A 57,671-nucleotide genomic window follows, 5' to 3' on the forward strand; every position below is an offset into this window, starting at 1 on the left:
CCTCATCAACTGTTTTATTACCAATTGCTTGTAACACTGGAGCGCTATTTACTTCATTCACCGTAACCGTAATGCTTTCTTCATCTGTTAACATTCCATCACTTACAAGCACGGTAAATGTATAGCTACCTGGCCCCTGTGCCTCCGTTGGTGTCCAAGTAAATACGCCTGTCATGGCATTTATAGTTGCTCCTGTTGGTGCACCAACCAAGCTATAGGTTAACGTATTGGCTGGTAAATCAGCGTCTGTTGCTGTTGCCGTGAATGTCAACTGACTGCCCTCATCAACTGTTTTATTACCAATTGCTTGTAACACTGGAGCGCTATTTACTTCATTCACCGTAACCGTAATGCTTTCTTCATCTGTTAACATTCCGTCACTTACACGCACGGTAAATGTATAGCTATCCGGACCCTGTGCTTCCGTTGGCGTCCAAGTAAATACGCCTGTCATGGCATTTATAGTTGCTCCTGTTGGTGCACCAACTAAACTGTATGTTAATAGCGCTGAATCTGAATCTGTTGCTGTTGCCGTAAATGTCAACAGGTTACCCTCATTCACTGTTTTATTACCAATTGCTTGTAACACCGGGGCGCTATTTACTTCATTCACCGTAACCGTAATGCTTTCTGCAGCTGTTAACATTCCGTCACTTACACGCACTGAAAATATATAGATGCCTGGCCCCTGTGCTTCCGTTAGTGTCCAGGTGAATACACCTGTCGTAGCATTTATGCTCGCTCCTGTTGGTGCACCAACCAAGCTATAGGTTAACGTATTGGCTGGTAAATCAGCGTCTGTTGCTATTGCCGTGAATGTCAACTGACTGCCCTCATCAACTGTTTTATTACCGATTGCTTGTAACATTGGAGCACTATTTACTTCATTCACTGTAACCGTAATACTTTCTTCATCTGTTAACATTCCGTCACTTACACGCACGGTAAATGTATAGCTATCCGGACCCTGTGCTTCCGTTGGCGTCCAAGTAAATACGCCTGTCATGGCATTTATAGTTGCTCCTGTTGGTGCATTGATTAAGCTATAAGTTAGTATATCCCCATCTGCATCTGTTGCTGATGCAGTGAATGTCAGCTGACTGCCCTCATTAACTGTTTTATTACCAATTCCCGTCATTGTTGGCGCAGTATTTGCATTGTCAATCACTGAATTCACTTGGGCAACTGGGAAACTAAAGATGGAGTCGCCTGAAGCTATACTTACCCCTGTAATACTAGACAAAACGAAACCCAACCCCGATTTAAACGAACCTGCAGCAGAAATATAACCAGCATACAAATCCCCACTGTAGCCACCTACATAAGATGAGGTCCCATCAAATGTCGCTGTTAGTTTCGGCGATAACGTTGTAGAAGCAGCATCTATCTTCTGAGTTCCAAAATTTAAAATGCATATTACCATCATCAAAGAAACAGCAAGCAACGCCATTTTTTTAATCACTATCAACATCCTCTCCTTTCAATTCTATCTTTTTATTCTGACGAGCAATATTCTTTCTCAAACTAGAAGCCTATCTTCTGATATCAGAGGAATCTCACCTTACCTCCTTTAACTTGATCTTCAGTTCACCTTTAATATGTATGTATTCTATAGTAATAAGTACATACCCTTTTAAAGTACTATAGATAAAAACATGGTGATACTGACGAATGTTAATGATTAGAGCATTAACATTCAAAAAATAACCTCTTAGTGATATTTATATGCTCGAGATTATTGATAGAGTGAAGGGTTACATAGGCACTTTTATAAATCGATTCAAGAAAAATGAAATTTTCCGAGAATAATTTAGGGTTACAGGGAGTTTCAAAGCATAAAAAAATGCAGAGAGGTTTTAAACTCATCCTGCATTTCATATTATCGAAATATATTTTTCCGATGCCATCTAAAATACTGCTTATTCTCTTCATATCTTAAAACCTTCATCTTTTGATGAATGTTATACATTCCATAATTCGCTGCTGGAATTCGTTCTGAAATGTGAATTAAGCCTGTTCCATCAAATGTAATATAACCTTGATCGTATAATGCATCATGATTACAGCAAAGCAATACACCATTATACGGGTCTAACCGTTCTTCATTGGAACTCTCACGCCAAGGCTTAGAGTGGCTTGCGCGTAAAAGCGCCGGTAGCTCAATACCACAAAGTGCGCATTGATGATTCCATAAAGGTAATAAAGCTGCTTTAAATTTCTCTTGGCCAATACGAATTTTACGTTTCGCTTCCGCTTCTGTTTCGGTAATCACTGGAATAAGCGTATTTCGTTCTGTTCGTAATACCGTTCCAATCGCAAATTCTAGCTGTTCATCATCCACTTGATAAATATTCATATCACTAATAATATCTAATAGCTTGATCGCAAGTTCTTCATTACATGGATATAAATAGCCTTGGTTACCATCCCCATCTTGCTGGAAAGCTGAGTATTTAACAGGCAATAACACTTTCAACTCATTAAAGTAATCTTTAATCGTTAATGGTTGTTCTAATTCATGGTATTGCAGCTTCACGAGAAAACCTTGCTCTTCCCACTGGTCATATGTTGTTAGAGAAGCAGGCTTTTTGCCTTCCTCACAATCAGAAAGCGCAATGCTAATCGCAACGATTTTTCCTTTTACGTAATGAAAAATACGATCTCCTGAGCTAACTTCCTCCATACGTCGCCATGAGTGCGGAGTGTTTCCGCCTTTATCTTTTTGTGGTGACCAAATGATTTCTGCTTCTTTTTCTTCTTGATAGGTGTGCCCTTGCATGACGATGTAGTGGTTCATTATGTTCTCCTCTTCTATTCATTACTTCTATTATAGCTAAAGTCTTCAAAGTATTTATGTATATATAATTGTTTTAATACATAAACTCGTTTTTTAAGTACGTATTCGTTCATTACAAATAATAAAAGCCATAGTAGCTCCTTTCAATTGAGCAACCTATGGCTTCAATATTTATAAATAGTCATCTTTTACTTAATTCGTTTTCTATCCATTCAGAAATTAACATCAAAACATCTTCACCTGCATATTTCACATAGGTATTCCAACCTATTAATGTAATTTCTCTTCCGATTTCTACCCCAGCAATACTTCTCGTTGTAGATACGAACCCTTCAACTTTATTTTTAATTTTCCCATCTATTTTTGTTGTTTGACGTAACAATACCTTTTTAGGTTGTACATCAAAGAAATTAAAAATCTCCATTGTAGTTTTCTTTCCATTTAAAAATAAAGTATGAAAATTCCCATACTTAATTATTTCCCCTAGCAATTCTATGTCACCAGTACTTACTAAATCCTTATGTTGATAATTATTTAATTTCCCCCATATATCTTTTGTAGCCCATTGGCTTAAATCAAGGTGACAAGCTGTTCCTTCATAATAATCATATCCAGTGGAATTCTTAATAAATGTTGAAATTCGATTAAACCAATCTTTATAAACCACATTTCTCTCAAAGTATCTTTCGCAATAATCTAATATCTGTTCTCCATGTTCTGCTTTAATATCAGCATAACTATGTAATCCTAAACTATCTAGAGTATGAAACCTATTTTTCCCATTCACCAAATCAAATTCTTTATAACTCGGATTTAAGCTAATAGTAGCAATCTCTGCAGTTCTAAACCTCCCAAATGCAATTACAGGCGTACTTCTAGGGACAATTGTGCAATTTTCTGGTGCACTCTGTTGTAGTCTACTTAATATTTTTTCATCAAGTGATTGCATAGTTTTCACCTCATTCTTTTCTATAAAATACCCTTTATTATTTCATTATCAATCAGAAAATAATTGTACTTCGATGAAATATTAATATTGGTAAAAAATACAATATTTTCTATAATTATAGTATAAGCATTATAAAACATAAAGAGTACAATCAACATTTCATTGAAAGTAGTTTGACGATCTTCAGAAGTAGAAACTAAACCAGTAATAATATGCTCATTTCCTGGTAACACTACAGTGTTTCTCTCCGTAAGGATCTATATATTTGTATAAAATTTTCACAAAAAAACTGCACCTCCAATGGTTAAGTTTGTTTCTAACAATTGGGGTGCAGTTTAAATCTAAGTTGTTTTTTACTAATTAAAATCTCCCGAATTATTCCTGATTCAAACTATCCAACATTTCAACAATATATTGTGAAGTTTCCATCATCTGCTGTTTGTTGGTAATGGAAGACTCACCGTCACCTTTTTGATGTCCATAATCGCCAAAACCTCCATGATTGCCACCGTTTATTTCTATAAATCGTGCGTCATTTGGCATAATATTTTTAGCATCTTTTACTTTGTTTAAGTCTGCAACTTTATCATTGCTTCCCCATAGTGATAAGACTTTTATTGGTTGACTACTTAGATTTGTCTTTGATTGGGGATAAGATGCTAATAGTACCAAGCCTTTTATTTTATCATTTTTTAGTGCATAATCTGCTGCCATGACACCCCCTAAAGAATGTCCTCCAATCACCCAAGTATCAATTTCTTTATGATTACTTATTATATTGTCTGCTTTATTCGGTGAAAAAATGGCTAAGTTAAAGCTCATTTTAGCAATACTAACTGTATAACCTTTTGCTGCTATCTCTTTAGCTAAAGGTGCATATGCTGAAGCTTCTACCTTTGCTCCTGGATAGAAAATAAATCCGATATTTTTAGCGTTCGATACTGGTTCAAATAAAATATCTCCATTTTCTTCGACTTTAACGACTTCGTCAGATTTTAAACTATCCAAAGCTAACGAGCTGGCCTTATAGTATGAACTTACATAAATAAAAAATCCTGCAACAAGTAGTATTAACAAAGCAAAAATTCCAGTGAAAATTTTAAACTTTAAAGATTTCTTTTGTTTCATCGTATATCCTCCTATCCTATTTATTATATTCAGCTTTGCAAAAATGTTTTAATTGTGTCCTCAGTATCCACTTCACCCATTAATACTAGCCTTTAAAATCTTAAACATTTCCTCTTTATGCTCGCTTGCTTTTTGTTTGGTCCATTTTTTATCATCTAGATTGACTAATTCGCTCATAATTTTTAATTTTAAACTTTGGTCGATAACTTTTCGGAAAGTGCTGATTTTGCCCTCTGGCGATACATTCGAAAATTTCGAGTTTCCTGATACCGTTATTAAGGCTAGGTTGCCAAACCCATGGAGGTCATCTGATTCCCAAGGTTCACTTTCCACTGGATGTTGTGGATAGAAGTGTTCGATTGAACTTCTAAATTGAAAGTGCCAATCGTCGCGCATTGGTTGGATAAGCTCTTTATTTAAGTAAGAATAACCATCTTTGTATAATAGATAATCAAGGTAAGTAAATACGATTCTTTCAAAGCCAAATCCACTACTATCCTCAAATTCTGATTTCTTAATTTTTGTTATGCAGTAGTCTTCGAGAATTTTAATCATGTTACATGATTCATCTGCTAATAACTTTGTTAAAACTACTGAAATCCAATGCATCGTCTTAGGGGATGTATACGTTATACGTAAGCAGGATTGCAGCGTTCTTATTTGTTTATTGCTCTGACTATCGTCATCCCCAAAAGTGCCTACATATTTGGGTTTAGCTCCCCTCTGATCATTATATTTCTCCAAACGTAGTAATGACCATCTTCCCTCTTCTTTATAGTTTTTAGCATATTCACGTTTCAATATATTTTTATCAAACAGCACTCGACATTTTAACATATGGTATAAGAAGTTCTTTGCTTTTTCTGCATCAGCCCACGCCCAAGATAAATTATTTAAAAAGTGTTTATCATCAAGCGTTGCATCTTCTTCTGCTAACTTAGCGATAACGGCATTTACTTGCAGTAAAAAATTAGGAAATGAAATAGTTGATTCAAAACGTTCTGTCTCCAGCTCATCCTTACTTCCTGCAGTATGACGAAGTTTACCTTCTTTTAATATATCAATCAGTGGAACTGCTGTATTGTCATCTTCAGCAGTCTGAATGTACATTTTAATAGAATCAAAATCGTTATTGTTATCCTTAAGGCTCGTCCAATCGTTTGTAAAAAGTGCATTTCTAACAGTAGGGTCAAAATTCATTTGGATATACGAATCCATATCAGCGCACTTATCCCAAATCAATGCTGCCGTTTTTTTATCGTGTTTTGTATCTAAAACTTCTAAAAACTTTGCTTTTGCTATTTCATGGAGCTCAAGTTGCTCTCCTCGAGTATTCATAATTTCAAAGTAATGATTTAAATCGATATCTTGTGGAACTTGTACACGAACAAGAAAAACCTTTTCTAGTTTTTTAATCAACTCACTTTTATCTATTTTTTTCGTTTTAAAATAGTTATCAATAACTTGATATCCGTTCAAAATTTCACTAGCAGATAACTCCTCCATTAATCCATCATGATCGCCTTTATTTAACATAGTAAGTGTACGGTTTGACTTATCTCGCGCCTCAAATTTTAACGCCTCCTGCGAAAATTTTATGCCAAGATAATTTTCTAATAGAAATAATGTTGTCAGTCGTTGTTGTCCATCTATTACCTCATAAACATTTATATCCGTTTGATTCACAATAAGATTGCCAAGAAAATAGTTTTTGCTAGGATCGTTAATTGAACCTAAAATATCTTCTATGAGTTGTTCAATTTGCATTTCTCCCCAAGCATAGTTACGTTGATAAATCGGCACTCTGTAACTGCAATTAGCAAAAATGCTTGATACCGGGATGACTTTTAAATTTTTATCCACTGCTTACCACCTATTCCATTCACAAAGTAACGTGTACACCGCTTTATACTTTTCTATATTTTTATTATCAAAGGCTGGTTGCTCTAAAACAATCAACTTTAATTCCTCTGGATGATTCATTTCACTAATTTTTGCAAACAGCTCCAAACCATTGTTTAAACGTTCATGTTTTCCTCTTGCATATTTATTAATTGTTTGCAGACGCACAGACTCCATCGTCAGTCTTAATGAATAGCACCATGAATATAGTTGCTGCATTACACCTTTCGTTAGGTTTTCCAAGCCAAACCGATCTGCAAAAAATAACAACGCACATTCATATAGCTGTTTAGTGTATACATTGCCCGAACCCCTTGTTGGAACTTGTTCATTGGAATGAACCTTCTTAATTAATTTTTGGATTTGCTCAAGTTGCTTTCCATAGTGCAGCGTATAATTAAAAAATCGATTTCCAGCTATCAGCGGTTGTGTTAATTGAAATTGATTTAAAGCTCTAGTTGCTAGTAATTCGCTACTGCCATTTGCATTAAACTGATCTACAAAAAGATTACTTGCTTTATGATAGATTGCATAATTAAACACATTCGAGCTTTTTATTCCTTTAAAGACATCAATTTTATTTGAAGAATAATCGACGCCATATTTTCCTTTATACCATTGTGTCAAAGGGTAAAGATAATTTTTAAATAAGTCATTCAAATGATTTTGGTTTAGATTTTCCCACTTGTTAATAATATTGACCTTTTGATGTTCATCCGCATCTTCCATCTCACGTAAATGATACGACTTCAATAAATCATGTGGATCTAACTCTTTTCCCCGCGAGTTTTGTGAATCAAAAAATTGAAAAGCCTCTTGCTCATTGTTTGTAACAATTTGCACTGCACTACATTGTGATAGTAGATACCTTTTGTAATCGCTGCGCTCATCTGCAGAAAATTCACTAATCCGCTTCGATAAAATTTTATAATTTGTGACGATTACATCATTCGATAGTTGACTATATTTTTCTTGTAATAGCCCTTGCGCTTCATCACCTAAGCAGTAAAGAAGAATCGAAAAGGTTGTCAATCGCTGCTGGCCGTCGACAATATTATATTTTTCATGTTCCTTATGTAAAATAACTGATCCAATTCTGTATTCTTCTATACCTTCTTGATAAGCATTATATGTATCAAAAAAAAGCGTATTTGTGGACTGCACACTCCAACTATACGGACGTTGATATGATGGTAAAGCTAATTTCATACCAAGTAAGTCTTGCATCCACGTTATTTTCAACTCTTCTTGCAGTAGAGCCATCCCTAAATCCCCCCGATAAAGTTACACATTATTTCAATGATATCACCCACATGACGTTTGGACTAGGAGGTGCAACTTATTTCGTAAATAAAAAAGACCACCTCTAATGAGATGGCTACATTCTCCCTGTAATAAAGAGCAATATGAATAAACCCAACCAAAATAATCCAAATAAAAATAGTAATATTCTTTTAAACCGTATCGGTAAAAGATTGAATACTAAATTAATTACTAGCAAGATTAAATCTGCCTAACCCGTAATAAATCGTTTAATGCCGAATATATTAATAGAAATCTTAGTTAGTTTACTCTGTTTTATTACATAAACCATACTAACAAAAGCATTTAATTAACACAGGATAAAAATAGATTTAGCTAAAAACAACTACTATGCTTCTTTATCCCTAAATATTGTACCTTTTTAATATCCAAGAATAAGACCAAGTTCGAGGATGCCTTGGATACCCCTCTTGTGTCAAATCCTCCATATGATACATTTCCTTGTCTTTAATTAAACAAAAAATTTCTTGAATCCTATTGTCGTAGCCAAATATGTCACCTTTTCCCCAAGCAATAATTATAAATTGAGCCTCTTTGTTAGCCATTTCAATTATCGTATTATTATTATATTTTCCGTCAGTATCTATCCCTTTAACAAAATCCAAACTTTGTACTGAAATATATTCATCCACTTTTTCTGGATATGTCTCACATACGACATAAAGATTAGTAATAATAATTTTCCCTATGTCCTGTAAAACACCAGCAGAGTTATTTAAAGAAACGTATTTGATAATTCGATTAATAGTGTTGTCGGAAATTTCCTCATTTGCTTTACTAGGATTGATCATCATTAAATGGACAGCTTTTTCGCTATCACCATTCTTCAATTCTATATCTAACCTATATCTCCTATTAGTAGCAATATCATGCTGTACTAATTTAACATTTTCCACATACTCATTCTTATAGTGGAAAATCCTTTTTTTTACTCTTTCCATATTTCCCCTCCCTGGTATGAAGTGTCTGGGTCTTTGATTGTTTTTAAAATTAATAAATACTATCAATGACTGCCTGCATATATATGAAATATCTATGGAGTAAATATTTCAATGTATTCGTTAATGAAAAACTTTCAAATATTAAATCTACTAACCCTTAATGTTTTATAATTAAATAAAGGTAATTTTTATGATAATTCCCCATCTTATATATCAGGATTAATTTTCATTATACTCCCTTTTTTTCTTCCTTTACAAAAATTTTCTATGTATTCAGAACAAACAGTATAATCAAATAATTTATAATGAATTGAAAACGAATATACAAAGTAGAATGTGATTATTGTAAAGATCCTTTAAAAGAGATATTTAGAAGTGCAGGATGTACTTACTCCTAGCATCCACTGTAATTTTATTAATTTAAAGTGTGCTTCTCTGCTTATACCCATAATAAGACAAAAAAGAATCCCATCTATTAAAAGACAAGATTCTTTAAACTCAAACTTTTTTTGCTAGTAGTGTATTCCAATAAAAATTACATTGAAGAAAAAACACCCTATGTAAGCGAGCAGACTAGTCCAATTTTGAAATGGATAGTTTGAATACTTACATAGAGTGGTCTAAGTACCTCTGTATAGTTGGTTGAGGTTATGAAAGATATTTAATGACGTTTTTTGTTTAGACAGCTTTTCATGCTTATGCTTGTAACGCCTTAATTGTTTGAGCTACTTGCTCTTCTGTTAAATTGTGACGCACGATGTAGCGATTACGCGCATGCTTTGTACATTCGATTGTACAGCCCCCTAAATGCTTTGCTTCATTTTCTTCAGAAGCGATGATTTGCTTGTTACATTCAGGGTTTGCACAGTTAATATAACGTTCACAAGGTTCACCGTCATAGTGATCACGACCGATAATCACATGCTCTACTTGATTGATTGGCACCGTTAAACGCTCATCAAATACGTACATTTGACCGTCCCATAATTGGCCTTTTGCAACAGGGTCTTTTCCGTATGTTGCAACACCGCCATGTAATTGACCGACATCGCCAAAGCCTTCACGTTTCATCCAGCCTGAAAACTTCTCACAACGAATCCCACCAGTGCAATATGTTAAAACATTTTTCCCTTCGAATAGCTCGCGGTTTTCACGTACCCATTCCGGTGTATCACGGAAGTTTTCTACATCTGGTCGAATCGCGCCACGAAAATGGCCGACATCGTATTCATACGTGTTACGCACATCTAATACTACTGTATTTTCATCTTGCATTTCAGCAAGGAATTGTTCTGGTGACAGGTAGCGACCTGTTAATTCATGCGGGTTAACGTCTGCTTCCAAGCCTAAGTTTACTAACTCAGGACGTGGGCGTACGTGCATTTTTTTGAATGCATGGCCATCTGCCGCATCAATTTTGAAGACAATGCCTTCAAATAACGAGTCAGCTTGCATGTTTGCCATGTATTGCTCTGTTTGCTCAATCGTACCTGATACCGTACCGTTAATGCCCTCATTGGCTACTAAAATACGACCTTTTAAACCGATTTCTTTACACATTGCTAAATGCGTTTCCGAAAACGCCGCTGGATCTTCAATTTTCGTGTAATGGTAATATAATAAAACTTGATAATTCATTTGTTTCCACCTATCATTTCATATATTTGCAGGATATACCTGATAGTCTATTTTACGACCTAATAACCATAAAGGATTTTCATTTAATATGCTATCGGTAATTAGGCTGAAATGGGTATAATTATTAATTTTCAAGAATTTGGGAAGATGTTAGCGGAGCTTTTTTATAAAGAAGTGTTTTGCCACAATATGGCTAGATTTTGAATAAACTACTTATTATTATAATTACACATTTTATTGATTACCTAAGATGTGGATATTCAACTATAAAATTTCCTAAAATAAAATAAAGCATAAACTTTCCATTTGGGAAATTTATGCTTTACGGCACTATTTAACAGTATTTGTACTGCTATATATTATGTATGGAGACGGCGGGGATTTGAACCAATCGCTTATAAACCTAGTCATATCAACGTTTTCAAGCACTTCTAATTATTATTAGCCAGATTATAGCCAGATGTGTCAACACCGCATTAAAAACCACCATACAGGGGAAACTAGCTTTTTTATCGCTTAATAATCGTTCTTAGCAATCTGTTTTCAAAGTTTGTTGCATCACACAAATGTCCTAATAGAACTTTTACATTTTCTAAATCACACTTAGCTCTTTCGAATAGAATGTTTGTTAGGCAACATCCATGTATAGATTTAATAAAAGAATTTCATCAGTTCATATTCAACAAACACAATTACAACAGCCGAATTCACCATTTTAGCAGTTTATAATAATTAATACATAAAATAATATTAACAAAGAAATACTTAAAATTATGTTATATTACCCCTTATTATCAAGTTTTCTTTCTTGAATAAACTTTTCAGCTAATACTCTTGAAATATACAATTCTACACCTTTTTTAATATTACGAGCATTTGAAAATTGTTTAACATGGGATATTAATTCATCATAAACAGTAGTTTTTCTTATACATGTTTGATCTTCTGATGATAAACTTGATAGAGTTTCTTCATATTGCTCTGTAATTAAATGTTCTTTTATAGAATCATCCAAAGCAATAAATTCTATAAATTCTGTAAATCGAGAATATAATGCTGCCCCTAGAGCAGTATAAATATCTTGTTTGTTACTAAAATTAGACGTACAAATAATTATTGTATTAGATAAATCTGTCTCATAACGATTATCTTCCAAGATCCCTTCATCAAACATTTGTAAAAATGCAGAATATACTTCTCGGGGACACTGATTAAATTCATCAAATAGTATAACATTACCTTTATATCTTGAAAGGTCTTTCGCCAAGGAATTAGTGTCCTCCTCTCCCCCAAAAATATAATTGTAAAAAGCATTAGTCTTGTACATAGATAATTGTTGTCTTAAAATTGGACCCTCGTTAATAACTTTATTCAATAGTTTGGCAGTTTCAGTTTTCCCCACTCCAGGAGGACCGTAAAACATTAAGACTATGGGTAAATGTTTAGGTTTATTTAGAACTGTATATAATGATGCAATTACTTTACTTAATACTAATTCTTGACCTTTTATTTTATCATCAAATTCAACAATAAAATTGGACATTTTTTCTTTAGTTATTTTTTCTCTATCATATCTCTCATATACAATCTCAAAATCCCCCTCATTATCTAAAGATACTAATTTAGATTTTAAACTTTTGGTTGGATTTTGTATTACGATACTTTCAAAAATTCCATTTACTAAAAAGTTTTTCATGAGTCGAAACAAATTTTCAATGAAATGATCTTTTATTGAATAAAACTCTTCTGCTCTTATAACTAATAATGGTGGGCCTTCAGGATAATTTGCCTGTATGATTTTTTCAAAGTTATCTGTATCGTTATATACTTTTACAAGTTGACTTAGAGAGTACTCACCATCTATCTGTTCTTTTATCTTACTTAAAAATTCTTCAAAAGTACTATTAGGACCTTCATAAATTATAAAAGTATTCACCCTTACTCCACTCCTGCAAAAATTATGTCTACAATTTCTAAGACGCCATCAGAATTATCTACATCAAATGCTGAAAAACCTAATTCTGTTGGATTACTACCTTCTGCTGTTAATTCATTTTTAAAATCCATCATTTCTAAACTAGTTTTACCTACATTTACACCATACAATATTAGATTCATTTTTTGTAAATCTTGAATTCTATAATTATTCCTAAACCCTTCTAAATTAAACCTTACTATACATTTTTTATTTTTAATATCTGTTGCTAATAATTCATAATAGCCCTTTGCATTTGCCAACACATCATCCATCGAATGAAAATCAATATTTTCATACTCATTCATATTTGGAATAACATCCCCGTTAATTTCTTTAAAAATTTTTGCAAAAGGTGCAATCACTTTAATGTAAGTTGCTGATTCTGGCAATATTTCGATTTGTTGCGTTCTTAATGTGCATAGTAAATCTTGTTCTCCGTCTTTTCTTGCCTTTTTGTCCTTTTTATCTACAAGTTCCAAAAAACTAGTCAATATTGTATTAGTGATGTTAATTGAAACAATACTCTCTTTATTCCTTGAAACTCCCCCTTTAATCCCTCCCGTAGAACCTGTAGTCAGTAAATTTAGAAGACCTGTTCCAAACCCCCCATTCAAATCAAAACCTTTCGCCTTAGTAACTATATCTTGAATAATCTCTTGTGAACGTCCTTCTTTTTTTATATCAATTAAATCTAATGCTGAAGATTCATCAAAATAAATAACTTTTCTCATATAACCCTCCATCTAGAACTAATGTTCCTGTTTTATATTATCATATTATCTATCTTTTAACATTAATTTACTAACAGCAATATTGTAAAAATAAAGAAATAAATATGGGGGGGAAGTTTCCATATTCATAAAACCGCTTGCTTCATCAGACTTTCTAAATAATCCAGCTTGTACTTAGGTGGAATCGTAATCGGATTTATTCCATGCTCATTGAACAGCTTCAGATATTTTCGATATGTGCTATCTGAACAATGTTTAGCAGGTGTATCTAAGTTTCCTTTAGAAACATATTTTGCAAATTTTTTCATTTCTGATTTTTCTCTAATTGATAAATCCATTGCAGCAATCATTGCTTCTAACCTAGGATAAGAATAAAAATCACCAGTAGGGCAAATGTTCAAAATGTACTTGTTCATATAGTTGGCGTATTTTTCTTTTTTAAAATAGTCCTTTATAAACCGCAGCTCTCCTCTTTTATATTTTTTGTACTTCAAATGATCTTTTTTAACGCACACCTCAAACCTCATCATCCCTCTTTCCCACATTTCAACATGTTCATTTTTATCTCTTCGCTCTTGTTCCTTATCATAGAAGATAATATGAATGCTTTTACATTGATGATATTGTGACGTAAAATAAATCTTTTTTTCCAAGTGAGCGGTTTTCTTTTTTAACTTCCTGAATAACTCAAAATAAACCTTTCTAATATTTTCATTGGAAATCTCAATATCAAATCGATAATCGATTCTACTAAGATTATGCTGCTCGAATAACTGCTCATCCCCATAAACGATGCTCAATGCTTCTTTAATATAACGTTCCACTTGATTATAATCCTTCTCTTCTATATTCCCTTTATTTAAAATCAAAGGAATATCTATTACCATCTTACAAGATGCATTTAGGTTATTTGAATATTCCACACTACTAATCCCTTTAATCATATGCCTGTGCAAAATTTGGTTTATCAGTTCCATGCCATAGTGATCCTTTCTAAAATTTATATGTTCGTAATCTAGTTGTATTGAAAACTCTGCTGTATGAATCATATTTTCTCTCCTCTTTTGAAGCGGATATTTTCTATTTAACGTAGTTATATCAACGCATTGCCGATTCTTACTTACGCCATATTTTCCGCTTATTTACGTCTCTTAAGTGCTCATATTTCAAGTGACTTTTCATTCTACAAAGTTCCGAGAGAAACTATTCAAAAAAATTTTTTCACACTATGTTTGTCAATTAAAAAAAGCTATAAACGATAATGTAGATATGCATAAAAACATGAATGTTTATGCTTTACACGGGCGTTCGATATGATGAAATACTTTGCCAAAGAAGCTTTATAATAGTATTTATCAACCTGAATTAACGACAAGACGTATGAATAATATTACAAAAAGCCGAGTATACTTCATTGCCATTTATGATATAAACTGAATGCCAAATTCATTTACACAAAATCTATTTTCAATGTTACTTTGCAAACAATTTAAAAGAGGAAAAACGGAGGGAGTGAAGAAAATATGCGAAAAAAATCCTACACCAATTACGATGTAGGATAGGAATTTAATATAAGTTAAAAGTAGGTTTTTATGACCGTTACTCTTGGCAATGTTGTCTTCTAAGTTGATTAGTGTTCCTTTTAATCCACGTTAATCGCATTGGGAATCATATAATCGAATATATACAGTCAATAAGATAGTCAACGTGATTTGCAGTACACTTTAAATTAAACCTTTTCTTTTAAGTTCTTCAATCATCTTTAACTCTTCAGCCGTTGGAACTGTAGAGATTTCATCCTGAGCAGATGTATTAGGTTGATTTAATCCCCAATCATTTAGAATGATTAATAGCTCATCAGAAATCCTAATATCTCTTTCTCGAATTTCATTTAACCCCCAATCATTATGATTTTTAGAAAGATTAAGCACTAGTTGGACTTTTGATTTTTCATAGCTTTGTTGCTTCTTTTTAAAATATCCATTTCCTGCAATAATGTTTAGTTTTTTCTCAAATGGAACCTTATTTCCAATATGTTCTACTAATTCTTGTACTTCACTTTCAGAGTTATTAGGAAAATAATTTGTTTGCCATTTTTGAGGCAAGATATGCTCTATTTCCCACTTTTCAGGAAGTATATCGTTCTGACTTTGATAAGCAAGAATCTTTAATATCATTCGAACCGTATTACGATGAGCGTGCTTGATTTTATCCTTTAATTCTTGTTCACTTACTTTAGAAAAATCAAATGCTGGAACTGGAGATTTGATTATTTCAGAGTTTAAATTCAAAATTCCTCTCTTGACAGCGTTAATAGTCGGGGTAACTATATATCTCGCTGCCAATACTGCAAGTAGTTTCTTTAGAAATTTCAAAAATAGTTCTTCGAAATCTTTCGAATCATTGTATTTAAGATAATATATAACAACTGGGTACTTCCAAAATTCATTAGGATATGAAGTTAATATATCTAGTACTTGTTTAATCTCAATATTTTTCGACCATTCTTCATCTTCAATTTCTACACGATTATTCACTACAAGCCATAGGTTAAGAACAGTACTCAAATTTCCCATCACATCGCTCTTGTATAGCTGTTCAAAATTATTTCTTGAATAGTATTTTCTTATCCCTGGTGTTGTGGTATTTCTATCGTTTTCTAACGCTCTCAAATAGAACATATAATAATAAAACAGTTTTTGAATACTTTCATTCGCATTAGTTGCTTCATCGTCAAGTTTTTGCCATTGCTCAATGAAAGTTACTTTCCCGCCAGCATCCAACTGATTGTAGATTTTTGCTTTAAAAATATCTGCATCTGATAACGCTAATCCTCTATCGTTCAAAGTAGAGAAAATTGTTAATGCAGTATCTTGTGAATCTGCCGTAATAGGTAATAAAATCGCTTTATTTAGTACATTTCGAATGAAGTAGAAAAACAACTGTGGCTCATTTGTAGCATACCTCTCTATTAGCTCTGTAAATAATCTGTAGTTTAACGAATAGTTATCTTTAGCCAAAACTCCAATATCGCCTGTAATAAGTATTTTTGAAAAAACTTTGTTTCCTTCGTCTCTCATTACTCTGGATTCAATAAGTGTTTTTTCGAAATCAACCTCAGCAGTTAATTCATCTTGTTCCCATAATGCAGACTCAATTTGTCCCTTGAAGTTTTTAACTTCTTTTGTTTCTGTCATTGAATTTAGTTTTGAATAAAGTGCACGTAGTAATAAAAACAAAGAGGTAATTCGCTGTTGACCATCTATAATTTCTTGTTCTCCATTCTCATTTTCATAAGAAACAATTGTTCCTAGAAAATAAGTACTTTCGTTATTATTTTCTGTATACTCTACTAAGTCCTCAAAGAGTGTTTGAATTTGTTCATCTGACCAGGCATATGGACGTTGATACTCTGGGATAATGAACTTATTAACTTTTCCTGTTTCTAATAATTGTTTAACACTTTGTTTGTTCACTTCTATTGTCGTTACCACAAGCATTCCCCTCTCTGTTTCAATACAATAAGACTAAATAAAAATTTATGGCATTCTCTATTACTTACCCATAAAAATCACAGAATATAGACCTATACTTAAAACTAATCAACTCACCCCTAATGCCTTATAAACCGCATCTATCGGATCTAAATAGAAGATTGGTTGAACTTTTACAATTAAATCTGCTGGTACTGTAAAGTAGTCTCCTGCTGATGGTGCTGGTAGTAGAATTTTCTTTGCACCTGCAACCACACAAACTTGAAGAATATTTGCTAAACCCTCGCCTTACGAAATCGTCCCGCCTACTGTCATTTTTCCAACAATCACAAGACCTTCCTGTACAGGTCTATTTAATGAGCCCGATAATAGCCTAAGCAATCAAATGTGCGTACTAGATACTCAAATACCAAACACCATATTCCTTATATTAGAAATATTTCTTCATGTTGTCCTAGCCATTTATTAAATAATACATATGTTAAATCTGTTTGCCCGTATATTGTTCCTTCTTTAGTTGGTGCTAACCGAATAAATTGTCCACAAGAAGAAATTATAATATTTTCTTCTCCACCTGTTTTTTCACCTGCATACAAGCAAATTACTTCTTTAATAGGATGCCTGACATACGGCGATTTACTATCCAGTTTATCTCCCTTGAAGTTAAATCTGCCAATTTGTCCATAGTTATTTAGCTGTTCCATTACCTTAGTTACTTGACGATTTGAATAAATATTTTGAAGTGGTGAATACTTTGCATCTAAAACTACAGAAGACAGATAATTTAGCTGTTCGGTTTCTTTTACAAATAAATCTATACGAATATCTGGTTTTCGATTAGGCTGTAAAGTAAACATCATTTGCTTTCTAGATAAAGCTTCATGTTCAAAATCTAACTCTTCATTAAACACTATATGCACAATATATTGCTCAAAAAGTAGTTCAATAGTTGTCCCATCCGCTAAACCTTCATGAACAAACTTTGTCTTCAATTGTTCCGTTAAACTTGTTTCATTTGCTTTAAAACCCTGTGCTAAAAAAACATCAATCACACTAAAAAAAGTAAAATATTCATATAAATCCTCGGTTCGTTTTAGTACAGGTAATTTAACCTCTACTTGACCTTTCTCATTTAAACAACGTTCAAAGTTCTGATATATTTGATAAATCCCATTATATGCTGGATGTGTGCCTAACTTATTACGATGAGATTTCTTTAATGAAATTTCACTCCAAAATTGGTTATATAAAATACCTTCTAATCTTTTTATACAATCCGCAATATTTAAAAACATTTTATAGTATTTAAGATGTTGTTTATTTAACTCGTCAATATTATCTTTATTATGTTTTACTTTATTACGATATTTTTGGATTGTACCTTCTGAAACATTATAACTTCCCTTTAATTCTTCTAATCGAGATTCGTTATCAACTAAAAGATTTTCTAATAGCTCTTGCTTTTGAATAGTATTTTTTACAAATTTATTCAAAAAAATAGACATTTCCTTTAATTGATTTAAAATAATCACTGTAAAATATTTCGCACTTCTATTTTCTTCTGAATCATCTATATTAATAACTCTTCTATTTAAAAACTTCAATTCTTTATTTATAAATCCCTTAGGAGTTGTTTCCCACTGTAAACTTTTCCTATCCATTTTCCTTGGAACTGACTGAATACTATATCTCTTAGCAATTTCTTGAGCACTATATCTTTCAATTAAAAGTAGGTAATTCAATAAAGAACGCTCTATTTTTTTGTAATTCTCCCATAAGTACCAAAAAGCCGTTTCCTTAATATCATCTAATCCACCTAATGTTTTTTTATATTTTAAATAGTCAACTATTAATCCTTTCAGTTTATCTTCTATTAGTTCATTCATTATTTCTATTTCATCGATATCTAAACTTTTAGGTGTTACTTTAAATGCAGCATAGTAACTTTTTCCTTCAAAAATTACTTCAAAATGATATGTACCAATACTCCAAATAAATGGTGCACCGCCTTTGTGAATTAAATAGAATGATTTATTATTATTCAAAGAAAATTCAACGAACTCTTTTTCTTCAGAATTACTAATAATACTCCATTTTACATCTACTTTTGCGTTATCTGTGTGTATGCCCATACCTAACTTTACAAACTCGGTAATTGAATAAATATTTTCTTCTATATCATGTGGACTAGTCGATAGAAATTTTATTGGTACAACATTCCAATCCCCTCGCTTTAAATAAAGAGCAAATGGGAGCAATTCACCATTACTTAATTTAGTAAGAGAATCCATAGTTTTTCAACTCTTTCATTTTTGATTCAATTAGCTCAATTGAATGTGAAAAGTTATTATATTCCTGAATACTTTCTGAACTAAGAAAACTCAATAATGTCCCTTTATCTTCTTCCTCGGTATTTAATAAAGGTCCTACAAATGATTCGATTCCTCGTATTTTAGAAATAATACGCTGTTTAACTTGTAAATCAAAAGCTTCAGGACGCTTTAAATATGGGTTATTCGACCCGTTTTTTGGAATGTTGTTTAAATAGAATGCTATACTTTTAGCTGTTCGGAAAGAAACTCCTTTTTGTCGATCTTGTTCATTACTTAAACGGTGCAATTCATCTAATATATCAATTTCTTTCTTTGATAAATGATAAATAGAAGATTGCTCACGCTTGATCTATTTCCGATAAATGCCCTTTGTACAGTGCACAGGTTCTACTTCGCTAAAATCACGTTCTCCATAGCAATGCTCATACATATCAGCTAATGTGTTCTTTTTAGGTATAAAAACATTCGCTCTATCTAATAATCTATCTGAGAAAAGCTTTGTTGTTTCATCAAAATTTACTGTACCTACAAAAATAATATTTTGCCCAATTTTTATTTTGCTTGGATATTGATTAACACAATGGATACGCTCATTGAATAACTGCAAATATCTTTTATCATCGCTTACTTCTAATAACGAGATAAATGGGCTAAACCAATGCTCTACCTGTGCTAAATTCATCTCATCAAAAATAACGATATACATTTTACTATCATCTTTTCTAGCTTCTTCTTTCTCTGCATCTAATAATAACCGAACTAAACCAGTTTCACTTTCATGATATATACCTGTATTTGGATTTAAGTAACCTAAAACATCATTTGGTTCTGTATAAGCTGGAGAAATTGGCAACATTAACACTTCACGACCGTAGCTCATTCCAAGTGTATCTGCATATGCTAAGGCTAATTGGGATTTTCCAATACCTGACATACCTCCGACAATTGTTAAAAGATTAGTCTTCATACAAATATGAAAGTTATACAAATCGTCATCACTATAATAAAGTCCCTTATTACTTACATTTTTTTTAAACTGTTCTAAAAAGAACGCTTCAATGTTATCTTCTTTCTTCTCTTGTTCTTGATCAATAGGTGGAACTTCTAGATTAATGAATTCTATATTATTAGAAAAATTCTCATTTTTTGAATTAGAGATATTTGTGTGTAGTAATTTAGCTGGTTCATCCCTCAAATTGAGAATTTCTTTTGCAGGTAAGACAATCAATGAATTTCTTAATGAATTTAATAAAACCTTATCTTGAAACTTAGTTGATTCTAAATCAAAAAATTCAACTTCATCTGGTACTTTTTGGATATACGTAAGTGCATTTTCAGTTTCACTCAAATGTACATTAGTATAAATTCTACCCTGTAAATGAATAAATTCTGGTTCGAGCATTAAATTAGGGTAGGATGGTAAGACAAAAGGTAATTGTTTATTAACAAGTTTTGACTCAAAATCATGACGGCTTTCTCCTGCTTTTAATGATGGTGTTGGTATAATCACATACTCCGATTCAAATTTAGATACACCATCAAACTTAGATGCTTCAAATACTTCAACAATATCTACATATAAATAGTTCCTAAGATTTCTTACTTTGAATAGTAATAATTTATCTGAAAGATAATCACGTACATTATCTCGCTTTTCAACTGAGGAAATATTAGCGTTTAAAATATGATTTAAAATTCTAGTATTATCATTTGATCTAGTACTTCCTGTAAAAACTTTATTGTTATACCAAAACAATTCTTCTAATTCATTTGGAATTTCCGACAAACATTTTATTTGAAATTGTATAAATGTATTAGACTCATCTTGAAAAGAAACTGGCATAAAAGGTGTACCAACTAAATCATTTTTTTGTGCTAATCTCCCTACGAAATGCATATTTTTTAATTGTAATTCCAAAAACGAATTTAAATCAGATTTTAGTTTCAAAACTTTCTCCCTCTCTGTTTTTCATATAGTGTTAGTTATAAAATTTAAAATTAACGTCGAAGCAAAAATAAGTTTAATGTCAGCCCTCTAGTATTACGAACCTACTCCCAGGTACACCCACATCAAAAATTCGCAAATTCCTTCTAATCTATCCACATAATTTCACTACCTTTAATAAGACAATAATTTCTTTCTCAACACTTCATCACTCGCATAAATATAAAGCCCTTTAATGCCACGCTTCATTAAAATATTGATAGAATTTAAGACGATTTTTTCTTTTGCTTCATTTACATTGGCAATACCTTCTGTGCCTGTATAAGCACCTTTGTCCATATACTTACTCGTATCAATAACGATTTCATCTTTAGCAGCATCGTATTGAACAGAAGGACCAAGCACGACACCAACGTAATTTAAATCAAAGCCTTGGATTGTATAAATGGAGCCAGCTTCATGAATTGTTTCAGGTTTCTCAGCCCAAGTGTATTTCGTACTTGTTGTGTTCCAAGGCATTTTGTACTCGCCATTTGATTCGTTCACATAATATGTGCCACCATCTTTTTTATGTAGATAATCAAATGTCGAAACGACACGACTTAATCCAAATTGATGATTTTGAGCCTTTATTTTTTCGTGCATAGTTTTCATCGTTTCAAACACTTTAAATTCATAATTCTCATCATGAGGTAGTGGCAGCACTTGCTTACGTTTGAATGCATTAATCCAATTAATTACCTCATCATTTGCCTGCATACGGAACTGATTTGATAACTGATATTCCTCCTGGTATGTGCTCAACTTTTTTAGTTGCTCTAATGTAGCAGCCCCCCATAGGCTTTTCAACTTAAGTACTTGATCTTGGTCATAAATAATAACGACTACTTTTGCCAGCTTTAAAAGTTCCTCAAGATGATTATTTCCATGAAAATTATTATAAGTATCTGGCTTTGTTAACAATAAATGAGCTTCATCTACAAAAATAATGTCAGCTTTTTTCTGCTCTTTTTGAAGTGTGTTTACTAATGGTGTTGGCTTCGCAAAGTTTTTCCCCTTTAAATGCTTTACCTGCTTCGCAATTCCTTTATACGTCTTAAACATTTCCTCATGATTCACAACCAAATAGTTTTCTGTCTTATACAGTGGTGAAGATGCTTCTTCAGCTCGTTCCTGTATCGTGTTAAAAATCGAACTTAAAACAACGCTTTTCCCTACACCAGCTTCACCTTCTATCACTAACAGGCTGCCATATTCAGTGGTAGTTGCTTGTACTTGTTTCTCACAAAATTCAAGTACTTTTTCTTTTAATTCGAGTTGTTCTAAGGATAATTCTTTGAAAGGAGATAATTTAAAAATGTCTTTGTTTTCAATTGTATGAAGCTCATGATTAACAAGCTTTTGTTCATATAATTTCTGCCATAGTTCTTTAAATAATTGTTGATCGTAGTACGGTTTGTTGTAATAGTTGTGCGTAAAATCACTAGCCATTTTACTTTTGTTTTGCAGTGTATATTTTTCATCACCGAGGAAGTAATTTATAAGCTTCGTTTCTAAATGAAATGTTGCGGATCGATTAAATTCATCATGCTTGATGAGATTTATTTGATCAATATTTTTACGAGCTTTTAAGTGTACTTTCATTCGATTTTTAAAATATACCGTTTCACCGATATAAGCCTCTTTGTTGCCGTTCAGCACATAAATGACTGGGTAATTTGAAAATTGTTCTGTGTTGCTTATTTGATTAATACTATCTTGCTTAAACGGCAAAGATAGGATTTCGATTGCTGGCATTTTTTCACCTACTTATGATTTTTCCCAGTAAAACAGGTATTCAAATTTTACAAGAAAATGATTCCTATGCAGTGTGTATTAAGTCACTATGAATCCAATTACTACTTTAATAATAACAAAGCAGCAATAGGAATATCTACCAGATAAAAAACTTCTGAAATAGTCATAGATGCCCTTTCTACTTTCATCTGCTCGTTTAGCTTTATTACAAGAATTTGCGGCTACTAGCTCTTTTACATTCATCAATTGTGATTACGGAGAATTGGATCATACCTATAAATCACCAAATCCCCTAAAACTGTAACAACCTATCCCCGTTCAGATGAACAACCTTCAATAGCAATATTTTCAGCACGTGTAAGCGATTGGTTAGGGGGATATTGCCGAAGCAACTATGCCCTTCAACCCTTCATACTAAAGGATTTACAATAAAAAAATGAAATGTTTTTTTCAACTTTTTTTCAGGATTTAAGCTCTAATTAGGCTAAAATCCTTGGAGGAATCAAATATTAGTTTTTTCAGTCGAATCCTTCCATTGCTAATTAATCCCCTTTGTCCTGGAGGAATTATACAATAGTTTTTCTAGTCAATTTCTTTCAATGATAATTCCCTCTATTTATATAAATGTTGTATAAATTATATTGATTTTTGCATAAGTTATATAATTGTTATATAACTTTTTCGCATTATATCTGCATTATTTTGATATGTATGAGCTTTTTTATTGGAAGAATCTAATTGTAGTTTTTTCGGTCATTCTCTTCCTATTGAATTTTCTTTAAACTTATATAACAGTTGTATAAATGTTATATAAATGTTGTATAACTTATATCATTTTTCATATAAATGCGGCACTAATATTCGAGAAACACCCTATGGCTTTTTCGATATAAGTTGTATAAATGTTATATAACTTTTTCGCACTATAAAATCAAAATACTGTCAATTAAAAAGAAAAAGGCATTTAGACCTCAAATGTAGCTGCTAATCTAAATGCTCTTGTGCCCCTATTTGATTGAAATTATTGTCTTCTGATTTTGATCACTTTACGGCAGGAGTGCTATAAATGTGTACGGATTGTGTCTAAAGTGTGACAACTATGTACAACAAATTCCTATATGTGTGCACGCACTCGTTTTTCTCTTCGAACTAGAGGCAGGTATAGGTGTATATACGTCCGTGCGTAAACCTACTTATTGGCGTTATCACTTAAAGCGGGCTTTACGGATTACTTTCGCTCCAAGCACGCTTATTACATTTCTTTTAATAGCACGTGCCATGGAAAACCAAAACACTGTCAATTAAAAAGAAAAAGACATTTAAACCTCAAATGTATCTGTTGATCTGAATGTACCTATCCCCCCTGTTTGTTTGAAATTATCGTCCCTTAATTTAGTTCACTTTACGGCAGAAACGCCACGATTGTGTCTAAAATGTGACAACTGTGTACAACAAATTCCTATATGTGTGCACGCACTCACTTTTCCCTTCAAACTAGAGGCAGGTATAGGTGTACATACATGCCTGCGTAACCTACTTGTTGTCGTATCTTAAAGCGAGCTTTACGGATTACTTTCGCTTCAAGCACGCTTATTACATTTCGATTAATAGCACGTATCATGGAAAACCAAAACACTATCAATTAAAAAGAAAAAGGCAGTATGACGCTAATACTATCCCTATTATTTGCGATATTTACATGGAAGCTGAAAAACAAGGATTAATTAAGTCTGGTCAGCAACATGTATTAGAAAAGGCAAAAATTTTATTAAGGTCTTTAGCAAAGGTTGGAATTACAGCTTTAATTGATGAGGCAACCAATTACCAGGACATCAGAGGTAAAGATGAACTTCAGATTTTATTAGAAAAATTCATCTCAGAAGAATTACGTCCATACTCAAGAGAATTTAAAAGCGACTATTTTGAACAACTGTTTCGCCTTTATAAGCTCCCATACGATCCAACAACAACAAAAAGACCTCGTTATTTTGCTGGATTCACTAACAAATATGTATATGACATGTTACCTCCAAATGTATGGGAGAAATTAGATGAAAAAAATCCGCTTATATATAACAGTGAAAAGAATAGATCGGACAGAAAATATCGTTTGCATCAATATCTTTCTGAAGAGAACGGTCTTAAATTTTTGAGAGAACATTTAGAGGGTTTAGTTACCGTTATGAAACTCTCTCAGGGCATGGATGATTTTAAAGAGAAATTCGAACTTGTTTACGCCGATAAACTGAAAACGCTAGGAAGAATGCAATCACAATATCAATTAACATTAGATATGATAGATTAGATGGATATCTTAATTTAATTGGTTATGATGATTATTATAAAATAGAAGATAACCTAATTATTCAACTAACGAGTGGTTTAGTTGAATATTCGATTTCTGAAATGTTCAATCTTTATTACAAAAAGCCCAATACTGAAATGAAAAATAGCCCCTATTTTGATCAATATTTGTTCAAAATAGGGGCTATTATTTTCTATAAGAAACATCATTAAAAGCTGCGTTTTAATCAATCTTTATTCCAAGTCAACATGAAGAAGTTTATAGGTTGCATTCCATTCTTCTGCCGATAAATCAAATGCTGTCTCTCTATGTATTTTAGGCATTATGATACCTGCCCTTCCAACTGAACACCCTTTATGCGTGCCTGATCTAATTGTAAAAACATGCAATACCCATTACTTAAGATGATATTTTTGTCTGTTCGAACTCTAAATTACATAACCAACAATTCTTCATAATACCCCTCTCTTCTAGTATAAAATTTCCAATTATACTACATAGCTACCTAATTTTAATGTTCAGAAGTAAACAATTTTAATTATCTTAATCCTAGCTTCTGTCCGACTTAGAAAGCTTATAAATAGCTGATTTGGTGTATCCGACACTTTTTTTTGAATTATCTTTTCTGCAAATTTGTAGCATGGGGTATTAATGCTTCTGCTGGCTTCATTGCTTAATAACACTATTACCTATTACGGAGGAACAAACAAATGGAACGAACTATTGAAAAATCAATCGAAGAAAAAATTGAAAGCTTAATTACACAAAGCCTTGAAAAAATCCTTGAAAAAAATATTGAATTAATCGTTGATACAAAGCTTGATTCTTACCTTAGAAAAAAGCTTGGATTTTCTCCTGATAAAAACCTTGAAAAAATCTTTTAAAAAAAACTTGCTGAAACAATTGGACAGCATAATGAGCTTACAGCTAAAGAGTGGCTGAACGTTCAGGAAACTTGCGATTATATCGGAATTTCCTATAAAAGTTTACAAAAGCTTATTGATCAAGGGCTTAAATTTAATTCAATTGGTCGCAGCAAGCGATTCTCCAAAACGGAAATCAATCACTTTTTAAAAATGTACAAGCATAAAAAATAATGGAAAACACAAAAGGAGATCATTCTAATGACAACAATGGACAAAGCGATTAAAGAATATATGAAAAAAGGCGTTCTTCATTATATGGTGAAAATGTATGGAGGTATCGATCCATATACGAAAAAGCAAATCGACATTACAAAGCGTGGATTTAAAACAAAAACTGAGGCAAAAGCTTTTTATACTCAAAAGCAAGCGGGAGTACTACAAAAAAGTGCTACTGACATGTCAAATCTTACATTTGAGCAATTCTATCATAATCACTATGAAAAATACCTTGAAAAAAGTAGTATCGAAAAAAGTACTTTAGGGAAAATTAAAGGAATGTTTAAAAACCACATCCTACCCTTCTATGGAAATTTAAAGCTTAAAAACATTTCCTACCCAGACACTTTACAGTCATTTGAAGTATGGGAAAAGAAGTTAAAAAGACCTTCAAAGGTAGCGAGTGAATTAAACAAATGCTTAGGACATGCAGTCAATTATGGAATTATTTCAAAAAATCCCGTTGATCTCGAGGAATTGCGTTCTAATGAAAAAATGGCACTTCGTAAGAATGGTAATAAACAAATTGAAAAACTGTTCTATACACCAGATGAATTGGGTGTATTTATTCAAAAGCTGAAATCAACAGATGATATTTCAAAAATTGCAATTTTCCTCGTGCTTGTAAATTTAGGCTTACGAAAAGGGGAGCTTCTTGCACTGCAATGGCAAGATATTGATCTTCAAAACAAAAAAGTTCGTATCCATCAAGCTATCGGTACGGATGAATCGAATAAACCTTATATTAAAAGTACGAAGAACTCGGATGAAAGAACGCTTGATATTGATGAAGAAACTTTCCAAGCATTATTAAAATGGCAGGGGCTTCAAGCAGAGCAATTAAAGTGGCAAAATCTTGAGCATCAAGGCGAGGAGCAGTTTATCTTCCCAAACAATAAAAATACTTTTTATAATAACTGCAAGTTAAATGCTTGGTTAAAAAAATTCCAAACTCAACATGGTTTAAAGCTTGTTTCAGTTCACGGCTTACGTCACAGTTGTGCTTCCTGCATCTATTATCTAACGAAAGATATAAAATTCATTCAACGTTTCTTGGGTCACACAAAAATAGCAACAACGATAGATACGTATATTCATTGCATTCCTGAATTATACAATCTATTAGATGATTGATATACTCATACAGCATAAATGATCGTTAGTTGAATCTCTACCCATGGCAAAGTACATCCGTATTTTGGCACTCTTTCTTTCTCTTTTTTTAAAGGAATTCGCAATAAGTAAAGAAATACTTAAATCTAACCCTTTTATTTATACATTAATCATAAAAAAAGCTTAGCAGAAACCTTATTAGATAAGGATCTACCGAGATTTTCATATTTTTATTAATTATCCCCACTCAATAATAGGCGGTATTACCTGTTTCCTTAAATGACAGCCCTTCTTGAAAAATTTCATTGTTTTGGTGGTGTGTTTGGTGGGAAATACAATCACCGAGCATTCAGCAAGCGAAATCTCCAAATTGTTTTCTATCTTTCCTATAAGTTATCTCGTCTTTGTTTATTTAAAAATGGCTGTTTTCTCAAAGATTGTTGACTGCCATCCATCCAAACCTCATCTGATAGCTTAGAATCAAGTCAAAAGGAGTGCAGGCTTTTACACCACTACTACATTAAGTTATAAATAAAATTACTGTTATTGCAGGCACTAGACTAGAAAAGAAGCATCTAGGAAAGAAAGTTCTAATAATATATCCCCTGTATTTCATTTCCTTGCATTAAAACATAAGACTGTCTAAGACCTATTAAAATAACGCATAACGGTTCTAAGTGGTCTTTCATTAACCATCACTTTCTTCAAACCCTGTACTTATTAAGATTTTACATTATAAAAATCTTCTTTATTTTCTTCATAGCTTTCATAAATTTCAATTAAACTATTACTTTTTAAAGAATCGTCTTGAATAATTTTTTTTATTTTTTCATAATTTTTTATGGCATTCTCCTTTACAAAACCATAAGAATAACTTCCCAAAACTTCAAATGTAATTGGTACAGGTAAAATCAATGAAGATGATTCTATACTTGAGTCATCTTCATTATAAAATATTGAAAAATTAAATTTGTAAATTACAGGCATTAAGGGGTCTTCACCCAATTCACTTGCAATCTTGATCTTAAATCTATCAACTCCATTAGGTTCTATACTTTGCGATATTGAATATTGTTTATTTTCTACTCCCGATAATAGAACATCGTAAGTATAGGAAGATTCTATTCTTTTATAGTTTATTTCTACGGGATTAACCATCTCATAATAATCATGTATAATAAAATTAATTTTTTTCAAAAAAGCAACTTCATCACCAATATTTCTAACTTTAATATCTAATATTGGGTATTCATCGTCTTCATTTATTTCAATATCAATTATCTTTATTTCAGCTTTTTTTTTTGTGTGAAATTGTTATTAATAACACCTGAATTATTATTTACTATAGTACTATTATTAAATTCACTTCCACTATTATTTTGAATTGAAACGGTACTTACTTTAGCTAATTTAAGTATATTCTGTAAATCTGTATCCTCATCGATTGCGGCTTCAAGGAATTTCACACTTTTCTTATACTCATTTGGGAATTCATTTATTTTTAAAGCAATAGTTTCATAATATTTTTCATCAATGATCCAATCCTGTAACTTATGCTTTAAATGCTCACTTTTTATATGCCCCCAACTCTTAATAATATCCCAAGCAACTCCAGATAATATAGCAGATGTTAAAAAATTCATACTCAAATCCTCCACTTAATTAGAATTATCAATCCTAGAATATTCTAACATATTTTCACTTACAAAAAATAGCATACGAGGATTCCTTAATGGATTTAGAGAATTAAATTCTACAATAAATTTATTTGTAAAGTTGATGGGGGGGAATAAATTTAATTAAAGCCTATTTCACACGTATTAAATGTTAATAAACGCTGTGAAATAGGCTAATCCAAACATAGTTATACTAGCTTGTTATTCCCACTCAATAGTTGCAGGTGGCTTAGATGTAACATCATACAGCACGCGGTTAACGTGTTTTACTTCATTTACTAGGCGTACAGAGATTTTCTCTAATACATCCCTAGGGATACGTGCAGTCAATATATTGGTGACTCAAATTCTACACCATTTGTTCACTCAATTGTAGCAGGCATGAAAATTTTACTCCTCTCTTTCAGGAGAAACTAGTATACTAAGACCATGTTTTTCTCCGTAATCCCACATTTTCACCCAAGGAAATGTGTTTTCAGGTAGAATAAAAGTCCGCATTTCTAATGGTTGAATTGTTGACATATCACATTTTGTGCCATGTAACTCGGTTGCTGGATGTATACTTACTTCTCTGCCAGTATCGTTATAATATACAAATTTCAAATTTCCCCCTCCATTATAGGACACCAAATTCTCAACTGAATTTCATTAATGAAATACCTAACTCCCCTTGGATTATTAAACCTCCGTTAATAGAGTCTATTTATTTAATTGTTGGTTCATTACCCATCGCATTAATCTTCCACTCTTATCTTCATCAGCGTACCATTTACCATGGAAAGTAAAAATTTTACATTCATCAGTCAACAAATATATTTCGTCCCCTAATCTATTTATTAAAGCTTTTTGAATTAAACTATTAACCACTTCTTCTAATTTAACTTCGTTTTCATCATCATAACCATCAAAAAATTCACTCTTTAAGTATAAAGGATTTTCATCACACAATTTATGCATTATGATAACTTCATCATCCGTGACTTCTCTAGGACTCCATTCATAAGTTTGAGGTGAACTAGATAAATCTTTTTGGCTTATATCCCTATAATTAAACTCCCATCCCATCTGTCCATTATCATTTGTCGATATAATCGTACTTAATAAAGGATTAAGTATTTCTTGTTCTAAATCCTCTCCAAAAATATCAGATGATAACTTATACTTATAACTTAATCTAGTCCAAATATACTCTAATAAAATCTTGATTGGATTTATTGTAATAAGGTAATTCTTTAGAAACTATTGCTCTAAATGCATCACGAAAAGCACTCATAGAATGCATTTCCTTTTCGCTCATTTTATAGAGATTATACATTTTTTTATATGAATCTAATAATTCATCTTTATATAAAGTTTTTTTAATCTCTAGTACAGCTATTACCTGTGTATATTCATATACGTATTTATCAGTACGAGGTATTTTTTTCCCCTCTCCCTCAACAATCATACAGTCTATCTCATTACTTACTTTCTCTTCACCGTTTACTATAAATCCAGAAGTTACTTTAATATTCAGGTCCTCGAATAATGCCATTTCCAATATGTCCTTAGTGAGACCTTCGAACATGTCTCCAATTGTAGGACCATGTGTAATAAATCCAAATTCTTCGAATTGCTCTTTTTCTTTCTCTATAATTTTTTTTAATAAATCAGCTACAGTATTAATCACTATAATCACCCTTTTTTCTATATTTAATCATTCTGCCAAATCTACTTTTTCTCCTTACACAACTAAAATTCATTGTGAATATAAGGAGATATTTATACTTAACTCCCTCTCTATAAATAAACTTAAACTAGGAATAAAACCAAATCAAGGATATTATGTATGTAAACGGATAATAATTTTGTATTTATAATAAGGAGGCATAATATGAGAATAAAAGAGTTCACTATCGAAAATTTCAAAAATATAGGTATCTCTCAACCATGTAGAATTGTTTTTCCGACGGAAGAAGAAAATGGGACATCAGATTTCATTACAATTATAGGAGAAAATAATGTTGGTAAATCTACAATTTTCGAAGCTTTAAGACTTTTCTTACCTGACACTGGAATTGCAAACATCCCTACACTAGAGATGTTCCCAATGAAGACTCTTCCCAGTAGCGAAGAAAAAAACATGAGATTGACGCTTATTCTAAATGACTTTAACGAACAGGACAGAGAGCATAGATTTCTAAAACCCTATATTTATAACGATGAGATTAAAATTAAAAGAGTATGGTCTAACACTGAACAGAAAGATTCCGAAGTTCCTTTCCAAGTTTATATACCTACTCTTGAATTACTTGAAATCCCTTCAAATAATACTTTTAATACGGCTGCGTTTCAAAACGTCTCACCCGACCTAGAGTCACTTTACCGTCAATATTGTGCAGAAAATAATATTACAAATGGAACAATTACTGCAAAGAAAAAAGCAGATTTTATAGAATTTGTTTATTTACATAATTCATCTTTATTATGTATAGGCGAACCTATTTGGCAAGACAATCCAAATGGATTTGCATCTAATATTCGTTCTGTACTACCTAAAGTAATTTATGTCCCTGCAGTAAAACTAATAGAAGATGAAGCTGATTCTAGTAAAAATAAATCTGCTGCTAGTCAACTTACATCAATTCTTTTTGAAGAACATTTAAACGGCACATCTGAAATACAAAATTTTCAATTTGCACTTCAAGAACTACAAAAAATTTTTAATGGTGATTCACGTAATGCACAAGTTCAAATTCTAGAAGATAGAATCAGTAAAAAACTTCAACGATTATTAAATATTGAAGCTAATGTAGATTTTGCAACTCCAGAAGTTATGCAAAAACTGCACCTAAATTCTACACTGCTATTAAAATATAATAATTTAGTTACTACACCAAACCAACATGGTAATGGTGTTCAACGTATGCTAATTCTTTCCCTCCTAGAGTTGATGGCGGAGCAGTTAACTAATAATAATTTAGGAGAACAAGAATTATCAGTTTGGAAAAAGCCGTTCCTTTTTATGATTGAAGAACCAGAAATTTACTTGCATCCACATTTACAAAGAAAAATGAGAGATTCATTAGTTCAAATCTCAAAACATCCATTAGCACAAGTTATATGTACATCACACTCTGAAAACTTCATAAATTTAGCAGATAGACATCAAGGTATTGTAATCCTAAAGCAAGAAAACAATGTTACATCTACCATTCAAGTTACTGATAATATTTATTCTGGTATGACCGCAGTTGAAAAAAGAAACCGAATGAGAATGCTATTAAATTTCAATCCTTCCACATTAGAAGCATTTTTTGCACGTAGGGTTATCTTAGTTGAAGGGGATTGTGAAATAGCTAGTGTGACGGCAATAAAAGATAAACTAATCGAATTAAATCCAGAAAAGAAATTTTTGATTGAAAATGTTCTTCAAGAGGTTTCCATTATTTCTTGTAACGGTAAATTAACTCAAAAAGCCTATTTTGAGGTACTAAGTCATTTCAATATTAAACCATATTTAATACATGACTTAGATGGTGAATCTCTATACGAGGGGAGAAATTTAAACATTTTTGATTCTATACAATCGGAGGAATACAGGTTAACGCATTCTCCAAATTTCGAACTAGATATTTTTGGACAAAGTTGGACTTATGATAAACCTTGGAAAGCAACTAATCTAATTTATAACAGTTATGAGACATATCATGAAAAACTAATCAGATTTTTCAAGTTTGTTGTAGGAGAAGACATTATTAATGCATTAGAATTAAAACTAACATCCACATCTGAAACTGTCCTAAATTCCTAATCAATTATTGTAACTTACATGCTTACTTGTATTATTCAAAAGTAAGCATGTTTCTTCCTAAAAGACCGCAAGTATCCTAAACATAGCATTAACGTACTTGTACTCTATTCAACCCTTTATTTTTGTTCATTTATTATTTTATAAACAGTAGCCCTACCAATCCCATACTCCTTTGAAATATCTGTAGCACTTTCTCCTGCTTCAAATAAAGCTCTTACATGCTTTTTTACCTTATCATCAATTGCAGGTCTGCCTCCAACTCTACCACGTTTACGAGCAGCTTCTAAGCCTGCCTTTGTTCTCTGTTGGATAATATCTCGCTCAAGCTCCGCAAATACAGCTAGCATCCCAAACATAGCTTTTCCAGTAGGTGTGGAAGTATCAAATGAATCATGTACAGATACGAAATCTACTTCTTTTTCTTTTAATCGGTCTGTTAGCTCATACAATTCTTTTGTACTTAGTGCTAAACGGTCTAGCTTATATACAACGAACAAGTCACCTTATGTTGCTGCTTTCATTGCATTGATTAATTCCATTCGCTCATTCTTACGGCTCGATACTTTTTCTACATATAAAATAAGCTCTAACCCTTTTTGGTCTGCATAATTTTGAATTGCTCGTTCCTGCATATCTAAATTCTGTTCTTCAGTACTAACACGACAATAACCAATAATTCTACTCATAACATAACTAGATCCTCATTTCTATAAACTTATACGTTATATACACTTTTGATTACAGACGAGTTTATAGACAAATTCCATAAAAAAAAGAGAGCATAAACGTTAATTCATGCTCTGTCTTCAATTCGTCTATTAAATGATGGTTTTATAGGAAATGTTTTTAGAAACTAATAACACTAAAATGTAGATTTAACAACTCTTATACCCTATTCCGATACAAAACATCCACCCTTTCCACCTAACTCCTTGTTAATGGTAGGAACTTTTTTATCAAAATTAAAAGTTCGGTATCCGAGTAAGATTTTATTTTTAACTGCATCCGGTTATTAATTAATGTAATTAATTGTTGGATAGCAGGTATTATAAATTCGAAATTATTACTATATTTTTCACAAATAATTAGTTCTTGATTTTCGTGATATTGTAATTCAGGTAATCCTTTTTCGCGTATTCTTATAAAGAATGACATACCTATAGTTTTACGGTGTTCATGTAACAAGTCATTTTTAGTTTGGTCTCTTTTTACTTGTTTTCTTTTTTTGTGATAATTACCATCAAATTCAATGCCTATAAGTAAGGAACTTTCTAATAAATCTATTTCAATACGATGTCCATTTTCCCACGTTATATTAAGATATTTCTTATCAAAATTACCAACAATTTCATTTAATATTAACTTTAATAATCTTTCACTTCTTGAAAACTTATGAGAAGAATTATGGATTGGACATCCTTGGTTTTGTGAAGTTCTGTATCGTACTTCTTTTAAATAATAATCCACACAACGGCTGCACCAAAACGGATATTTAGCTGAACTGTTAGGTAATATCAATTCAGATCTGAACTTAGGATGTAACTCTTTGGCGTAAACTGGATACTTAATTTTGAGATTATTTTCTAATGTTGCTTGTTTTCCGTTACACTGTGGGCATGCAATATGACTAGCCGTAAAATCAGCACACCTTTGTTTTTGTTCTTCGTATATTCCCCAATGATGTTCCTCACAATTTACATAAATATAATCATTAGAATTTGCAGCTTTAGTAGAAGGGATATAACCCATTGCTCTATTTCTTCCCTTGTGCCAGTATTTATCGATATGTTTAGGGTTAGCTTTTGCTTGAACACAAGCTTCTATATTAGTACCTTTGCAAAATTGACATATAACACCGCCCCTTACTATAGTTTGATAAACCTTCTCAGGTGACTTTACTGTAAATGGACAATTAGGATTATTAAAATCACATTTCCAGAATGCATTGTATTTATCTTTTACTGTAACATTATTAAAACTTTTCCCAACTACTTTTTTGTTTTTTTCAGTTACCCATAATGATAACATTTTCTTTTTTGCTCCCAAATCATTAATAATTTTAAGCCACTCCTTATTTTTCTATAAGGACATTCTGTTTAAAAGATATAAATTTTATACAAAAAGTTTTATTATTCTCATTTTTTTATGAAAAAATACATTTTCGGTCAATTATTTTTTACATTTTTCTTAATTAACAGTGTTGATACCAGTAAATATATGTAAATCCTAGATCAATCTATGATTCTACAATCTATCAATGAACTTTTAGGCACAGAAGAAATATAAAAGGAGAAGTTTGTATGAATGTAATTAGTAAGGAAGAATTAATTGCCCTTGTCTATACAAAATGTACGGCACAAGGTATTATTCGCGAGGCTAAGGCGTTAATGGTTCAGCGTAGTTATAACTTTTATAACAATAAGCGTTTAGGTCGTGTTCCAAAAGAAGCCGTGGAGGAAATTACAGGGTTAAAATTTTAGACATGAAGGATTGATGTTATATGGTAAAAATCACTGGTGTCTATAAAGATAAACAGTCTGGGAAATGGTACTACTCCGTTTCCCTAGGCTTGGATGCCGTGACCGGTAAACGCATTCGCAAAGTACGTAGAGGGTTTAATTCACAAAAGGAAGCTTATGAAGCCAAGACAGCTGAATTAAAAGAATCTTAATACATGAATAAAATAGGAAATATCGGTATGGATTTCGATACCTTCATGGAACAATTATTTATTCCTGAATATAAATCAAAAGTTCAAATAACTATATTGGAAGTTAGAATACCTGTTTTAAAAAAGATTATGAATCACTTTGGCAAAAAGATAATCGTAAACATCACTAATTTAGATATTCAAATATGGAAGAATAGTCTAACAGCACGCGGTTTACGTGTTTTCCTTAGTTAACAATACGTACAGAAATCTTCTCCTGCACGTCATAAGGAATGCTTACCCAGTCTGATGTCATGCCGTAGATTGATATTACGCCGCGGATGGCGACTGTGTTCTAAAGAATAGGTTTCATATTAAAATCATTTTCGTTCAAATTTTATTCAGTCAATAGTAGCATTATTTTTCCAAATTACGCAACTATCCATTTAAATGCATAAATGCATACATGTATATTTCTACAAAATAATTAGTCTAATTTTTCAAAAAACTTATCATGGATTATTTACATTAATTGGCTTTTAAAAATTCCGCTTTTTCATTTTAAACACAAAAAAGGTACTGAATAACTCAGTACCTATACTTTAAATTTTGAAAAGATATATACTCGGTCACTTGTTAGCCAGGATACCGAAAAGCCTCCTTACAGAAGTTTATTTTGCCAGGTTCTTCCAAACCTCCTTACAAGGATTTATTTTGCCAGGTTTCCATAAACCTCCTGAATGTATATATCTTCACTTCGAAATATATGTCTTTTTCCGAAAAAATTTGAACTACCAATTTTAGATACAAATCTTATAACTGATTTAATTTTAACATGTTAGATTTCACATTTCAACTCAAACAATTAGCACTTTTCATTAAAAAACCCTTTAAATTTTTGCGTAATTTCTTTTTCAATATCTTTTCTAGGGGAGTTATTTTTAAAATTCAAATCAGAATTCCCGCTTTCCGAACAAAAAAATTCCTTCATTAGTTCTAGATCAACTCTCTCTTCTAAGAGTTTTTCTTTTCTAAAATGTTGCAAATTTACTCTTATACCCAAATCCTCTTTGTCCCCAAAGAAATCCATTTTCAAAAGTTGATAAGCATAGCCGACTCCTTTTTTTGTATAAACACAATTGTAATATATTGCCAACAGAACTTCTTCAGAATAGTAAGATCTTAAAATACCCAAGTAACGACTCTTTTCTTTATGATTTTTCTTCGAGCTATATATTTCGTTAATAGTTTTGATTATTCTATAAGAATTTCTAAAAAAATGTCCCACACTTCCATAATAATCCTCAAAAATATTTTCAATAACCTGTGAGGTCTCTTCATAATTCGCATCTTTAATAAGATATGGGTTTGTTTTATTTTTAAATGCATTCAATATCCTAAATAAGGTAAAATTCTTTTCAGACATTTTTTGATAGTATGTATTTAGAATTACTTTATTTTTATCATATTTAGTGAATCTTTCTAAAAAACTATTCTCCTTAAATAAGAAAAAGCCTATAACTAGTTTCTTAATAGCATCTTTATCTGGGTCTTGCATTTCTTCATTTAAATCCTCTAAAATGCTTTCAAAGTATTTCTTAATACTTTTAAAATCAGTATCTGCTATTATTTCTTCTAATGCCTGTTTGGACTGTGCATTATTTTTCAATTCCACAATGAATTCTGAAACTAAATAATCAATTTTATAGTCCTTATATTTCAATTTTAATCTAAGATCTTCCATTAAAGAACTAATATCCCTTTGGTGATTTAATAATATTTCAGAATGACTATCCAATAAATTACTCAAGAAGTTTGCATTCTGTATTTCATTATTCGAAACAATATTTTTATATGAAAAATATGAAACAGTTCCAACTGAAGCTAACGCAGCTATTGCAGACACTACAATATAAAAAGATTGGTCAACTGGTTTATCCTTGCTTATCACTAATACAGAAACAATTTGAATAACAATCGCTAATAATATAAATATTAAGTAAAGCGGTTTAAACTTATCTTCTTTGGCAAATATTAACGCTAACACCGATATTAATATGAACCCTAAGCTTATGTATAATAGCCAATCCATTTAATAACCTCCATTAATTCATTTCTACTTGTAAAAAAATCCGTTTTATACTTTAAAGACCACTATTAAATAATCCTACCTCAATTCAGTATAATAGTAGCATTTACCATAATCAATTTGATATTGAAAATAATGGGCAATTAAAATCCCTTTTCCCAATATGTAATAACCAACTCTCCCTTACGTGATGTTAAAAGAAGCTACATTTCAATATAATATAGATCAAAAGAAAGATAATTTTGAAGCTGCGGGCACGTTTAAATATACAAAAAACCGTAGTAGAAGTGGTCTGTTGACACCTTTTCAAACCCTTCATTAACATTTTTTGTCGCAATCGACTTTGATGATTTAATCATTTAATTTCTTCTTTCGTCCTTTTATGTTTCTTGAACTATGTTTATTTTTTAGGCTTACCCATACTTATAAACAAGTTCACTCTCTTTTCTCCTTACCTCCAATGAACTTGCAATAAAAGGTTAATTTAGGACATCAGGACATCCACAATAAAATTAATAAAATAGTATTTCCAATCCCAAATAAACCAAGTTCGTATATAAGTACTTGCAATAAAATTTATCTATGAGACAACTAATATTCTACGTATCAAAAATCAACATAAAATGCTACCAAAATAAAGGAAGTTTATTTATTGGGAAAAAATTTTTTATAAGCTATACTAACAATACAGTTATTAGAAAAATCAACTGTACCCCTAGTTTCCCTGTATGGTTCTAGGAGGCATTTTAATGAAAGACCCTATTAAATCATATACAAAAAAAGATGGCAAGATCTATTACATGTTTAAGCTTTATTTAGGAATAGATAGTCAAACAGGCAAACAAATTCACGTTACTAGACGCGGCTTTCTAACAAAAAAAGAGGCTAGTCTCACTTTAGCTCAACTAAGAGTCGAAGTTAGTAAAGGGGAATATAAGAAGCCTATAACTGAAACATACGAGGATCTATATAATGTCTGGATTCAACACTACGAAAGAACGGTCGAAGAAAGCACCTTTGTCAAAACACTAGGAATTTTCAGGAATCATATTCTACCTGCACTAGGTCACTACCGAATTGAGAAATTGAGTATAGCAATCTGCCAAGGCTTTGTTGATGACTGTTCCTTGAAACTAAAAAGATTTCGAATGGTTAAAACTTACGCTTCTAAAGTAATTGATTTCGCTATTAAGCGTGATTACATCAGTTCAAATCCTTTTAAGCTAGTGGATCTCCCAAAAATCAAAGCGTCTACTGTATTAGATACTGAGGTTAACTACTATTCAAAGGAGCAGCTAATTTACTTCCTACAATGTTTAAAGCAATTTGGTAATGCTCAAATTACCGCATTTTTCTACCTGCTTGCTTTTTCAGGTATCCGTAAAGGTGAGACACTTGCACTAACTTGGGCAGATTTAAATTTCGAAACGAAGGAACTACTCATTACAAAAGCTCTTTCAAGAGGTAAAAATAACAAGCTCTATATCAAATCAACAAAAACTGATACTTCACGCCAGCTTTTAATCGATGATGAAACATGCCGCATTTTATCCGAATGGAAAACGATTCAGCAAGACAAATTTCCAAATGTGAATGACAAAAGCCAATTAATGTTTACAAACGAACAAAATGGTTTATTGCAGCAAACAATCCCTAGAAGATGGCTTATGAAAATTATCGATAAATACAACTTACCTTACACACATGTCCACTCTTTTCGACATGTCCACTGCTCTTTGCTTTTCGAAGCGGACGCAAGTGTCAAAGAAGTACAAGAACGATTAGGTCACACAGATGTGCAAACAACACTCAATATCTATACGCACCTATCAAAGAGTGCAAAAAACGAAACAATTAATAAATTTGTGGCGTACTTAAACTCATAAATCCGACCCAAAAGTAGCCAGATTTTCAGCCAGTTTCCGATAGAAATCCCAGAAAACTCAGTACAACTAAAAAAGAAAAAACCCTTGATATACAAGGGTTTTGACCACTCTAGATAACTCTAGAAAATTACTGTATGGAGACGGCGGGAGTCGAACCCGCGTCCAAAGACTCCAATACTTCAGCTTCTACGCGTGTAGTTTGTCCATTCGCAATTCGCGTAGCATTATGCCGACAAACAGGCGTCCTGTACGCTAACCTGGAAATCTCTTGCCGGTGACTCAGGTGGCACCATCGACCGTATCCCACTAAAGTTGGGCCCCACGTTCTCTACATGGGCGATAGAGAGGCAGAGCGCTTACGAGCTTACGCTGCGAAAGCTAAGTTTTGTTGTTTGCCAGTTATTATATAACTTCCGTTGATGACGGAGCCGAGACCTCCGACGCGCGACCAAAGCTTGAACCATCCCTGTCGAATCCGTAACGTCCCCTTGAATATGATGCGAAGCTTGTTGCCTCGATCAAACAAAGAGCTAGAATTGCTTCTAGTACGGTTGAAGAGTAGTACTACGCTTCAATACATGCTGGCATTAACAATACTTATTATAAAACAAACCTAGCTGTACTTCAAGTATAGTGCCTTATTTACAGATTTATAGTTCTATATCAACTCCTAAAATGCATAGCAAAAAACACCTTTTTGAAAATAATAAAGGTGTTTTTTTCATCTAAGCGATTATCGTATATCCACACGAATCGGTTCATCAAAGTAAACATATTTTAATTCTGTTTGACCATAAAGGATAAACGAATCTAATTGAATCCCCTCATCGAATGTGATTGTTGTATACTTTTTTTCTTTATCCTCTCGGAATCGGGCTGTATCCCATGCTGTTTTATTATTCACTGTAATATGCCAGTCTTTAATTGTCGTGGTCTTTGCGTCTGATGAGATTTCAAGACGTTGGCCGGGTAAGAGCTTTACTTCATATACTGTATCTTTATAAGTAAATGTGTAAGGTAATTGGTCTACTGTTAGCGGGTGTCGGACATTCGTTGGCAACTCATACTTGGCACCAGTAACAGCTATATAGCCTCCTTCTTGTACGCTTGGATAGGCACTTATTGTATCGGTATGCGCGTAGCGATCATTTTGAATATTTATATTATCTTCAGGAACCGAGCGTTTTAATTTTTGTCCGTCAGCGTCAATAACGTCATAAAGTATTTGAGCATTATAACCTGTATAAGCTTCCTTTTCCTTTAGCGGTAAATCAGCTGTATATTTTTCTACTTGTTGCTCTACGAATGTTGCCATCTCCTCCGTAAATTTGGTTTCAAATTTGAAGAGAGAGTTTTGTGGTCCATGTTGTGCACGGATAAAGTTTACGTCAACACCATCTTTCTCAAATGTGGACCTTAGTGTGACAGTCTCTGTTTGGGCTAACAATTCCCTACGATCAATCGGTACTTCCAGCGTCCACTGACCATCCTCGTCATAAATGTGTTGGTAGATAAATAGAAGCTTAAATTCATCATGTGTCACATTAAATAATGGGAATTCATAGGTGATTTCATTCGCTGATTGATCTGCAGCGTAACTTGCTGCTTCGCTTTTCCCGTTTGGTAGCACAAGTGCAACATCACCCTTGGTTGATTCATTAAAGAACATTTCCTTACCATTATAGCCAGATGTAGCTAACGTTACTGTAATGAAAGCGTCTGTTAGTTTAACGTCTTTTACTTTTATCGTAATAGGCGTAGAACTAGTTACAGGCTCCTGTTTCACAGTTGAAATTACTAGAAATAATAATGCGGCTGTGACGAATGCAGCTGCTGTAAAAATTGCTCGCCAGTCTCGCTTTTTTGTAAGTGAAGTCTTTTTCTTTGGTAATTGAGCCATCACTTGATTTGTAAATGTATCGTCAACATGCACTGCAGGAAACAGGGAGCTTATGAGCTGTTCTGTTTCAAGTTGTTCATCTAATAATGCAGAGCAGGTTGCACATGATTGAATATGCTTGTCCATTTGCATCATTGTGTTATCTTCTATTTGTCCGTCGATAAAGTCTTGCATTTCTTCAGTTGATAAGCAGTTCATTATTAATCTCCCCCTTCAACATAGCGTTTCTTAGCCGTTTCTTTGTTCTATGCAGTCGGTTTCGTACTTCCGATATTGGAATATTAAGTGTCTCAGCGATTTCTTCGTAAGAGCAATTACTAGCATACTTCAGGACGAAAACTTGGTACGTTTTGTGTTCCAATGTTGCAAGCCATTGCTGAAGCAACTCATTCTGCTCTTTTTCAATCATTAACGATTCAGGTGTTTCTAATGAGGGCGTTTCCTCAATTGGTGTCGGATCTTCCTTATGCTTTCTTTTAAAATCAATCAATTGATTAATCGCGATACGAAAAAGCCATGCCTTAAAAGATCCACCTTTAAAATGAAGTAAGTTTTCATAGCATTTGATAAATGATTCTTGTGCAATATCCTTCGCCAATTCCTCGTCATTCGTTTGATAGGTTAAATAGCTGACAAGTGGCTGTTTATATGTATCAACAATAATGCGAAATGCTTGTTGATCCCCGGCAATGATTTTTTGTATCAGCTGCATTTCCATGAGACCACACCTCCTTACATTAAAAACGTAAAATCTTTTAAAAAATCTCACCTACGCGGAAATATATTTTGAAATGAACGTCGAAACATTCTTTTTATTGTACAAGAAAATAATAAAAGATGGAAAATCACGAAGTTTTTCCATCTCATTTTTTAATGGGTTTGAATTGTTCTTGCTCCGCGGGATTCTCTCCTCATTTCGTGGATTCTCTCCCCGCTTCGCGGAAATATCTCATTGTTCCACGGAATTACCTCTTCGTTCCGCGGAATCCTCACATTATTTCGCGGAATTAGCCTCCTGTTCCGCGGAATCCTCACCTTGTTCCGCGGAATTAACCTCCTGTTCCGCGGAATCCTCACATTCGTGGAATTAACCTCCTGCTCCGCGGGATTCTCACCTTATTTCGCGGAATTAACCTCTTGCTCTGCGGAATCCTCACCTTTATTTCGCAGAATTACCTACAGCGTGGTAGGCGATACTTTTTAGTTGGAGCGGAGGGCGGGCGACTCCTGCGGGAACGCACGCATAGTAAGACGCAACAAGCCGCGCGTAGCGAGGGTTGCGGCTTACGGTGTGCCCGCGGAAAGCGCACGCACGCAGCGGAAATCTCCTCCGCTTCACAGATAAGCCCGTGCCCATAGTCTTCACCTTGCTCCCGCAATAAAAAAGCTCACCACAACAAGTGGTGAGCCTCTCTCTTAATCTATCAATATTGATTTTTTGCTTTGAAGGTACGTTCCATTTCGCGTTTTGCTTCTTTTTTGCGCATGTCGTCGCGTTTGTCGTAGTCTTTTTTCCCTTTGCCGACGCCGATTAGAAGTTTGGCGTAGCCGTCCTTAATGTACATTTTTAAAGGGATGATTGTGTAGCCGTCACGTTTGACCGCGCCGACTAGTTCGCCGATTTGCTTTTTATGTAAGAGCAATTTACGGGCGCGTAGTGGGTCGTGGTTGAAACGGTTACCTTGGTCGAATGGGCTGACATGCATGTTGCTGATCCATGCTTCGCCGCTTGTAATTCGAACGTAAGAGTCTCGTAATTGGACTTTACCTGCACGAATGGCTTTAATTTCTGTGCCTGTTAGTACCATGCCCGCTTCAATCGTCTCTTCGATGAAGTAGTCATGCCCTGCTTTTTTGTTTTGTGCTAATACTTTCCCAGTACCTTTTGCCATCTTGTTCACCCTCAATTCAAAGGTTGAGCAGGACTTAGCCTGCTCACGCTGGATTTTTTATTTACGTTTTGTTTTTTTCTTTTTGCCTTTTTTGGCGATGCCTTCGTAAAACTTTTGTTTTTGCTTTACGCCTTTTTTCGGGCCTGGGCTTGAGCTATCTTTGCGTTGGCCACGTGGATCACGGTCACTTCCACCGCGTTCTCTGCGTTTCGATGAGTCACCATTGCTTTGTTTTTCATCGTCACGGCGACCTCTTCCACCACCTGAACCTGAACGGTTGCTACGGCTACTGCGCCCATCTTTATTATCATTATAATTTTTACGCGCATGAATGACTGTAGGTGTTGCTTTTCTTGTTCTTCCATAAGAAGTTACCATTCCTACGATTTCAAAGTCAATCGATGACTCCTCGATAATAACGTTTGCCACGCGTACTTTTACTTCATCACCGATGCGGAATTGACGGTTCGTACGTTCGCCAATCATAATCATTTGGCGATCATCGAAGCGATAATAATCGTCGGTCATATTGCTAATGTGCACAAGTCCTTCAATCGTATTTGGCAGCTCGATAAAGATACCGAAGTTCGTGACAGAAGAAACAATGCCTTCAAACTCTTCGCCGATTTTATCTGACATATATTGTGCTTTTTTCAGTGAGTCTGTATCACGTTCTGCATCGACTGCACGACGTTCGCGTTCTGATGTGTGGTCGGCAATTTCATCCATTGCCATCGACCACTGTGCAACCGTTTCTTGCGACGTGTCTTTATTAATTAAGTACGTGCGAATTAAACGGTGTACAACTAAGTCAGGATAACGACGAATTGGTGATGTGAAATGTGTATAGAAATCAGTCGATAAACCAAAGTGACCGATGCTTTCTGGATAGTATTTCGCTTGTTGCATTGAGCGTAGTAGCATCGTTGAAATAACAGGTTCTTCTGGCATTCCTTCAATTGCTGATAAGACATCTTGCAATGCTTTTGGATGCACCGTATTGCCTGTACCTTTAATTAAAATACCGAAGTTCGTTACGAATTCAAAGAAGCGTTGTAGCTTTTCTGGCTTTGGATCTTCGTGAATACGATATAGGAACGGTACATTCATCCAATGGAAATGTTCTGCAACGGTTTCGTTGGCAGCAAGCATGAAATCTTCAATTAATTTCTCTGCTACAGTTCGTTCACGTAGTTCAATATCTACTGGCCATCCATCTTCATCGACAATCACTTTCGACTCTTTAAAATCAAAGTCAATGGCACCGCGTTGTTCACGTTTATGGCGTAAAATTTTTGAAAGCTCTAACATATGTTTAAACATCGGTACAAGTGGCTCATAGCGAGCAATTAGCTCTTCATCTTGTTCCTCTAAAATTTTGTAAACATCTTTGTAAGTCATACGCTCTGTCGTTTTAATGACGCTTTGGAAAATTTCATGCGCAATGACATTACCATTGCCATCGATAATCATTTCGCACGATAGCGTTAGTCGATCTACCTGTGGATTTAAAGAACAAATACCGTTCGATAGTCGATGCGGAATCATTGGAATAACACGGTCTGTTAAATATACACTTGTCGCTCGGTCATATGCTTCAATGTCTATTACAGAGCCTTGTGTTACATAGTAGCTGACATCTGCAATATGTACGCCAAGCTTGTAAGTACCATCGACATTTTTTGTAACAGTTACCGCATCATCTAAATCTTTTGCATCTGCACCATCGATTGTGACAATCGTTTCATGACGTAAATCACGACGTCCCTCTAAATCGGCAGGAGAAATTTCATCTGGCACTCGTTGTGCAGCAGCAACGACTTCTTCTGGGAACTCTGGTGGAATGTCGTGCTTATATAAGATTGATAAAATATCGACACCTGGGTCATTTTTATGTCCTAAAATTTTTGTGATATAGCCTGTTGCTGATTTTAAATCTTCTGGCCATGTCGCGATTTCAACGACAACTTTGTGCCCATCAACAGCGCCTAATGTATCGCCTTTAGCGATGAAAATGTCCATTGGTAGTTTTTTATCGTCCAATACGACAAAGCCGAAGCCTCTGTTTGCTTGGAATGTTCCAACAAATGACGTTTGCCCGCGTTCTACAACTTTTGTGATTGTACCTTCGCGGCGATCGCCAAATGATTCCTTTAACACACGAATAAGTACTGTGTCGCCATTAATTGCACCATTTACTTCGTGCGGTGGAATAAAGACATCGTCCATACCCTCAACATCAGGTGCGACAAAGCCAAATCCTTTTGCGTGGCCGATAAATTTACCACGTAGTAAATTCATGCGCTCTGGTAAGCCGTAACGATTCGAGCGTGAGCGTACAACTAAGCCCTGCCCCTCCATTCGCACGAGCGTTTTAACGAGCTCCTTAAATTCTTCTGCATCCTCAAACCCAAATTCATCTTCTATTTCTCCAACGGTTAAAGGTTTATATTCTTCTTCACCGAAAAAATCGAGTAATCGACTTTGTAGTGAATCTTTTTTGTCCGTCATACTTATACCCTCCCTCATGTAAAAATCCTAAATCATTTTTAGTGTGCCCAATTTAGGCCTTCTAAAAAACGATAAATATCTTCATGTAATTGATCTTTTTCTTGATCTAATGTTATAACGTGCTTTGAGTTTTCATACCACTTGATGTATTTTTCTAATGACTCAGTTTGATTATATATAATGTTGGCAGATTCTGTCTCTATTACCTCATCATTTGTCGCCTGTACGACAAAAATAGGGGCATAAATCATATCTATTTCTTTTCGAGTCTGCACAATAAACTCACGCAGTTGTTGTAATGATGGCATACCTTTTTCAGCGATTAACGACACTTCCGCATCTATTTCTGTGTCAGTTTTGCCTTCAAATTTTTTGTATTCTTTTGCATATTTCAATACACCTTCAAACATAACGTCTGTAGTTCGCATCGTCATTGGTGCACACATCGTTACAATGCCCTTTACAGGATTGTTTAGTGCTACATTTAAAGCCATCACACCGCCAAGTGATAGTCCTGCTACGGCAATTTCCTCATAGCCAGCATCTTGTAATTGTTGGTACGCAGCTTTGACATCTTGCCACCAATCAGCAGGTCCTGTTGTAATGAGTTCTTCAGGTTGCACACCGTGCCCTTTATAATGAGGCGCTAATGTAGTATACCCTTTTTTCTCTAAATATCTACCAAGCATACGCACATCTGCAGAGCTACCAGTAAATCCGTGTAATAATAACACTGCACGTGGTCCTGCTTGAAAGAAAAATGGCTGAGATAATGATTTGTTCATGGCAAGTTCTCCTTCACTGTAAAACATATTCACTCTATTATAGCCATATCCATTATACATTGGCGTAATTTAGCATCTTTCATACGTATAAAATCTACATTATTCGTCTAAGTTCATCTATGTACTGAAAATAAAAGAAAACGCCCAACCATTCTAGGTTAGGCGGAATATCTTCAACTATTATATTTTTGCAATAGCGATTGCTAAAAGAAAGAATAAAATTGATAAAACAATTGTTGCACGGTGAAGAATTAAATCCATACCACGTGCTTTTTGCTTTCCAAATAGTTGTTCAGCTCCACCCGAGATGGCACCTGACAAGCCTGCACTTTTACTAGATTGTAATAAAACTACGACAACCAATGCTAATGATACGATAACTAAAGCTATTAATACTGCTGTATGCATCCACTGCACCTCCCGAACTTTGAAACATCACAACACACTATATTATAACAAATAAAGGTTCCCATGACAAACACAGATTACAAAATGGTATTACTTTTCCAAATACTATGTACAATACATAAAAGAAATTGATTTAAAAATTATATTAAAAAGTAGAAGAGTCAGTCTACTTTACTGATATTATACAAAAAAATATAAAAACATTTCAAATCCTAAATGCAGTGCCTGTCACCCAAACAATTTTGAATTTTCCCACATTTATACTCCTGCTCCAGCGAGCTTTGCGACTTACAATATGCCCACGGAAAGTGAAGTAATATGAAAAGTGCCAGGCACTCACACAATTTTGTTGATTGCAGTGGAAAGCGCCGCCCGCTACGGAAATCAACGTTTTAGCACTCTCTTCGCCTCAGTTGCCTTGGTAAATAGCTGTTCAGCTTTTTCGTTTCCTAAAAAAATTGCCTCGAAAAGCACATCTATGCTTTCGAGGCAATTTTCATCAAAGGAACTGCTAGTTACTAGCCGTTCACTTATTTTAAGTTATAGAAAGTTTTTAAACCAAGATATTCTGAAGTTGCACCAAGTTGATCTTCGATGCGAAGAAGTTGGTTGTATTTTGCAACGCGGTCTGTACGAGATGGAGCACCTGTTTTAATTTGACCAGCGTTAGTCGCAACAGCGATATCAGCGATTGTCGCATCTTCTGATTCACCAGAACGGTGAGAAATAACTGCTGTGTAACCAGCACGTTTCGCCATTTCAATTGCTTCAAATGTTTCTGTTAACGTACCGATTTGGTTTACTTTAATTAAAATTGAGTTACCAACACCTTGCTCAATACCAGCAGCTAATTTTTTCGTATTTGTTACGAATAAATCATCTCCTACTAATTGTACGCGAGCGCCAATGCGGTCTGTTAATAATTTATGACCAGCCCAGTCGTTTTCGTCTAAGCCGTCTTCTATTGAGATGATCGGGTATTTCGCAGTTAACTGCTCGTACCAGTCCACCATTTCCTCAGAAGTTTTCACAACGCCTTCACCATCTAAGTGGTATTTGCCGTCTTCTTTGTTGAATAATTCAGAAGACGCAACGTCCATTGCTAATTTCACTTCTTCACCAGCCTTGTAGCCAGCTTTTTCGATTGCTTCAAGGATCACTGTGATTGCTTCTTCGTTCGAACCAAGGTTTGGAGCGAAACCACCTTCGTCACCTACAGCTGTGTTGTAGCCTTTGTCTTTCAATACTGCTTTTAAGCTATGGAAAATTTCAGCACCCATACGTAATGCATGACGGAAGTTTTCTGCGCCAACAGGCATAACCATGAATTCTTGGATGTCCACGTTGTTATCCGCATGTGCACCACCATTTAAGATGTTCATCATTGGTACTGGTAATTGTTTTGAGTTGAAACCGCCTAGATATTGATAAAGAGGTACATCTAAATAATCTGCTGCAGCATGTGCAACTGCCATTGATACACCTAGGATTGCGTTAGCTCCTAGTTTACCTTTGTTTTCTGTGCCATCTAGCTCGATTAAAGCTTTGTCGATTACTACTTGGTCAAGAACTGAGAAATTACCTTCTAATTCTTGTGCAATAATTGTGTTGACATTTTCGACTGCTTTTAATACACCTTTGCCAAGGTAACGTGATTTGTCACCATCGCGTAATTCTACCGCTTCGTATTCACCTGTAGAGGCACCTGATGGCACGATTGCACGACCAAAAGCACCTGATTCTGTAAATACTTCAACTTCTACTGTTGGGTTCCCACGTGAGTCTAAAACTTCGCGCGCATAAACTTGTGTAATAAATGGCATAATTAATTCTCCTCTTTTTCGATTAGTGATTTACCTGTCATTTCAATAGGTTGTGACACCTCTAATAATTCTAACATGGTTGGCGCCAAATCGGCTAAAATGCCACCATTTCTTAACATTAAATTTGCTTTCGTCACAATTACTGGAACAGGGTTTGTTGTATGAGCTGTCATCGGATTTCCTTCTAACGTTACAACCTCGTCAGAGTTACCGTGGTCAGCTGTAATAATAGCTGCTCCGCCTTTTTCAAGCAGGGCATCTACTACTTTTCCTAGACATTCGTCGACAACTTCGATTGCTTTAATTGTTGGCTCTAGCATTCCACTATGTCCCACCATATCAGGGTTCGCAAAGTTTAGAATGATGCCATCAAATTTGTCAGCTGCAATCGCTGCAAGCAATGCGTCTGTTACTTCATAAGCACTCATTTCAGGTTTCAAATCGTATGTCGCAACTTTTGGAGAAGCGATCAAAATACGTTCTTCACCGTTATATTTCTCCTCACGACCACCACTCATAAAGAATGTAACATGTGGATACTTTTCTGTTTCTGCAATACGTAGCTGTGTTTTACCATTAGAGGCTAACACTTCACCAATCGTATTTTTTAAGTTGTCATTTTCATAAGCAACTTGTGCGTTCACTTCATCACTATAATGTGTAAACGATACGAATTTTACATTTTGCGGATGTTTGGCAGATAAGGCAAAGCCGTCAAATGACGAATTCGTAAATACTTTTGATAATTGAATAGCGCGGTCCGGTCGGAAGTTAAAGAAAATAACTGCATCATTATCTTCAATTGTCGCAACTGGCTCGCCATGTTCCTGGATGCTAAATGGAATAACAAATTCGTCAGTTACTTCACGCTCATAGGATTCTGTTACGCCACCCTTTGCGCTTTCCGCCGTTTGTCCAACTCCATCAACAAGAATATTATAAGTTAATGCCACACGATCCCAACGTTTGTCACGGTCCATTGCATAATAACGTCCATGGATCGAAGCAAATTTACCAATGCCAATCGAAGCCATTTGTTTTTCAGTTTCTTCGATATAGCCGATAGCTGTTGTTGGTCCAACATCACGACCATCTAAAAATGCATGAATAAATACCTCGTCCAGCCCTTGTTCTTTTGCAAGCTTTAACAACGCAAACAGGTGCTCATAATGGCTATGTACACCGCCATCTGATAGTAAGCCCATGACATGTAGCTTTGATTGATGTGCTTTAACATGTGCTACCGCATCTAAAAATGCTTGATTCGTAAAGAAGTCTCCTTCGCGAATCGATTTATTTAAGCGCGTTAAGCTTTGATACACAATGCGGCCAGCGCCGATATTTAAGTGTCCAACTTCAGAGTTCCCCATTTGACCGTCTGGCAACCCTACTGCTTCACCTGATGCTGTTAAAGTTGCATGCGGAAATTGGTTCCAAAAGCGGTCAAAATTTGGTTTCTTTGCTTGAGCAACCGCATTCCCAAATGTTTCATCACGAAATGCAAAACCATCTAAAATAATTAATGCTACTGGCTTTTTAGGCATTTGCTGCCGCCTCCAATAATTTTAAATATGAATCAGCTTGTAAGCTTGCACCACCGACTAACGCACCATCGATATGCTCTTTTGACAATAATTCTTTAATATTATCAGGCTTTACGCTACCGCCGTATTGAATACGTACAGCCTCTGCTGTTGTGTGATCATATAATTTTTCAACAACTGCACGAATGGCACCACATACTTGGTTGGCATCTTCTGCTGTTGCTGTTTTCCCTGTGCCAATTGCCCAGATAGGCTCATAGGCAAGAACCATATGCTCTACATCCTGAGCGGCAAAACCTGCAAGAGCTGCTGTAATTTGACCAGCTACCTTTTGCTCTGTCGTACCTGCCTCACGTTCTTCTAGTGTTTCACCACAGCAAATAATTGGCACGATATTATGAGAAAGTGCTGCTGCCACCTTTTTATTGATAGCCTCATCTGTTTCGTTATAATATTCACGTCGTTCGGAGTGTCCTAATATCACATAGTCTACCTCAACGCTTGCAAGCTGCGCCGGGCTAATTTCGCCTGTAAACGCACCTTCGTTTTCGTAATGCATTGTTTGAGCACCGATTGCTAGTTCAGATTCACTAGCGACCTGCACAAGTGTTGGTAGAAAAAGTGCCGGTGCGCAAATAACAGCATCTACTTTGTCATTGGAAGGTATATTATCCTGCACGCTATCGACAAACTGTATTGCCTCTTCAAATGTTTTATACATTTTCCAGTTACCTGCAATAATTGGTTTACGCATCGTTATGCCTCCTATCTATTATTTATCGTTTAATGCCACAATACCAGGAAGCTCTTTGCCTTCCATTAATTCAAGTGAAGCGCCGCCACCCGTAGAAATGTGGTCCATTTTATCAGCTACTTCAAATTTTTCTACTGCCGCTGCGGAATCTCCGCCACCAATTACAGTATAGCCAGCAGTTGCTGCCATCGCGTCTGCAACAGTTTTCGTACCATTTGCAAATGGTTCTAATTCAAAAACGCCCATTGGTCCATTCCAAATGATTAATTTTGAATGTTGAATAACTTCTGCATAGTTTGCAGCTGTTTTTGGTCCAATATCAAGACCCATCCAATCAGCTGGGATAGCATCTACATCGACAACTTTCGTCTCCGCATCTTTTGAAAATTCATTGGCTACCACTGCATCAATTGGCATATGTAACTGCACGCCTTTAGCATGTGCTTTTTCAATGAACGATTTTGCTAGTTCAATTTTATCTTCTTCTAATAAAGATTTACCGATATCATGACCTTGCGCTTTAATGAAAGTAAATGACAGACCGCCACCAATAATTAAGTGGTCTACCTTTTCAAGTAAGCTCTCGATAACGCCAATTTTATCTTTTACTTTTGCACCACCAATAATAGCAGTGAAAGGACGTTCAGGATTTGATAGTGCTTTACCTAGCACATCCAATTCTTTTTGCATAAGGAAGCCTGATACAGCTGGTATGTGTTTCGCAATACCTTCTGTTGAGGCATGTGCACGGTGAGCAGCACCGAATGCATCGTTAACATAAACGTCTGCTAGTTTAGCAAATTGTTCTGCAAGTGCAGGATCGTTTTTCTCCTCACCGGCATGGAATCGCACGTTTTCCAGTAGAACGATATCGCCGTTTTGCATATTCGCAACAGCTGTTTCTACTGCTTCACCGATTGACTCATCCAATTTAGTAACCGGTTTACCTAAAATTTCAGCAAGGCGGATACCAACAGCAGTTAAACGCATATCTTCTTTTACTTCGCCTTTTGGACGACCTAAATGAGACGCTAAAATAACTTTTGCACCTTGTTCGACTAAATATTCAATTGTTGGAATGGCTGCGCGGATACGTGTTTCGTCTGTAATTACCCCATCTGCCATCGGTACATTAAAATCGACACGTACGAAGACGCGCTTACCTTTTACATCAATATCTTTCATTGTTTTCTTATTTAACATGAAGAAACCCCCTTCAAAGTTTTGTAATACGGACATAAATAAAATGTGCTCCACCCATCTTGGCTTTACACACTTTAGACCAAGTTAAAATATACCTTTATTAGCTTTTATAGTAGCAAAAGTAACGTTCGGTGTCTCGTAAAAGACAAGGTGACTACTACCTATTTGCACGATAGCAAGTCATCCATTTTTTATCCAAGATATTTGTATTTAAAAAGGAGTAGGGTAAACGTCCCCTACTCCTATTACCCTTGTTTATTATATCTTTTCGATATTATAAAGGCTATACTTTTTGTGCGTAAAAAGCCGTATTATGTCACACTTTTTACTTCAAATTGCGAATTATGACACTTATTTATGATTTAATCCTTGTTGTGCGATATATAATGCAAGGTCCATTAAACGAGTAGAGTAACCAATTTCATTATCGTACCAAGCAAGAACTTTCACCATGCTATTTTCTAAAACCATTGTTGAAAGGCCATCAACAGTTGAAGAGTTATGGTTGCCATTGTAATCAATTGATACTAATGGTAGTTCATTGTAGCCTAAAATACCTTTTAGCTCATTTTCTGAAGCTTCTTTTAAAGCCGCATTAATGGAATCTTTTGTTACATCTGCTTTAAGTTCTACAACTAAGTCCACACATGAAACGTTCGGTGTAGGAACACGCATAGAGAATCCATCGAGCTTACCTTTTAATTGAGGTAATACTTTAGAAACGGCTACTGCTGCTCCTGTTGTTGTTGGAATCATTGACACTGCTCCTGCACGTGCACGACGTGGATCAGAGTGCGGGAAGTCAAGGATACGTTGATCGTTTGTATATGAGTGAATTGTTGTCATCATACCGCGCTCAATGCCAAATTTCTCATCTAAAATTTTAGCTACTGGCGCTAAACAGTTTGTTGTACAAGATGCATTTGAAATAACATCATCTGTTTTAGGATTGTAATCTTCGTGGTTAACACCCATTACGAATGTCGGCATATCGCCTTTAGCTGGTGCAGATAAAATTGCTTTTTTAGCACCTGCTTCAATATGCTTTCCTACCTCTTCCATTGAGCGGAATCGACCTGTACATTCAAGTACAACGTCTACGCCAAGCTCACCCCAAGGCAATTGTGCTGGGTCTTTTTCAGCGTATACTTTAACCGTTTTTCCATTCACTACGAAAGAATCTTCATCTGCATTGACTTCAGCATCATAAATACCGTGTACAGAATCGTATTTTAATAAGTGTGCAAGTTGACCAGCATCTGTTAAGTCATTCACTGCAACTACTTCAAACTCATCATGTTTCATTGCTTCACGAAATACTAAACGTCCAATACGACCAAATCCATTAATTGCTAACTTTAATGCCATTGTCAATTCCTCCAATAATGTTTTATTGATATATTTTTTACAGTAAACGTTCAGCGATTGCTTTCGCAGCAGCCTCATCTGTTATAAAAATCGTCTGCTTCGGCGCCACCTTAAAGTAAGATAGCATTGCATTCACCTTTTGTTTTCCTGCTGCAACCGCAATAATATGCTTACATTTTTCAACTTGTTCAAGTTGAATGCCAATCGTACGAATACGATGTACAATTTCTCCTTCGGCATTGAAATAATAGCCGAATGCCTCACTTACAGCACCCTTTTCCTCGAGAATACGTAAATCTTCGGCCGATGAATTACGACGAATCGCCATTTCCTCAGCAGAGCCAATACCATGAATAACGCAATCAGCTCGGTCATAATAAGCCATTATTTCTGTAACCATTGGCTCCATTAACATTGCCTGATATGCCTGTTCACTTAAATGCTCGGGTAAAAACAATGTTCGGTACTGTGCTTCCATCTGCATAGCAAATGTTGCAACGAGTGTATTGGCCTGCATTTGCATTTCATGTCCGATACCACCACGAGCGGCAACAAATGTTACATTGTGCTGCGCATCGACTGGTTGTAAAAACTGCGCTAGCGAAGCGACTGACTTTCCTCCAGTAACAGCTACTACTTGCTCATTAGCAATAGTCGAAAGAAATTGCTGTGCCGCTTCTTTTCCAAGCAATGTTAATACGGTTTCGTCATCGTTATAATCGCCTGGAACAACTAGTACATGCTGTAACCCTAAATGGTTTTCGAGCGCTTTGCCAAGCTGTGTTAGACCAGACCATTCGTAAACTAATGCTCTAAGCTGTTCAATAACTAATTCACCATCACTCGTACATACCATACCCGACTTTTGGGAATCTAATAACCCTTGATCACGTAAAATATCTGTTTCTTTACGGATTTCACGCTCTGTCATCTTGAGTGAATCCGCTAGTGTTCGTCTCCCAATTGGTTGCATTAACTGAACCGATTGCAAAATACGGTATCTCGATTGTAGAAGTGGATTCATTTCTGGAAGTAGTCTTTGCTGTGCCTCAGGTACAGTTAACATCTATATCTACTCCCTCTCACTTTAATGGGACAATTTTTATCCCACTATACAAAATTATGTCCCACTTGTAATTTTATTATAATATGCTTTATAAAAAAGAGCAAGTAAATAATGGTATGGGTTGCTTTTACGCACTTTATACGCTATTGACAAAAGGTTTGTAAAAAAAGCGTTACTTGTAAAAATAAAAAATCCCGCAACCAATTCATTTGGCTACGGGACTGCATGGTTTTATTTTGTGAAAGATAACACGGCGTTTTTCTTGAAGCCTGCTAAAGCTTTTGTTGCTTCCGTTTTGTTTGTATATTCAAAAATACGAACGTCCTTTTGTTCAAATACTGTAATAACCCACATAGTCAAATCTCCCTTTAAGTTTATTTTTGTAATATAACAACCACGTAAAAATGTGATACTTTTGATAAACTGTTTTATAACAACCTCTTACTTGATTCCTATTCTACTCCAATTTTTTCAAAAATAAAGCTTTGTGTGAAGTTCTTCACAAACTGTTCATATTCATAACGCTTACATTGAACAATTTGTGAATAACGTGAATTATAGGTTTAATTATATAATAGAAGAAAACAAAAAAATCCGCGCTTCACTAGGTGAATAACAAATTTTTTAAGTGTTATATAATTTCATAGATGCATCGGTTATTCACTGCACAAATGTTCCATCAATGTTACATAGTCTAAATTGCCATACTGTATGACTTCTCCATCCTTTTCTACTACAGGTATCATCAACATATATTTTTCGTGTACTGCATCGTCTTTTTCTATATCGATGATGTCGATTAAGAAACCTAGTTCTTCTTGAACAAGCTTTAATGTACGTAATCCTTCTACACAAAGCTCACAATGCGAACGACTAAAAAAAGTCACGTTCATTTACACACAACCCCTTCCTATTTAGGTGCCAGGCACTCAAACAATTCTGAATTTTGCTAGTAAGATATTATTACTATTCAAGTAAAAATCCGCGAAGACTCCTGTGGGAACGCACGCAACGTAAGACGTGGGCAATCCGCGCGAAAATAAGGTTTGCGGCTTACGCAGTACTTGCGGAAAGCGCAGTTGATTTTTACGTTTTAGAAGTGCCAGGCACTCAAACAATTGCCGCAGCAGAAATCAACGACCGTATTCATCTTCATCTATTTTAAATGAAAAAAGACTGTGCAAGTAAACTTTCTGCACAGCCTCATTATCGTTATTTTTTTAAATGACTATCAAAGAATTTCACCATTGCATTATAGAATTCAATGCGGTTTTCTTCGTTTTGGAAGCCATGTCCTTCATTTTCTTTCAGCATATACTCTACATCCACACCTCTTGCACGTAAAGCTTCAACGATTTGATCAGATTCTGCCTGATTTACACGCGGATCATTTGCACCTTGCGCAACAAATAATGGTGTTTTAATTTTATCAACATGGAAGACTGGTGAAACTGCTGTTAACAGTTCTTTGTCTTTCTCTGGATGCCCTACACGCTCATAGAACATGTTACGCATAGTTTCCCAATATGGAGGCACTGTATCTAGCAATGTGAAAATATTTGATACACCCACATAGTCAACTGCTGCTGCATATAAATCAGGTGTAAACGCAATACCAGCTAAAGTTGCGTAACCTCCAAATGATGCACCATAAATACCGATGCGGTCAGGGTCAGCAATACCTTGATCGATTGCCCATTGAACGCCATCTGTAATATCATCTTGAATTTTCAGACCCCATTGTTTATTACCAGCTTGTAAAAACTCTTTGCCATAACCAGTAGATGAACGGAAATTCACTTGTAACACAGCATATCCTCGGTTTGCAAGTAGCTGTACTTCTGGGTTAAAGCCCCACATATCACGAGCCCATGGACCACCATGTGGATTCACGATAAGCGGTAAGTCTTTAGCCTCTTTGTTTTTCGGCAATGTTAAATAACCGTTAATTGTCAGACCATCACGGCTCTTATAAGAAATTGGATGCATTTCTGCAAGCTCTTCTGATTTTAACCAAGGGCTTAAAGTTGCTAGTTCTGTTATTTCATCTGTAGTAGAGTCATAGTAATAATATTTGCCGTACACAGTGTCACTAGACACGCTGACGATGAATTTTGTCATTTCTTTATTGTAGTCGTTGATGCCTAGTTCGCTTTCTTCAACACCTAGCTTGTTTTGAATTTTGCGGAACAGCTCCTCAAATTTCTCATCGAAGAATTGGTAATGTGCTTTATCTGTTACATATGCACCGTATAAAATTTTATCTTGCTCACTACTATATAATACGCCCGCTACGTCTACTTCTTCGTTAGACATAATGACTTCTTCGTTACCTTCAAGATCATATTTCACCACTTCAACTTTATCTCTACCTTTATTAGAAGTTGCGTAAATATGCTTATTATCTTTAGAGAACGCAAGTGGCATTACTTCATCGCCCGCTGCCATTTCAATAAATGGCTTGAATTCGTCTTGTTCTGTATCACGATATAGAATCATGCCTTCTACACCATCTGATACAACTGCAATACGAATATTACCATCACGGTCCGCTAGCCAATCTGCGATGTTACCAGGATTTTTTGCAACATGTTTTGTTTCGCCTGTCTTTACATTTAGCTTGTACACATCGAATACTGTTGCATCTTCTTTGTTCATCATAATTAAAATCTCGTCTTTAACACCTTGTAATCCACTTAATACCGCTACTGTTACACCTGGATAAGGCGTTAAATCTTTTTCTTCTGTTCCATTAAATGTAGAAGAATAAATGTGGAAGTTTTCATCTCCACCTTTATCTTTAGCAT

At 34.4% G+C, this 57,671-nt stretch carries 49 protein-coding genes, 1 other RNA gene and 3 pseudogenes (1 of these 53 only partly in view); 9 read left to right on the forward strand and 44 right to left on the reverse strand.

All coding sequences use genetic code 11. From position 1 onward, the window contains the following. The 17 genes from ACIP9C_RS18170 to ACIP9C_RS18250 all read right to left on the reverse strand — a co-directional run. The coding region (locus ACIP9C_RS18170; protein ID WP_401012848.1) for a putative Ig domain-containing protein at positions 1–1,462 on the reverse strand (1,462 nt) is incomplete at its 3' end. A gap of 417 nt (positions 1,463–1,879) precedes the next feature. Beyond that, positions 1,880–2,797 carry an HNH endonuclease gene (locus tag ACIP9C_RS18175; protein WP_401012849.1) on the reverse strand — a complete coding sequence of 306 codons (918 nt, stop codon included), beginning with the start codon at positions 2,795–2,797 and terminating at the stop codon, positions 1,880–1,882. A 181-nt stretch (positions 2,798–2,978) separates the two neighbouring features. Beyond that, positions 2,979–3,746: a hypothetical protein gene (locus tag ACIP9C_RS18180; protein ID WP_401012851.1), complete on the reverse strand. Its 768-nt coding sequence runs from the start codon at positions 3,744–3,746 to the stop codon at positions 2,979–2,981. A gap of 375 nt (positions 3,747–4,121) precedes the next feature. Then, on the reverse strand, positions 4,122–4,874 hold the full coding sequence (locus tag ACIP9C_RS18185; protein WP_401012853.1) for an alpha/beta family hydrolase: 753 nt from the start codon (positions 4,872–4,874) through the stop codon (positions 4,122–4,124). 72 nt (positions 4,875–4,946) lie between these two features. Then, positions 4,947–6,737: a DUF262 domain-containing protein gene (locus ACIP9C_RS18190; RefSeq protein ID WP_401012855.1), complete on the reverse strand. Its 1,791-nt coding sequence runs from the start codon at positions 6,735–6,737 to the stop codon at positions 4,947–4,949. A 3-nt stretch (positions 6,738–6,740) separates the two neighbouring features. Further along, on the reverse strand, positions 6,741–8,039 hold the full coding sequence (locus tag ACIP9C_RS18195; protein WP_401012857.1) for a DUF262 domain-containing protein: 1,299 nt from the start codon (positions 8,037–8,039) through the stop codon (positions 6,741–6,743). Positions 8,040–8,443: 404 nt separating this feature from the next. After that, the gene (locus ACIP9C_RS18200) at positions 8,444–9,040 is read right to left on the reverse strand and encodes a DUF1643 domain-containing protein (protein WP_401012858.1); all 597 of its coding nucleotides are present in this window, start codon (positions 9,038–9,040) and stop codon (positions 8,444–8,446) included. Positions 9,041–9,736: 696 nt separating this feature from the next. Next, the gene (gene trhO, locus ACIP9C_RS18205; RefSeq protein WP_401012860.1) at positions 9,737–10,678 is read right to left on the reverse strand and encodes an oxygen-dependent tRNA uridine(34) hydroxylase TrhO; all 942 of its coding nucleotides are present in this window, start codon (positions 10,676–10,678) and stop codon (positions 9,737–9,739) included. Between the two features lie 781 nt (positions 10,679–11,459). Next, a complete protein-coding gene (locus ACIP9C_RS18210) occupies positions 11,460–12,614 on the reverse strand; it encodes an AAA family ATPase (RefSeq protein ID WP_401012862.1) in 1,155 nt (384 codons plus the stop codon). A 2-nt stretch (positions 12,615–12,616) separates the two neighbouring features. After that, on the reverse strand, positions 12,617–13,387 hold the full coding sequence (locus ACIP9C_RS18215) for a DUF6414 family protein (protein WP_401012864.1): 771 nt from the start codon (positions 13,385–13,387) through the stop codon (positions 12,617–12,619). 125 nt (positions 13,388–13,512) lie between these two features. After that, on the reverse strand, positions 13,513–14,436 hold the full coding sequence (locus tag ACIP9C_RS18220; protein WP_401012866.1) for a hypothetical protein: 924 nt from the start codon (positions 14,434–14,436) through the stop codon (positions 13,513–13,515). Positions 14,437–15,111: 675 nt separating this feature from the next. Next, positions 15,112–16,881 (reverse strand): DUF262 domain-containing protein, encoded by a 1,770-nt coding sequence (locus ACIP9C_RS18225; protein ID WP_401012868.1) that lies wholly within the window; start codon positions 16,879–16,881, stop codon positions 15,112–15,114. A 108-nt stretch (positions 16,882–16,989) separates the two neighbouring features. Next, complete coding sequence (locus ACIP9C_RS18230; protein WP_401012869.1) at positions 16,990–17,136, reverse strand: hypothetical protein; 147 nt, start codon at positions 17,134–17,136, stop codon at positions 16,990–16,992. A 170-nt stretch (positions 17,137–17,306) separates the two neighbouring features. Further along, positions 17,307–19,172: a nuclease domain-containing protein gene (locus tag ACIP9C_RS18235; protein WP_401012871.1), complete on the reverse strand. Its 1,866-nt coding sequence runs from the start codon at positions 19,170–19,172 to the stop codon at positions 17,307–17,309. After that, a complete protein-coding gene (locus tag ACIP9C_RS18240; protein WP_401012873.1) occupies positions 19,156–19,500 on the reverse strand; it encodes a hypothetical protein in 345 nt (114 codons plus the stop codon). The genes ACIP9C_RS18235 and ACIP9C_RS18240 overlap by 17 nt, the downstream gene beginning before the upstream one ends. Before the next feature lie 63 nt (positions 19,501–19,563). After that, a complete protein-coding gene (locus tag ACIP9C_RS18245; protein WP_401012875.1) occupies positions 19,564–21,162 on the reverse strand; it encodes an AAA family ATPase in 1,599 nt (532 codons plus the stop codon). 171 nt (positions 21,163–21,333) lie between these two features. Next, the gene (locus ACIP9C_RS18250) at positions 21,334–22,956 is read right to left on the reverse strand and encodes a DNA/RNA helicase domain-containing protein (RefSeq protein ID WP_401012877.1); all 1,623 of its coding nucleotides are present in this window, start codon (positions 22,954–22,956) and stop codon (positions 21,334–21,336) included. A 1,699-nt stretch (positions 22,957–24,655) separates the two neighbouring features. On the opposite strand from ACIP9C_RS18250, the gene ACIP9C_RS18255 reads away from it, so the two are divergent. From ACIP9C_RS18255 to ACIP9C_RS18270, 4 genes are all read left to right on the forward strand, one after another. Further along, complete coding sequence (locus ACIP9C_RS18255; protein ID WP_401012879.1) at positions 24,656–25,261, forward strand: P63C domain-containing protein; 606 nt, start codon at positions 24,656–24,658, stop codon at positions 25,259–25,261. A 710-nt stretch (positions 25,262–25,971) separates the two neighbouring features. Then, positions 25,972–26,145, forward strand: coding sequence for a hypothetical protein (locus ACIP9C_RS18260; protein WP_401012881.1), 174 nt, complete (start codon positions 25,972–25,974; stop codon positions 26,143–26,145). Positions 26,146–26,199: 54 nt separating this feature from the next. After that, on the forward strand, positions 26,200–26,358 hold the full coding sequence (locus ACIP9C_RS18265) for a helix-turn-helix domain-containing protein (protein WP_401012949.1): 159 nt from the start codon (positions 26,200–26,202) through the stop codon (positions 26,356–26,358). A gap of 27 nt (positions 26,359–26,385) precedes the next feature. Continuing rightward, positions 26,386–27,537, forward strand: a complete 1,152-nt coding sequence (locus tag ACIP9C_RS18270; protein ID WP_401012883.1) for a tyrosine-type recombinase/integrase — start codon at positions 26,386–26,388, stop codon at positions 27,535–27,537. Positions 27,538–28,236: 699 nt separating this feature from the next. On the opposite strand, the gene ACIP9C_RS18275 is transcribed toward ACIP9C_RS18270, so the two are convergent. The 6 genes and pseudogenes from ACIP9C_RS18275 to ACIP9C_RS18300 form a co-directional block, all read right to left on the reverse strand. Further along, positions 28,237–28,713: a hypothetical protein gene (locus tag ACIP9C_RS18275; protein ID WP_401012885.1), complete on the reverse strand. Its 477-nt coding sequence runs from the start codon at positions 28,711–28,713 to the stop codon at positions 28,237–28,239. 86 nt (positions 28,714–28,799) lie between these two features. Continuing rightward, the gene (gene gapS6a / locus ACIP9C_RS18280) at positions 28,800–29,159 is read right to left on the reverse strand and encodes a GapS6a family protein (protein ID WP_401012887.1); all 360 of its coding nucleotides are present in this window, start codon (positions 29,157–29,159) and stop codon (positions 28,800–28,802) included. A 234-nt stretch (positions 29,160–29,393) separates the two neighbouring features. Further along, positions 29,394–29,516, reverse strand: a pseudogene (locus tag ACIP9C_RS18285) (GMP synthase (glutamine-hydrolyzing)); the annotation flags it as partial. A 66-nt stretch (positions 29,517–29,582) separates the two neighbouring features. After that, positions 29,583–29,795 carry a hypothetical protein gene (locus ACIP9C_RS18290; RefSeq protein ID WP_401012888.1) on the reverse strand — a complete coding sequence of 71 codons (213 nt, stop codon included), beginning with the start codon at positions 29,793–29,795 and terminating at the stop codon, positions 29,583–29,585. 96 nt (positions 29,796–29,891) lie between these two features. Next, positions 29,892–30,257 (reverse strand): hypothetical protein, encoded by a 366-nt coding sequence (locus ACIP9C_RS18295; protein WP_401012890.1) that lies wholly within the window; start codon positions 30,255–30,257, stop codon positions 29,892–29,894. Between the two features lie 109 nt (positions 30,258–30,366). Continuing rightward, positions 30,367–30,861 (reverse strand): DUF6602 domain-containing protein, encoded by a 495-nt coding sequence (locus ACIP9C_RS18300; protein WP_401012892.1) that lies wholly within the window; start codon positions 30,859–30,861, stop codon positions 30,367–30,369. A gap of 204 nt (positions 30,862–31,065) precedes the next feature. On the opposite strand from ACIP9C_RS18300, the gene ACIP9C_RS18305 reads away from it, so the two are divergent. After that, the gene (locus tag ACIP9C_RS18305) at positions 31,066–32,985 is read left to right on the forward strand and encodes an AAA family ATPase (protein WP_401012894.1); all 1,920 of its coding nucleotides are present in this window, start codon (positions 31,066–31,068) and stop codon (positions 32,983–32,985) included. Between the two features lie 116 nt (positions 32,986–33,101). On the opposite strand, the gene ACIP9C_RS18310 is transcribed toward ACIP9C_RS18305, so the two are convergent. The 3 genes and pseudogenes from ACIP9C_RS18310 to ACIP9C_RS18320 all read right to left on the reverse strand — a co-directional run bounded on the left by ACIP9C_RS18310 (position 33,102) and on the right by ACIP9C_RS18320 (position 35,013). Continuing rightward, entirely contained in the window at positions 33,102–33,227 is a 126-nt protein-coding gene (locus ACIP9C_RS18310) for a helix-turn-helix domain-containing protein (protein ID WP_401012951.1), read from the reverse strand. A gap of 30 nt (positions 33,228–33,257) precedes the next feature. After that, positions 33,258–33,671: pseudogene (locus tag ACIP9C_RS18315) on the reverse strand (recombinase family protein); the annotation flags it as partial. Between the two features lie 238 nt (positions 33,672–33,909). Continuing rightward, on the reverse strand, positions 33,910–35,013 hold the full coding sequence (locus ACIP9C_RS18320) for a hypothetical protein (protein WP_401012896.1): 1,104 nt from the start codon (positions 35,011–35,013) through the stop codon (positions 33,910–33,912). Between the two features lie 272 nt (positions 35,014–35,285). Between ACIP9C_RS18320 and ACIP9C_RS18325 the strand changes: the two genes are divergently transcribed. Genes ACIP9C_RS18325 through ACIP9C_RS18335 form a run of 3 tightly spaced genes read left to right on the forward strand, consistent with a single transcriptional unit; the run spans position 35,286 to position 35,890 of the window. Continuing rightward, on the forward strand, positions 35,286–35,465 hold the full coding sequence (locus ACIP9C_RS18325) for a DUF3173 family protein (RefSeq protein WP_401012898.1): 180 nt from the start codon (positions 35,286–35,288) through the stop codon (positions 35,463–35,465). 20 nt (positions 35,466–35,485) lie between these two features. Beyond that, positions 35,486–35,656: an Arm DNA-binding domain-containing protein gene (locus ACIP9C_RS18330; RefSeq protein ID WP_401012900.1), complete on the forward strand. Its 171-nt coding sequence runs from the start codon at positions 35,486–35,488 to the stop codon at positions 35,654–35,656. A gap of 3 nt (positions 35,657–35,659) precedes the next feature. Then, complete coding sequence (locus tag ACIP9C_RS18335; protein WP_401012902.1) at positions 35,660–35,890, forward strand: hypothetical protein; 231 nt, start codon at positions 35,660–35,662, stop codon at positions 35,888–35,890. Here the strand turns inward: ACIP9C_RS18335 and ACIP9C_RS18340 are convergent. Both ACIP9C_RS18340 and ACIP9C_RS18345 read right to left on the reverse strand, forming a co-directional pair. After that, positions 35,886–35,987: pseudogene (locus ACIP9C_RS18340) on the reverse strand (GMP synthase (glutamine-hydrolyzing)); the annotation flags it as partial. The gene ACIP9C_RS18335 and the pseudogene ACIP9C_RS18340 sit on opposite strands and share 5 nt — an antisense overlap. A gap of 513 nt (positions 35,988–36,500) precedes the next feature. Next, positions 36,501–37,727, reverse strand: a complete 1,227-nt coding sequence (locus tag ACIP9C_RS18345) for a putative phage abortive infection protein (protein ID WP_401012903.1) — start codon at positions 37,725–37,727, stop codon at positions 36,501–36,503. 746 nt (positions 37,728–38,473) lie between these two features. Between ACIP9C_RS18345 and ACIP9C_RS18350 the strand changes: the two genes are divergently transcribed. Next, a complete protein-coding gene (locus ACIP9C_RS18350) occupies positions 38,474–39,610 on the forward strand; it encodes a site-specific integrase (protein ID WP_401012905.1) in 1,137 nt (378 codons plus the stop codon). Positions 39,611–39,742: 132 nt separating this feature from the next. On the opposite strand, the gene ssrA is transcribed toward ACIP9C_RS18350, so the two are convergent. The 16 genes from ssrA to ACIP9C_RS18430 form a co-directional block, all read right to left on the reverse strand. After that, positions 39,743–40,098, reverse strand: a transfer-messenger RNA (tmRNA) gene (gene ssrA, locus ACIP9C_RS18355). Positions 40,099–40,343: 245 nt separating this feature from the next. Further along, positions 40,344–41,708: an anti-sigma factor family protein gene (locus tag ACIP9C_RS18360; protein WP_401012907.1), complete on the reverse strand. Its 1,365-nt coding sequence runs from the start codon at positions 41,706–41,708 to the stop codon at positions 40,344–40,346. Beyond that, the gene (locus ACIP9C_RS18365; RefSeq protein WP_401012909.1) at positions 41,689–42,228 is read right to left on the reverse strand and encodes an RNA polymerase sigma factor; all 540 of its coding nucleotides are present in this window, start codon (positions 42,226–42,228) and stop codon (positions 41,689–41,691) included. Before ACIP9C_RS18365 ends, ACIP9C_RS18360 begins: the two co-directional genes overlap by 20 nt. 706 nt (positions 42,229–42,934) lie before the next feature. After that, positions 42,935–43,402: an SsrA-binding protein SmpB gene (smpB, locus tag ACIP9C_RS18370; RefSeq protein WP_340822545.1), complete on the reverse strand. Its 468-nt coding sequence runs from the start codon at positions 43,400–43,402 to the stop codon at positions 42,935–42,937. Between the two features lie 57 nt (positions 43,403–43,459). Further along, the gene (gene rnr, locus ACIP9C_RS18375) at positions 43,460–45,913 is read right to left on the reverse strand and encodes a ribonuclease R (protein ID WP_401012911.1); all 2,454 of its coding nucleotides are present in this window, start codon (positions 45,911–45,913) and stop codon (positions 43,460–43,462) included. A 38-nt stretch (positions 45,914–45,951) separates the two neighbouring features. Next, the gene (locus ACIP9C_RS18380) at positions 45,952–46,698 is read right to left on the reverse strand and encodes an alpha/beta hydrolase (RefSeq protein ID WP_340822542.1); all 747 of its coding nucleotides are present in this window, start codon (positions 46,696–46,698) and stop codon (positions 45,952–45,954) included. A gap of 180 nt (positions 46,699–46,878) precedes the next feature. After that, on the reverse strand, positions 46,879–47,106 hold the full coding sequence (gene secG, locus ACIP9C_RS18385) for a preprotein translocase subunit SecG (protein WP_173479464.1): 228 nt from the start codon (positions 47,104–47,106) through the stop codon (positions 46,879–46,881). A gap of 530 nt (positions 47,107–47,636) precedes the next feature. Further along, on the reverse strand, positions 47,637–48,929 hold the full coding sequence (gene eno, locus ACIP9C_RS18390) for a phosphopyruvate hydratase (protein ID WP_401012913.1): 1,293 nt from the start codon (positions 48,927–48,929) through the stop codon (positions 47,637–47,639). A 2-nt stretch (positions 48,930–48,931) separates the two neighbouring features. Continuing rightward, a complete protein-coding gene (gene gpmI, locus ACIP9C_RS18395; RefSeq protein ID WP_401012915.1) occupies positions 48,932–50,473 on the reverse strand; it encodes a 2,3-bisphosphoglycerate-independent phosphoglycerate mutase in 1,542 nt (513 codons plus the stop codon). After that, on the reverse strand, positions 50,466–51,227 hold the full coding sequence (tpiA, locus tag ACIP9C_RS18400) for a triose-phosphate isomerase (protein ID WP_401012916.1): 762 nt from the start codon (positions 51,225–51,227) through the stop codon (positions 50,466–50,468). Before tpiA ends, gpmI begins: the two co-directional genes overlap by 8 nt. A gap of 18 nt (positions 51,228–51,245) precedes the next feature. Then, a complete protein-coding gene (locus ACIP9C_RS18405) occupies positions 51,246–52,430 on the reverse strand; it encodes a phosphoglycerate kinase (protein WP_401012917.1) in 1,185 nt (394 codons plus the stop codon). Between the two features lie 351 nt (positions 52,431–52,781). Continuing rightward, positions 52,782–53,798, reverse strand: coding sequence for a type I glyceraldehyde-3-phosphate dehydrogenase (gene gap, locus ACIP9C_RS18410; RefSeq protein ID WP_340822535.1), 1,017 nt, complete (start codon positions 53,796–53,798; stop codon positions 52,782–52,784). Between the two features lie 37 nt (positions 53,799–53,835). Beyond that, positions 53,836–54,864 (reverse strand): sugar-binding transcriptional regulator, encoded by a 1,029-nt coding sequence (locus ACIP9C_RS18415; RefSeq protein WP_401012919.1) that lies wholly within the window; start codon positions 54,862–54,864, stop codon positions 53,836–53,838. Positions 54,865–55,095: 231 nt separating this feature from the next. Next, entirely contained in the window at positions 55,096–55,218 is a 123-nt protein-coding gene (locus ACIP9C_RS18420) for a hypothetical protein (RefSeq protein ID WP_255313811.1), read from the reverse strand. Between the two features lie 302 nt (positions 55,219–55,520). Then, complete coding sequence (locus ACIP9C_RS18425; RefSeq protein ID WP_401012921.1) at positions 55,521–55,757, reverse strand: glutaredoxin family protein; 237 nt, start codon at positions 55,755–55,757, stop codon at positions 55,521–55,523. Between the two features lie 319 nt (positions 55,758–56,076). Beyond that, positions 56,077–57,671 carry the 3' portion of a S9 family peptidase gene (locus ACIP9C_RS18430; RefSeq protein ID WP_401012923.1) on the reverse strand. Its footprint extends 682 nt past the window's final position, so only the last 1,595 of its 2,277 coding nucleotides appear in the window; its start codon lies beyond the right edge, outside the window; its stop codon occupies positions 56,077–56,079.

It is taken from the genome of Lysinibacillus sp. NPDC093210, assembly GCF_044753985.1.
Taxonomy (GTDB): Bacteria; Bacillota; Bacilli; order Bacillales_A; family Planococcaceae; genus Lysinibacillus.

Bases quoted from the DNA above. Each gene is read 5' to 3' on its own strand.
- ACIP9C_RS18175 (WP_401012849.1), bottom strand. From the start codon at position 2,797: ATGAACCACTACATCGTCATGCAAGGGCACACCTATCAAGAAGAAAAA.
- ACIP9C_RS18180 (WP_401012851.1), bottom strand. From the start codon at position 3,746: ATGCAATCACTTGATGAAAAAATATTAAGTAGACTACAACAGAGTGCA.
- ACIP9C_RS18185 (WP_401012853.1), bottom strand. From the start codon at position 4,874: ATGAAACAAAAGAAATCTTTAAAGTTTAAAATTTTCACTGGAATTTTT.
- ACIP9C_RS18195 (WP_401012857.1), bottom strand. From the start codon at position 8,039: ATGGCTCTACTGCAAGAAGAGTTGAAAATAACGTGGATGCAAGACTTA.
- ACIP9C_RS18200 (WP_401012858.1), bottom strand. From the start codon at position 9,040: ATGGAAAGAGTAAAAAAAAGGATTTTCCACTATAAGAATGAGTATGTG.
- trhO (WP_401012860.1), bottom strand. From the start codon at position 10,678: ATGAATTATCAAGTTTTATTATATTACCATTACACGAAAATTGAAGAT.
- ACIP9C_RS18215 (WP_401012864.1), bottom strand. From the start codon at position 13,387: ATGAGAAAAGTTATTTATTTTGATGAATCTTCAGCATTAGATTTAATT.
- ACIP9C_RS18220 (WP_401012866.1), bottom strand. From the start codon at position 14,436: ATGATTCATACAGCAGAGTTTTCAATACAACTAGATTACGAACATATA.
- ACIP9C_RS18235 (WP_401012871.1), bottom strand. From the start codon at position 19,172: ATGGATTCTCTTACTAAATTAAGTAATGGTGAATTGCTCCCATTTGCT.
- ACIP9C_RS18250 (WP_401012877.1), bottom strand. From the start codon at position 22,956: ATGCCAGCAATCGAAATCCTATCTTTGCCGTTTAAGCAAGATAGTATT.
- ACIP9C_RS18255 (WP_401012879.1), top strand. From the start codon at position 24,656: ATGGAAGCTGAAAAACAAGGATTAATTAAGTCTGGTCAGCAACATGTA.
- ACIP9C_RS18260 (WP_401012881.1), top strand. From the start codon at position 25,972: ATGGAACGAACTATTGAAAAATCAATCGAAGAAAAAATTGAAAGCTTA.
- ACIP9C_RS18270 (WP_401012883.1), top strand. From the start codon at position 26,386: ATGACAACAATGGACAAAGCGATTAAAGAATATATGAAAAAAGGCGTT.
- gapS6a (WP_401012887.1), bottom strand. From the start codon at position 29,159: ATGAATTTTTTAACATCTGCTATATTATCTGGAGTTGCTTGGGATATT.
- ACIP9C_RS18295 (WP_401012890.1), bottom strand. From the start codon at position 30,257: ATGGGATGGGAGTTTAATTATAGGGATATAAGCCAAAAAGATTTATCT.
- ACIP9C_RS18305 (WP_401012894.1), top strand. From the start codon at position 31,066: ATGAGAATAAAAGAGTTCACTATCGAAAATTTCAAAAATATAGGTATC.
- ACIP9C_RS18320 (WP_401012896.1), bottom strand. From the start codon at position 35,013: ATGTTATCATTATGGGTAACTGAAAAAAACAAAAAAGTAGTTGGGAAA.
- ACIP9C_RS18325 (WP_401012898.1), top strand. From the start codon at position 35,286: ATGAATGTAATTAGTAAGGAAGAATTAATTGCCCTTGTCTATACAAAA.
- ACIP9C_RS18330 (WP_401012900.1), top strand. From the start codon at position 35,486: ATGGTAAAAATCACTGGTGTCTATAAAGATAAACAGTCTGGGAAATGG.
- ACIP9C_RS18335 (WP_401012902.1), top strand. From the start codon at position 35,660: ATGAATAAAATAGGAAATATCGGTATGGATTTCGATACCTTCATGGAA.
- ACIP9C_RS18345 (WP_401012903.1), bottom strand. From the start codon at position 37,727: ATGGATTGGCTATTATACATAAGCTTAGGGTTCATATTAATATCGGTG.
- ACIP9C_RS18350 (WP_401012905.1), top strand. From the start codon at position 38,474: ATGAAAGACCCTATTAAATCATATACAAAAAAAGATGGCAAGATCTAT.
- ACIP9C_RS18360 (WP_401012907.1), bottom strand. From the start codon at position 41,708: ATGAACTGCTTATCAACTGAAGAAATGCAAGACTTTATCGACGGACAA.
- ACIP9C_RS18365 (WP_401012909.1), bottom strand. From the start codon at position 42,228: ATGGAAATGCAGCTGATACAAAAAATCATTGCCGGGGATCAACAAGCA.
- smpB (WP_340822545.1), bottom strand. From the start codon at position 43,402: ATGGCAAAAGGTACTGGGAAAGTATTAGCACAAAACAAAAAAGCAGGG.
- rnr (WP_401012911.1), bottom strand. From the start codon at position 45,913: ATGACGGACAAAAAAGATTCACTACAAAGTCGATTACTCGATTTTTTC.
- ACIP9C_RS18380 (WP_340822542.1), bottom strand. From the start codon at position 46,698: ATGAACAAATCATTATCTCAGCCATTTTTCTTTCAAGCAGGACCACGT.
- secG (WP_173479464.1), bottom strand. From the start codon at position 47,106: ATGCATACAGCAGTATTAATAGCTTTAGTTATCGTATCATTAGCATTG.
- eno (WP_401012913.1), bottom strand. From the start codon at position 48,929: ATGCCATTTATTACACAAGTTTATGCGCGCGAAGTTTTAGACTCACGT.
- gpmI (WP_401012915.1), bottom strand. From the start codon at position 50,473: ATGCCTAAAAAGCCAGTAGCATTAATTATTTTAGATGGTTTTGCATTT.
- tpiA (WP_401012916.1), bottom strand. From the start codon at position 51,227: ATGCGTAAACCAATTATTGCAGGTAACTGGAAAATGTATAAAACATTT.
- ACIP9C_RS18405 (WP_401012917.1), bottom strand. From the start codon at position 52,430: ATGTTAAATAAGAAAACAATGAAAGATATTGATGTAAAAGGTAAGCGC.
- gap (WP_340822535.1), bottom strand. From the start codon at position 53,798: ATGGCATTAAAGTTAGCAATTAATGGATTTGGTCGTATTGGACGTTTA.
- ACIP9C_RS18415 (WP_401012919.1), bottom strand. From the start codon at position 54,864: ATGTTAACTGTACCTGAGGCACAGCAAAGACTACTTCCAGAAATGAAT.
- ACIP9C_RS18420 (WP_255313811.1), bottom strand. From the start codon at position 55,218: ATGTGGGTTATTACAGTATTTGAACAAAAGGACGTTCGTATTTTTGAA.
- ACIP9C_RS18425 (WP_401012921.1), bottom strand. From the start codon at position 55,757: ATGAACGTGACTTTTTTTAGTCGTTCGCATTGTGAGCTTTGTGTAGAA.